The sequence below is a fragment of the Moritella viscosa genome, assembly GCF_900120065.1.
Classification (GTDB): Bacteria; Pseudomonadota; Gammaproteobacteria; order Enterobacterales; family Moritellaceae; genus Moritella; species Moritella viscosa.
In genome coordinates this window covers 1-53902 of record NZ_FPLG01000093.1, presented here as the reverse complement: position 1 = coordinate 53902, position 53902 = coordinate 1, and the positions used below count along the sequence as shown (strand labels likewise).

Sequence of the window (53902 nt, the reverse complement as noted above, 5' to 3'; positions counted from 1 at the left end):
TTGTGCCTGAAATTCAGTGAATAAAGTACCATTCAGATTGTGCGGAACGCTCGTTCTTATGAATAGCATTCAGTTGGTTAGACTATTTATTTGAAAAAGGCGGTCTGTCACGCTGCCGAAAGTTTCGCGGGTTTGAATCCCGTCCGCTCCGCCAACAAATAAAAAATCCTGAATCTTACGATTCGGGATTTTTTATGCCTGAAACTTAAATATTATAAACCCTAAGTTTGGGTTGCTTTAATATAAGATTATTATTGATCTAAATCCTAAAAATGATGATTAATATAGAATATATAAGTTAAATTTAACGCTCTAATATGTGTTCTTAAGCGATCTAAGTCACATGATTCAATAATGCATTAAGATGATAGAAAAGTTATGTAGCTCGCCGCTTTAATGCTCACATCATGATAATCGATTATTAGTTAAAAATTATTTTCATCGTTTATAAATACCCACCCTTACTATATTGGATGGAAAATAGAACTGTGATACCTTAATTTGATAATATTAAATGTTGGAATTTTTTATGAATGGTTTATGTTTTCAAATCAGTAATTGGATATTGATTGTTGAAGAAAATAAACTGTACCGACAAGGAAGAGAAGTAACAGTTGAACCCCGTTTAGTTAATTTATTATCCTTTTTAGCACTGTCTCCGAGTGAAGTATTTGGACGCGAAGAATTGATTGAGCACATCTGGGATGGTGCTATTGTTAGTGACCAAGTGGTGACACAGTCTATTTTTGAGCTGCGAAAAATATTAAAAGATGGGCGTGTTGATTGCGAACGATTTATTGCTACAGTCCCTAAACGTGGATATAGGTTAGTCGCAGACACAATAAAACTAACCAGTGATGATGCCCGTATACTTATCTCTGAAGGTAAGAATACAGGTGTCATTATTGATAACGAAAAAAATATAGATCTAGATTGCGAACAAGTTATTACTGTATTTCCCGCAGGACCATTAACGCGTGCCGTTACCCATATTTCTAAGCATGCGGCAGCTGAAGACGCTAAATCTGATTCTAAGCTTACTTTCTTACAGCGCTATAAATTACAGCTATTTGACAGTTTCTTATTGTCAGTATTAATTTGTGTTATTGTTCTTTGTACCTATGTGCAAACTAAGCCCGAAATAACGAGAGCATTAGATACACAAGTTATTGAATTTAGTTATTTCGCTAGCCAGAAATCAGATACTATTAGTGAATCTTTTGCTGATGGTATTAGCCAAAAATTGATGAATGACGTATTAACTCTCAGTGATTATCGTGTGCAGTTAAAGAAAACAGATTTTACAACCGGTATATTACCGGGGAAATTAGTTACAGTCAGAATTGATAAGCAACAAGGCCAGTCATATTTAGATATTAATTATCGTAACAATGCATCCAATAGGATTATATTTAGTAAGCAATATTTAATATCGGGAGATGACATGTATGAAAGTTTACATAAAGCATCATCTGATCTTATGGCGGCATTAAGAATCAATCCTACGCCAAAACAACTTGATTATGTCATGCAGGACTTGCCTAAAGATCAATATTTGTTAACCAAATTAATCATTGCCAATCATTATACTAACCAAGTAGACCCTAAATTGTTTATGCAGGGAATTGATCTATTTGAAGATATTTTAGCTGTTGATCCATCTAATGGATTAGTACTTGCTGAGCGTTACATTGCTTATAATGTCTTGTCCTCATTATTGTTATCTGATGAATTTGCAGATGAAATTCAACGCTCGAGTGCAGATTTATTAGAACATAATCGTTATGAAGGAAATAAGGTTCTGGCCGCCAGAGTATATGAAGCGTTGGCATTACAAGCCTTATTGCAAGGGCATGAGCTGAAAGCAAATAACTTGATTACATTAGCCGGAAAAAGTCGCCGATCTTCGATATATTATATTATCGTTGGCAAGTTAGCTGAATTAAGTGGCAATCTTGATAGTGCAGGTGATGCTTATACTCAGGCTTTTTACATTGATACTTCCATTGAAACTTATCAGTTAAGTTCCAATCTGGCATTCCATAGTAACCTTGAAACTATTGCTGTTTTTATGCATAAGGCAATGAACCTTAATTCTATCAAACTAATATAAGTTAACCTTTAGCCTCTGTTTGTCAGGGGCTTTTTTGTATCTACGATAAAGTGCTTGGCATGCCGCTATTAACTATTATTCGTTACCTTTATTTATACCTCACTATCCTCACTGCCATTGCTATTTTTCTGTTGTTGTAATTCTACATATCAATACTATTAATCTAAAGTTTTAGCTTTTCGACTGCCACCCACAAGTTGGTGCTTGGTTAATAAGCATCATATTTAATCTTTATAAATATACTTTTTTTTAAAATATAAATCCTCGTTATCCATGTTTTCATAAACCCTTGTTTTTAATGTCAAAAAAATAATTTTATTATAATGAATATATAAACCCCGCTTAATTTCCTAATGATTTTATTGTTCATTTTACCTTTATTTTTTTCGCTCTCATTCGGCGTAACCTGCAATTAGAAGTTCAGGTGGCCTGCTGAGACTCATTTTTTATCTCGGCAATATCACCACTTAATCACTGGTTTGCTTACTGAGCATATTGCTCTATTTGATAAAATTTGGGAGATGAGATGTCATCTAATACAAAAAAAATTGGCTTAATAGCCTGTACTGGTGTTGTTGCCGGCAACATGATGGGCAGTGGTATTGCATTGTTACCGTCTTCTTTAGCTGCTGTCGGTTCGGTATCTATATTTAGTTGGATAATCTGCTTGGTTGGTGCGCTAAGTTTAGCCTTTGTATTTGCGCGTTTATCGACAAAAGACCCACAAGAAGGTGGACCTATTGGTTACGCTGGTGATGTTGCGCCAGTACTTGGCTTTCAAACAGGGGTGCTTTATTACCACGCCAACTGGATTGGTAACTTAGCGATTGCTATTACAGGTGTTTCTTATCTTTCCGTATTCTTCCCTATTTTATCAAGTCCAATTCCAGCTGCTATCGCAACCATTGCATCTGTATGGATATTTACTTTCATCAACTTACTCGGTGGTACTTGGGTTAGTCGTTTATGCACATTAGGTCTTGTGCTTATTCTTATCCCTGTTATCGGTACTGCTACAGTTGGTTGGGCACATTTTGATACCACGGTTTACAGTCAGAATTGGAATGTTTCATCTGGTAGTGATTCAAGTGCAATTATTAGTGCCGTACTTATTTGTTTATGGTCATTTGTTGGTGTTGAATCTGCAGCCGTTTCTTCAGGTATGGTTAAAAATCCTAAACGCACAGTACCGTTAGCTACAATGCTTGGTACGACGCTAGCTGGTGTTATCTATATCTTATCTACGCAAGTTATTGCTGGAATGTTCCCTGCTGCCGAAGTCGCTGCTTCTGGCGCACCTTTTGCTCTTGCTACTACGTCTATTTTTGGTAGTTGGTCTGCCCCGTTTGTTGCTGCATTTACTGCGCTTGCTTGTTTCACATCGTTAGGTTCATGGATGATGTTGGTTGGTGAAGCCGGTAAACGTGCTGCTGCTGATGGTAACTTCCCTGCGATTTATGGTGAAACGGATAAATCTGGTGTTGCTAAGAAAGGTTTAGTACTCGCTTCAATTAAGATGACGTTCTTGATGGCATTCATCACTATGTTTAGTGGCTCATCAAATACTGGCGATTTATTCAATCAGCTCACTACAATTGCTGTGCTACTCACTATGCTGCCTTACTTCTACTCAAGCGTTAACTTAATCCGTCTAGAAAGCATGACCACACGTAATATCTTCGTGATGTTGTTCTCAGGCATTGCGTGTGTATTTTGTCTAATCGCTCTCGCTGGTGCAGAAAGTTCAGCATTAACAGGTACCTTCCTTGTTTCGCTTATCATTCTTGTTTTCTACGGCAAGAAGAAAGGTCTTTCTCAAACTCAACCTGCTGGGATATCCGAAGCTGCTTAATCTGAATAATCAATTTTAATAATTCCTTTTTAATTAATTTCTGGTGCTCTCTAATCTCTATCAAATGATAGCGAGCGCCCTTATTCGTCTTGGAGATTTTGAAATGAACATTATTGCTATCTTAAACCACATGGGCGTGTTCTTTAAAGAAGAGCCTATTCGCCAATTACATAAATCATTAGAAGCATGTGGATATGAAGTTGTTTATCCTGTTGATGATAATGACCTAGTTAAAATGATTGAAATTAATCCACGTATCTGTGGTGCTATTTTTGACTGGGATAAATATTCTTTAGAAATATGCGAAAAAATAAACAGTTTAAATGAAAAGCTTCCTGTGTTCGCATTTGCAAATGAGCAATCAGTACTTGATATTTCATTAACAGACCTTCGTTTAAATGTGTCTTTTTTTGAGTATGCGTTAGGCATGGGCGACGACATTGCATTGAAGATTAATCAAGCTATTGATCTTTATAAAGACGAAATTATGCCTCCATTTACTAAAGCATTATTTAAATATGTGGACGAAGGTAAATATACCTTCTGTACGCCTGGGCATATGGGGGGAACTGCATTCCAGAAGAGCCCTGCTGGTAGTGTGTTTTACGATTTTTATGGACCGAATGCATTTAAAGCTGACGTATCTATTTCTATGCCAGAACTAGGTTCATTATTGGATCATACTGGTCCACATAAAGAAGCTGAAGAGTATATTGCAAAAACATTTAACGCAGATCATTCATATATTGTAACCAACGGTACTTCTACTGCTAATAAAATTGTCGGTATGTTCTCTGCACCATCTGGCAGTACTGTATTAGTCGACCGTAACTGTCATAAGTCATTAACTCACCTTATGATGATGAGTGATGTTACACCTATTTACTTCCGCCCGACGCGTAATGCATACGGTATTTTAGGTGGTATCCCACAAAGTGAATTCACTCGTGAAGTTATTGAAGCTAAAGTCGCAGCAACACCGGGTGCTGAAATGCCAGGTTATGCCGTTATCACTAACTCTACTTATGATGGCCTGCTTTATAACACGCAATATATTAAAGAAACACTAGATACTAAATTTATCCACTTTGATAGTGCTTGGGTACCATATACTAACTTTAATTCTATTTATGAAGGTAAGTGTGGTATGAGTGGTGAAGCTATGCCTGGTAAAGTGTTTTATGAAACACAGTCTACGCATAAACTTTTAGCTGCATTCTCTCAAGCATCAATGATCCATATTAAAGGTGACGTTGATAAAGAAACCTTTAATGAAGCATTTATGATGCATACTTCAACGTCACCACAGTATGGTATCGTAGCATCAACAGAAGTCGCTGCAGCAATGATGCGTGGCAATACTGGTAAACGTTTAATTCAAGACTCTATTGATCGAGCTATCCGTTTCCGTAAAGAAATTAAACGCTTAGAAGCACAAAGTGAAGGTTGGTTCTTTGACGTTTGGCAACCTGAAGATATCGAAACAACAGAGTGTTGGAAGTTAGACCCAAAAGACGATTGGCATGGCTTTAAAGATATTGATGATAATCATATGTATCTTGACCCAATTAAAGTAACACTATTAACACCGGGGATGGGTAAACATAGTGAACTTAGTGAGTCTGGTATTCCAGCATCACTTGTTTCTAAATTTCTTGATGAGCGTGGTATTGTTGTTGAAAAGACAGGACCATATAACTTACTATTCTTGTTTTCAATTGGTATTGATAAAGCAAAAGCACTGGAATTACTACGTGGACTAACAGAGTTTAAACGTGGCTTTGATCTTAATCTGAAAGTTAAGAGTTTCTTACCATCATTATATGCTGAAGATCCAAGTTTTTATGAAGATATGGATATTCAAGATCTTGCTCAAGATATTCATAATATGATTAAGAAGTTTAAACTACCTGAACTGATGTTTAAAGCGTTTGATGTACTTCCTGAAATGAAGATCACACCGAACAAAGCATGGGAACAAGAACTTCGTGGTAACACTGAAGAAGTTAAGTTGGACGAAATAGTTAATCGTGTAAGTGCAAATATGATTTTACCATATCCTCCAGGTGTGCCACTAATCCTTCCTGGTGAAATGGTAACAGAGACATCACGTCCCGTACTTGAATTTTTAGAAATGCTATGTGAGATCGGTAGTCAGTTCCCTGGCTTTGAAACTGATATTCATGGCGTATATCTTCAAGCAGATGGTAGTTATACTGTGAAGGTTTTAAAGCAAGATTAGGTCGAATTTAACCATTTAATCTATAAATTAATCTTATTGACGATTCAACTAAAGAGGGCTTTATGCCCTCTTTTTATTTCTTGTTAAGGTATTATTTATGAAATCTATCCTGTCTATTCAGTCTCATGTCGTATTTGGCTGTGCTGGTAATAGTGCTGTGGCCTTTCCTATACGTCGAATGGGGGTTGAAGTGTGGCCCATTAACACTGTGCAGTTTTCTAACCACACGCAATATCAGCAGGGTTGGCAAGGGATGGTAATGCCGGTTGATCAAATTAAGAGTCTAGTTGATGGCTTAGTCAATATTGACAGCTTATCAAGTTGTGACGCTGTATTAAGTGGCTACCTCGGATCAGCCACACAAGGTAAGGAAGTGCTTTATGCTGTAGATAAAGCTAAACAGTATAACGTTGATGCCTTATATTTTTGTGACCCGGTAATGGGTCATCCTGAAAAGGGCTGTATTGTGGTACCTGAAGTCATGGATTTTTTCAAATATCACGCATTGCCAAAAGCAGACGTCATTGCGCCAAATCTACTTGAGTTAGAAACGCTGACGGATATGAGAATAGGGAACATAGAGCAGGTGAAGCAAGCATGCTCTATGTTGTTAGACCAAGGCGTAAAGATTGTATTGGTTAAGCATTTGAGTAAAGCAGGTATAACTGCAAGTCAGTTTGAAATGTTGTTAGCGACGGCTGATGGTTACTTCCACATTACGCGTCCTTTGTATGATTTTATTCGCCAACCAGTTGGTGTCGGTGATTTAATTAGTGGCGTGATGTTAGCTAACTTGTTATCGGGTCATAAGCCCGTTACAGCGTTTGAATTGACTAATTCGGTCGTTGATGCGGTATTGGAGGCCACATTTAAGCAAGGTAGTTATGAACTACAGCTTATTACTGCGCAAGACTTAATTGCCCAACCTGATGTAAACGTTTACGCGACAAGGTTATAGTATGCAGATAGTTACGCGAGCAAATAAGGCAACCAGTGGATGCCTTATTTCATTTTAATCAGTGGGTACTATTTATTTTGTGGGCGTAATGTCGGAAATAAGATCACGTCACGAATCGTGTGGCTGTTGGTGAATAGCATGACCAAACGGTCAATGCCAATACCTTGGCCTGCTGTTGGTGGTAAACCATGTTCAAGCGCAGTGACATAATCTTCATCATAGAACATCGCTTCATCATCACCAGCTTCTTTTTGTGCTACTTGTTCTTTAAAACGAGCATCTTGGTCTTCTGCATCATTTAGTTCTGAGAAACCATTGGCAATTTCACGACCGCCAATAAAGAACTCAAAGCGATCTGTAATGAGTGGGTCATTATCATTACGACGCGCTAGCGGTGAGACCTCGGCTGGATATTCAGTAATAAAGGTTGGCTGAATTAGTTTTTCTTCAACCGTTTCTTCAAAGATCTCGGTGATCACTCGGCCGATACCCCAACTCGCATCAATTCGAATATTCAGACTTTTGGCTAATTCAGTTGCAGCGGCTAATGTGGCGAGTTGTTCTGCACGGATCTCTGGATTATATTTTAGTACAGAGTCTTTCATACCGATTTTTTCAAAAGGCTGACCAAAATCAAACGTTAGATCACCATAGGGTACTATCGGTGAGCCAAGAATATCGATTGCTAATGTACGTAACATTTCTTCTGTCAGCGCCATTAAATCATTATAATCGGCATACGCCATATAGAATTCAAGCATGGTGAATTCTGGATTGTGGCGTGTCGAGATCCCTTCATTACGGAAATTACGGTTAATTTCAAATACACGTTCAAAGCCGCCAACTACAAGTCGCTTTAGGTACAACTCCGGAGAGACACGTAAATACATATCCATATCTAAGGCATTGTGTCTTGTGATGAATGGACGAGCTGAAGCGCCGCCTGGGATTACTTGCATCATTGGTGTTTCCACTTCCATAAAGCCATGTTTGCTTAATAGATTACGGATCCCTGTTACCACTTGAGAGCGAATTGTAAATGTCTTACGTGCTTCTTCGTTGGCGATTAAATCGAGATAACGTTGGCGATAGCGTGTTTCTTGCTCCGCTAATCCATGGAATTTGTTAGGTAACGGTCGTAATGCTTTTGTGAGTAATTGAATACTTGATAAGCTGATGGTTAACTCACCTGTTTTCGTTTTGAATAATGTGCCTTCAGCGCCAACAATGTCACCAATATCCCATTTTTTGAATTTTTCGTTATAGTAATTTTCGGGAAGATTATCACGGTTTACATATAGTTGAATCTTTCCACCCATGTCTTGTAATGTTACAAAACTGGCTTTACCCATTATCCGACGTGTCATAATACGACCTGCTACTTTGACGTTGAGCTGTAATTCTTTTAGCTCATCAGCGCTTTTATCATCATACTTATTTAATAATTCTTTCGAGATGGCATCACGACGGAAATCATTAGGAAAAGCGTTGCCTTGGCTACGTAGCTCAGCTAATTTTTGACGACGTTGTTCAACTTCACTTTGAAAATCTATTTCTGGGTTTTGAATGGTTTCCGACATATAGAGCCTCTTATCTTAAGTTTATTAATTCATGTGTATATGATTTATTATTGAGTAAATGATTATGTTCAGTGTGAAAATTGCAGTACCACAATGCCTGAAATTAAAAGTGGTACACCGATTTGGCTACGACGTCCTATCGTTGCACCAAATAAATATTTATCGACTAACAGGGTGCCAATAATACCGCCAGCCCCCCAAGTTGCGTAGGCTATCGATAATTGAATTGATTGCACTGCTTGACCTAAACTAATAAATGCAGCAGCAACCAGTAAGATGGCAAATACCCCCGGGACCTTATTTTTAAAACCATCTGATACTTTTAAAAAATAATTAGCAGCAATATCTAATAGTATGGAAATACACAAAAATAAGATGTGTATGAGCTCTGCATTATTCATCATCATGTCCTTCATCAGCATTAATAAAGATAAGTCCAGCGACGATCAATCCAACACCAAAAATCTTAGCGGGGGTGATCATCTCATCAAATAGATAATTGCTTATCACTGTGATGAGTAAAATACCAACCCCTTCCCAAATTGCATACGCCACCCCTAATGGAATTCTTTGTATCGCTTTTGACAGTAAAAAATAGGACAAGCCTATTAGTATTACCATCACTGTAGTTCCTATTAATGGATTATTTTCAATTGAATACCGCATTGAAATAGTACCTGCGACTTCAGCAATAATAGCGAATAACAGCATCATGCTGTGGTACATAAAGAATTCCTATTGGTTGTTGATAATGTTTTAATTAAATTCTTGATTTAATTATTATGGAATCGAGTGTATCGTTAGTTTTAAAAAAGATGAAATCACTCAGTGCTGATTTTATCGTCACTGGAGGTTGTTGTGAGACTGATACAGATTGAAATGTTTTTATTGGCGGTTAAAACGGGGTCGATTTCTGATGCTGCGATTAAATTAGGTAAAAGCCGTTCGACAGTGAGTGCTGCATTACTTGCGCTAGAAGATGAGCTTGGGGTTAGTTTATTGCAGCGTAGCGGAAATAAAATTGAATTAAGTAATATAGGTGAAAATATTGTTGCTGATTGCGAACGAGTTCTACACCTAGCTAAGGGGATTTATGCTAAATGTGAACACCATCTTGCAGGGGCTGAATCTGCATTACGCATAGCTCGGGATGATGCATTGCCAGAAAAATTCTGGAATCAATTGATCAGTGATATGGAAAAGGATTTTCCTCATACATCATTATCAATATACGCAGCGCCAACACCAGAATTGATTGATTATGTTGAAACAAATAAAGTGGATATTGCCTATGGCATGATTACTGATACGCATGATTATCAGCGGCATGTGCGACGTGAGCTTGGCCAGCTGAGAATGATGGCAGTGGCAGCTGCGACCCACCCATTACATACGATTGGAAACCGATTAACGAGCAGTGACTTAGCTTTATATACTGAAATTGTCTTGGCTTATATGGATGGGCTGTTGAAGGTGGAAACCTCTATAAGTAACCGCTATATCGGTTTAACATTTTATGAATACTTACGTGATGCTGTGTGTAATGGTATCGGTTGGGCGAAAGTACCGGCACCGCTCATCACTGAGCAGCTTAGAAATGAAACGCTTAAAGTACTTCGTTATAAAAAATCGATGAGTTGGGAAATTTATGGGGAAGTGACAGGGATTGATTTTTGTCGTGGTACGGTGACCGATTGGATCGCCGAGCAAATTGAGCAGTACTTGATTACTGAGTCACATTAATCACTAATTATCCCTACGTAACATGGCAATCTCAATATATTCGCTAATACTTAATTTAATGAAACTCTTACATTAAGGAATTAGCTGATGTTAGTAAAACACTTATGGGGTTTATACGTACAACCCAAGGACGAATGGATTGATATTGATACACACCATGAGTCTTTATTATCGGTAGTCGTGAGTCTGTTCTTTTTTGCATTAATACCTGCAACATCAGCATGGTATACCGCGTCAGTAACAGGTTGGAAGCTTGGCTTTGGTGACACCACTTATTTATCTTCCTCCAGTGCAGGGATAATGGCTGTCGGTATGGTTATTGCCAGTATTGCTATTGTGGCAACGTTTTCGCTGTTTGTGCAGTGGATGGCGGGTAATTTTGGTTCATCACCCAGTTTTACTCAAGCGTTAGAATTAACAACATACACCGCAGCACCTATTTTTATTACTGGTATTGTAGCCTTGATCCCTATTGCTTGGGTCATCATGCTCGCACTATTAGTTGGGGTGGCATTTTCGGTACGGGCTCTGTATACCGGGGTGCCGATTATTATGCATATTACTGAAGAGCGTGGCTTTATTTATGCATCATCTTTATTAACGGTTGGGCTTGTATTGTTTGTGGCTTCAATGGGGATCACTGTTGTCATGTGGAGCTTTGGATTAGGTCCACAGTTTATTATTTAATAACGCTTCTATCAGTATTAATTATTAACAGCGATATAGCTTAAGTCTATTTCGCTGTTTTTGTTTGAGCGTTTAATAATCTTTTACTTAATATCATTATTTTCTTATACCCTCACTATTTCGGAATTATAGATATACGATCGACACCTATCAGAAAATCTTATCCTACCAAGTAGATAAACACTCAAAGATCAATTAATGTTATTGAACGGTGCTGAAAATTAACATGAATTATAGAAATAACAGGTTGTCGTGAGACTTTTGTGATAGTTCAAAATTAAACTGACGATAAGATTGAATGATCAAATAGCGCAAGGATGATGGTATATGGCTAGTAATGATAGTGAGCAAAGATCACATAGTAAAAAAATTATTATTTTCGTTATTATTGCAGTGTTCTCATTGTGGTACGGCTTTGATCTAAACCAATATGCTTCTCTGGAGCAAATCAAAGCGTTACAGCAAACCTCTGGTGGTTATATTCGTCAGCATCAAGCATTCGCCATGTTTGTTTTTTTTATTAGTTATGTGTTGATAACAGGGTTCTCATTGCCTGGCGCAGTATTACTGACGTTACTTGGCGGCGGGTTATTCGGTTTTGGTTATGGGTTGTTGCTGATTTCTTTTGCTAGTTCGATTGGTGCAACACTGGCTTTTTTAGTTAGCCGTTATCTATTACGCGATTACGTGCAAAAGAAGTTTGGGGCACGTTTAGATGCGATTAATAAAGGCATGAAAAAAGAAGGTAACTTTTATTTATTCTCGCTGCGTTTGATCCCTGTATTCCCATTTTTTTTAATCAATATTTTAATGGGATTAACGAAAATTAGTACCCGTAATTTTTACCTTGTTAGCCAAGTGGGGATGTTAGCTGGTACGGCTGTTTATGTATGGGCCGGTACGCAACTAAGTGAACTCAATAGTTTATCTGGTATCGCTTCACCGTCGTTATTAAGTGCATTGGTACTCTTAGCTATTTTTCCTTGGATTGCGAAACGTGGGTTAGCGATGTTTACTCAGCGAAAGCGCTATGCGCGTTGGGATAAACCAAAATCATACGATCGTAATATGATCATTATTGGTGCTGGAGCCGGTGGCTTGGTTAGCGCTTATATTGCTGCAGCGGTTAAATCAAAAGTAACCTTAGTTGAAAAGCACCGAATGGGTGGTGATTGTTTGAATACGGGATGTGTGCCTTCTAAAGCATTGATCCGTAGTGCACATGCTGTCGCTGAAATTGGTCGTGCAAATGAATTTGGTATTGATGCTGAGATTAAAAAAATCCATTTTGAAAATGTGATGGGACGTATTCAGAATGTGATTAAGACCATTGAGCCGCATGATTCTATTGCACGTTATTCAGCGATGGGGGTCGAATGTTTAACGGCTGACGCTCATATTATTGATCCTTGGCGCGTACAGATTGGTGAACAGATATTAACAACAAAAAATATCGTTGTAGCAACCGGGGCTCGTCCTATTGTCCCGTCAATTCCAGGATTAGTAGATGTACCTTATTTAACGTCGGATACACTTTGGCAATTAACCGAACAACCAAGTCGTTTATTGGTATTAGGTGGTGGGCCTATCGGATGTGAAATAGCGCAAAGTTTTTCTCGTTTGGGTTCGAGCGTTACGCAAGTCGAAATGGCGGGACAATTACTGGGTCGCGAAGATACCGATGCTGTTGCCGTAGTACAAGCTGAGTTGCAAGCTGATGGTGTTACCACATTGTTAGGTAATAAAGTTGAACGCTTTGTGGGTGAAGATGGCCAATATCGAGCTGTGTTATCGAATGGCGATTCCATTGCGTTTGATCAGGTATTTTTAGCGCTAGGGCGTCAGGCTAATATTCACGGTTTTGGCTTAGAGGCGCTAGATTTAGTCATTACGGATCGCGGTCTCATCGAGATTAATGAATTCCAACAAACATCGATCCCAAATATATATGCGGTTGGTGATGTTTCTGGACCGTATCAGCTAACCCATGTCGCCGCGCATCAAGCTTGGTATGCTGCGGTAAATGCCTTATTTGGCTCGGTGAAGAAATTCGCCACTGACTACCGTGTTATTCCTGCGGTTACTTATACTTACCCTGAATTGGCTCGCGTTGGTATAAATGAAAATGAAGCCAAACAAGCAGGGTTACTTTATCAAGTGACAAAATATGAGATTGATGATCTCGACCGTGCGATTACTGATGGTGAAACTAAGGGTTTTGTTAAAGTTATTACCGCAGCAAATAGCGATAAAATTCTTGGTGTGACTATCGTTGCTACTCACGCTGGTGAATTGTTGGCGGAGTATACGCTAGCAATGAAATATAAATTGGGGCTGAATAAAGTACTAGGTACGATCCATCCGTATCCAACCTTGAGCGAAGCAAATAAATATGTTGCGGGTAATTGGAAACGTAATAACAGTCCTGAAAAGCTACTATCCTGGGTTGAGAAGTTTCATCGTTATATGCGTAAAAGCTAATATCTGTAATGGATCGTTGTTGAGGTAGCGAGTCTGAGTTGAGAAAATAGTATAGTTATAAAAAGATCGTATATAATCACTCGTACTTAATCGATTTTAGTGTACTACGGGTTGTTCGCTATGTTTTCAGGTCGATAGATTCAGGTAGATAATTATTCATGCTTTTACAAAAAAGTCGCTATCACGCGGTAGCGGCTGAAATTCAATTGCAAATTGAACAACGAATATGGTTACCTGGTGATCGTATTCCTTCGATTCGTAAGATGAGTAAAATTCAAAACATTAGTCCGATGACTGTTTTAAAAGCGTATGAGTTATTAGAGTCGGAAGGATGGATTTATGCCAAAGTTCGCTCTGGTTATTTTGTTGCCGCGCATCTTAATCGTCTCGCAATACCACAGCCACTAATCCCCCAGATGATCAATTGTTCGATAAAAATTAATGAGCATATCTTTGAAGTGCTGACCGCTTGTAAACGCCCTGATATCGTACCTTTGGGCTCAGCTTTTCCCGACCCTACTTTATTTCCACTGAAACAGTTAGGTCAAGCTCTTGCAAAAACCATTAAAACTATGCCTGCCCACAGTGCGGTGACAGAGCTTCCGCCTGGCAGTGTGCTATTACGCCGTGCAATAGCTAAACGTTATATTTGTGATGGTATTGATGTGTCTATTGATGACATCGTGATCACGTCTGGTGCAATGGAGTCATTAGGACTTAGTTTAATGGCTGTCACTAAGCCCGGAGATACTGTTGCTATTGAATCGCCAGCTTTTTATGGTGTATTGCAAACGGTAGAGCGACTTCAACTTAAGGCCGTTGAAATAGCGACTGACCCACAGCTGGGGATATCAATAGACGCACTCACAACGGCGATAAATCTACATGATATTAAAGCGTGTTGGTTAATGAGTAAATATCAAAATCCGCTTGGTGCATCGATGCCTGAAGCAAATAAATTAGCGATTCGAAATCTATTAGCCGAAAAAAAGATCCCTTTACTTGAGGATGATGTTTACAGTGAGCTATATTTTTCAGAACGTAAACCGAAACCAATTAAAGCGTATGATGAGCAAGGATTAGTATTACATTGTTCATCATTTTCAAAATGTTTAGCTCCTGGTTTTAGAGTTGGCTGGGTAGTTGCTGGTCGCTATGCGAAACAAATCGAGCAACTACAATTGATGACAACACTTTCTGCTGCAGTGCCGAATCAGTTAGCGCTTGCTGAATTTGTTTTACATGGTCGTTATGATGCACATCTGCGTAGATTAAGGCGTAAGCTCGAATCTCGGCAGCAGCAAATGCAACATGCCATTGAGCAATACTTTCCTGCAGAAACTAAGATCACGCGACCTAGCGGCGGTTATTTTTTATGGGTTGTTTTACCTGATGATATAAATACCGGTGAGTTACTTAAAATCCTATTAGATAATCATAATATCAGTATTGCACCTGGAACCTTGTTTGCGGGTGATGGTAAATACAAAAACTGCATGAGGATTAATTGTTCCTATTTGCTTACAGACCAAATACGTCAAGCGCTTATTATCTTAGCTAGGTGCATTACTTCATACCCAATGTAAATAAAAACTGTTCTAGTATCTATTTATAACTAAAGCATCTGTTATAGGGTAGTTTAGTACTGATCTGTACTATGCTTACGGGCCTTATTTGTGTTTCAATACCTCCGCTAGTTTATAAATAATTATATCCATTAAGAGATGAATTAACTGGCGCGATGTAAACTTACTTTTAAACCTGTCTGTAAGTCTTACTATTGTAATAAGTGTTTGATTAAATTAATAAGTGTGAGATAAGTCTGATGATTATAGCGACTTGTTTAGCTTCTTTGATATAATTGAAGACATAAAAATAAGGAGCATATAATGTCTGAAGAACGCATAAATATAAAAGATATAACCCCTAAAGTTAAACCTAAATATACCAACGTCGGTCCTGATAATCATATTTACGTAAGGAACATGAGTGGCGTATTTCAGCGATTGCGAAAATACGTGGGTTGGTTTTTTATGGTGCTGTTTTTAGCATTACCTTTGTTCCAGTGGGATGGACATCAGGCGATCCTATTAAACATCGTTGAGCAACGTATTCATATTTTTGCTTTAACGATTTTCCCTCAAGATTTAATGTTATTAGCTTTGCTCCTTATTGTTGGCGCATTCGCATTATTTTTTGTCACCGCTTACCTTGGCCGAGTTTGGTGTGGTTTTATGTGCCCACAAACTATTTGGACCTTTATTTTCATTTGGTTTGAAGAGAAAATTGAAGGTTCAGCAAATAAACGTTTGAGGTTAAATCAAGGCCCAATAACCGCTGATAAAGTAAAGAAGAAAGTGCTTAAGCACACTGCATGGTTAAGTTTTTCGGTGTTTACGGGGCTTGCATTTATGGCTTATTTTGTGCCAATTTTGGACCTGTATACTGAGTTTTTTACCCTTCAGGCTAGTAGCTCGGTGTACTTCTGGGTATTATTTTTTGCATTTTGTACTTATGGTAATGCTGGCTGGATGCGCAGTATTATGTGTACGCATATGTGCCCATACGCACGTTTCCAATCTGCTATGTTTGATACCGATACATTAATTGTCGGTTATGATTTTAATCGTGGAGAATCACGAGGTCCACGTTCACGTAAGGTCGATCATAAAGCGAAAGGCTTAGGTGATTGTATTGACTGTAATTTATGTGTTCAAGTTTGTCCTGCTGGTATTGATATTCGTGATGGGCTACAGTATGAATGCATTAACTGCGGTGCTTGCATTGATGCCTGTGATCAAACTATGGAACGCATGAACTATCCGAAAGGCTTGATCCGTTATACTTCTGAGAATGACCTAAATAATAAGCCTCATCAGAAAAGTAGATTTAAGTTGGTGGGTTACGGTATTGTAATGACATTAATGACGGTCATGTTTGCGGTGAGTGTAATGAGTATTTCGCCAGTACAAATGGATATTATTCGTGATCGAAATGCGTTATATCGTGAAAATTCCGATGGTAATATTGAAAATACTTATACACTTAAGATTATCAATAAAACATCATTTTCCCAAAAATACAGTTTATCTGTTACCGACGTGCCTGATCATGAGTGGTTTGGGCCCCGTGAAATTGAAGTATTGCCGGGTGAATTGTTCGTTCAGCCAGTGAGTTTAGCCATTGACCCTTATGATTTAAAACAACCAGTAATAAAGATAAACTTTGTTATAACAGAGCTTGGTAATGATCATTATGTCTTTACCCAGCAAAGTCGCTTTATCAGTCAGTTATAACGGCATTACATGCTTATAAATAGGTATGTTTAATGTAAGTTAAAGTAAATAGCAAGCCCAGTAATACTGGGCTTGCTATTATTGTATCCAATCTAAGATCTGTTGTACGTCTATGACGGTTATTTGGATATAGATATTAGTATTTTAGGACATAAAAAATGACAGAACTGCCTGTTGATTACAGTTTGCTTTCCCCTGACTTTATGTTGGATGCGATAGAGTCTATCGGTATCCGTGTTGATTCGGGGTTATTGGAATTAAATAGCTATGAAAATCGGGTGTTTCAATTTCTAGATGAAGATCGTAAACGCTTTGTGGTTAAGTTTTATCGTCCTGTTCGTTGGAGTGATGAACAGATCCAAGAAGAACACGATTTTTCTCTACAGTTACAGGTAGCTGATATCGATGTTGTTGCACCGTTACAATTTGATGGTTGTAGCCTATTCATTTATCAGGGATACCGCTTTGCTATTTTTCCAAGTGCGGGTGGGCGTCCTATTGAAGTGGATAACCTCGATGCATTGGAATCGGTAGGACGCAACTTGGGCCGTGTTCATCAATTAGCAAGTAAGCAACCATTTTTGTATCGACCAACATTATCGATAGCCGAGTTTGTGCACACCCCAAAGTTGATATTACAGCAGAATAACTTTGTACCTAAGCATTTAGAAACATCATTTTTTGATGTGTATGATGCGTTGGAGAAAGAAATTACGCTGCAATATAAGCCGGACGATAAGCAGCTAATTCGTTTACATGGTGATTTACATGCGGGTAATATTTTGTGGCGTGATAAGGTTACATTATTGGATTTTGACGATTGTCGTCAAGGACCCGCGGTACAAGATATATGGATGATGCTGCATGGAGAACGTCATGAACAATTATTACAATTAGAAGTGATGTTAGAAGGCTATGAAGAATTCTGTTCTTTTGATCCAAAACAGCTGAAGCTAATTGAACCACTACGTGCGATGCGTATGATGAACTACATGGGATGGATTGCTAAACGTTGGGATGATCCTGCTTTTAGTCGCCATTTTGCTTGGTTTACCGATGATGATTATTGGCAACAACAGGTAAGGTTTTTACATGAACAGATTGATAATATGCAAAAACCGCCGTTATCTCTCATACCTAATTACTAATTTTTTGTACAGTTAATAATGTCTAATTTAAATTTTCAGGAAGGAAAATAATGAAAAAATTATTTATATTGATCACTGCAATGTTATTTTTACCCTTTGCGAATGCTGCACAGTTCAAAGAAGGTGTACATTATGATGTTATCGCTGAGCAGGCTACACCAAAACCGCAAGTTGCTGAATACTTTTCGTATTATTGCCCACACTGTAATAAGTTCGAACCTATTATGACTGATGTGACAAAACGTCTTGCTGGTAGCGATATTAAAGTAGAAAAAAATCACGTTGCTTTTATTGGCCGTGAAATGGGTATTGAAATGCAGAAAGCATTTGCGACTGCAGAGTTGTTGAATGTTGAACATCAAATGTCATCTGCTATCTTTACTGCGATTCATGAGCAAAAGCGTCGTTTCTCTGGTCGTGATGATATCCGTACTGTATTTACTGATGCTGGTATCGATGGTAAGAAATTTGATGCTGCAGTGAATAGCTTTGCTGTGAATGGCAAAGTTGCACGCATGGATAAAAATACGGCTAAGAAAAATATCCGTGGTGTACCAGCATTAATCGTTAATGGTAAATACCAAATTAATATGGGGAGTATTCAAGCGCGTGGTGAAGAGTTCAACGTTAAGCTAACTGAACTTATTAAATACCTAGCAGCAAAAACGGATTAATTTTGGTTCGGTTTTAGGTATTAAAAAAGGACGCGATTGCGTCCTTTTATTTATTAGAATTAATATTTAAGCTTACTGTTCCCAAACAATCTTATCTTGGTGATTCTCTTCGTAGAAAGGTTTAAAACGGCTTTCTAGTTCATGACGCTTAAATTTAAGTGTTGGTGTTAGCAAACCATTATCCACTGTCCATTCATCTTTTAAAACAATAATATGACCAATGCGTGCATGTGATTCTAATGATTTATTAATATGTTGGCGTGTTTCTTCAAGATTCGTTGTCATCGCTTCTTGACCTAGTTCACGCGCTTCTGGTGATAACACCACTAATGCTACAGGTTGTGTTAAGGCTGTACCGGTAATACAGATCTGCTCAATATTTGGGTTTTCACCAAACTTACATTCAATTGGCACAGGTGTTACGTACTTACCTTTTGAAGTCTTGAAGATGTCTTTTACGCGACCAGTAATTTTTACATAACCATTGCTATCGATTTCACCTTTATCACCAGTTTTGAAGTAACCTTCTTCATCGAATGATTCTTTGGTCTGTGCTTCATCTTTGTAATAACCACTCATTAGGCCATCACCTTTCACTAAAATTTCGCCAATCTCAGAGATTTTTAGATCAACACCTGCACCAGGTTTACCAATGGTTCCTATTTTTTGTGAGTTGAATGGATGGTTTAACGTGCCGTAAGCAAGATTTTCTGTCATGCCCCATGCTTCGGTAATATTTAAACCAAGGCGTTCGTACCATTTTAATAATGATGGTGATACTGCCGCTGAACCACAGCCAAGCATACGAGCATGCTGTAAACCTAGACCACGTTTAATTTTAGCTCTTACTAAACCATTAACAAATGGGATTTTTAGTAGGAAGTTAAGTTTATGTGCAGGCATTTTTTGTAATACGCCCATTTGGAAACGAGTCCATAGACGTGGTACTGAAATGAACAACGTTGGCTCTACAGACTGAATATTACTGACGAAGGTGTCAAGTGACTCAACAAAGGAAACCACACCTTCACCGGCATAAATACTACTACCTTCAATATAAACACGTTCAGTAATGTGTGCGAGTGGTAAATAAGACAGTAATCTGTCGCCTGGAATAATGCCTAAGCTAGAGACAATATTTTGCGATGCAGATTTGAATGCAGCAAACGTGATCATTACGCCTTTCGGATTACCAGTACTACCTGAGGTATAAATAATTGACATTAAGTCTTCAAGGTTGATGTGTGCTGGTGTTGCTAATGGCTGGTGTTGCTCTAGCAGATCATTCCATTTATATTGACAAGTAAGTGTCTCATAAGGGTAACTAATGGTAATTACGTCTGCAGGTAGTTTCCCTTCTAGACTTTGATAGTTATCTAACTTACCAATAAACAGAACTTTTGCTTCACTGTGCTCTAATACATAGTTGATTGTTTTTGCATTTGCTGTTGAGTAAATTGGCACGCTAATATAACCCGCGTACATGATTGCTAAATCGTTAATAAACCATTCGGCGCTATTTTTTGCCAAAATTGCTATTTTGTCACCTGGTGTTAATCCAAGTGATTGCAGTGCTTGAGCAATACGTTTTGTTTGGTCTGCAACTTGAGACCACGTGAACTCGTGAAATGTCCCATTAATAGGTTGGCGTAAATATACCTCATTGGCACGATGCTTTTCCCAGTGCAATAAGGCATCGAGAGGTGTGTTTAAGTTTAGTGCTAATGTGCTCATATGTGATCCCAAAAAAAGATTAATGCAACAATGCCTTAACAGTTATAGCATGTTACACCTTGTTCCGTTTAAGATTAAATCAAAAGTGAGATCTCTATGTCATTTTAGAATTAAGGCTCTATTCATGGCAGTTTTTATGTCTTTTATTACCCCTAAAGCGTTATATTATTGGGCTTTTTTTAAATTAAAATGAAGTGGCGCACAAAATAATAATTATATTGTTGTAGATTTAATTGTTAGTTTTGTTGTCTATGTGTTGCGATTAAGTTGTCTTTTGTCTTCCAGATATTGGTTACCCATTGTTGAAATTGTTGCTTAAATTCACGGTTGTTCTCATAGTCACCTTGTAGTTCTGGGGTGATTGGCATTGTGTCAACGCGAATAACAATACGTTTTAATTTTCCTTGTAATAGATCTTTAAAAGGTGAATCAGGATTATCAGGATAAATAATGGTGACATTTAATATTTGATCAAAGGTTGTTCCCATTGATGCTAATGACAGTGCTATGCCACCTGATTTTGGTGGTAGTAAATAACGATATGGAGACTTGGTTTGTTGTTTTTTGTCCTTGGTAAAGCGTGTGCCTTCGGCAAAGTTTACTATGGTCGTCGGTGATAACTTGGCTTTTCTACACGCTTGACGTGTGCTTTCCATATCTTGAGCTTTTAAATGGGGTTTTTTAGCGATCTTGTGTTTGTTATAACGCTTCATAAACGGCATATCTAATGCCCAGCAAGCACTGCCAACAAAGGGAACATACAAGATCTCTTGTTTTACAAAAAATTTAGGTAGTGGGATTTTATGGGCGAAAACTGAAAATAGAACAACAATATCTGTCCAACTGTAATGATTAGATATCAGCAAATACCACTTATCTTTACTTAAATCACCTTTGATCTCTATATCCCATTCGACTTTATTAATTAACTTGATCATCCAAGTATTTATCCTGGCCCAAATTCCCAACAACATATCCGCTAGCTTATGGGTCGCTCTCTGTACGGGGGCTATCGGTAAAATTAACTTAATTAAGCCGGTCAGGGTAATTAAGGTTAATGAACAAATAATATTCATGGCCACTAATACAGTACTTATTACCATTAATACGAACGAGGGTAGAAAATTAATCATTTAACTGTGCCTGTTTAAGTTCTTCTAATTCCAGATCTTTATTTATCCATAATTCATTTATCCATTGCTGAAAATTAGTCTGGAAGGCTTTATCATTGAGATAATCACCCATATAACTTGCGTTAATTTCTTGTGTGGTAATTTGTACTTGGATTTGTTGTACTTGACCGCTAATAAACTCCCAAAAAGTTGGAATACCTTGCGGGTAGTAAATAGTCACATTGACAAGGGTATCAAGTTGGCCATTCATCGCATCGAGAGCAAAGGCGATCCCCCCCGCTTTAGGTTTTAATAAATGACTAAATGTCGATGCCTGTTGGCTGTGTTTATGCTGAGTAAAGCGGGTGCCTTCAACAAAATTCATTACACTGACTGGTTTATGTTTGAATTTAGCACAGGCTTTTTTAGTTGTTTCAATGTCTTTACCACGCATGTGTGGGTTCTTAGCTAAAAACTTTTTGTTGTAACGTTTCATGAATGGAAAGTCGAGAGCCCACCAAGCCAGACCTAAAAAAGGAACCCAGATAAGTTCTTTTTTTAAGAAAAATTTTAGAAAGGGGATCTTACCGTTTAGTACTCGCTGTAAAACCAGAATATCGACCCAAGATTGATGGTTCGAAATGACCATATACCACTTATTTAATGATAACCCTTCTGCACTATTTACTTGGATATTTGGGTTACCAATTAGTTGTTGTGTTATCCCGTTTACAGATACCCAGTTTGACGCACAGCCATCAAGTAAATGATTCAGTACTCTTTGTGCCGTTTTAAACGGAATAATACTTTTTAACAGCGAAAAAATAACAATAGGGATCAACCAAAATATGGTATTTAACAGGTAACAGAGAAATGCAATGGCGCCTGCCACCTTTTGTGTGAATGTTGATAACATAATATGGCCTTGGTGTGATGTGAGATGAAATGATAAAACTATCATCACGTTATGCCAAACAAAAACTGAAATTATTAAACATTTATTTGTTGTAATAAACGATCCATCGCACGATAAGAGAGTGCTTCAAGTAAATGTGATTTATTGATATCTATACAATTGTTCAAATCAGCAATGGTACGAGCGACCTTGATTATCTTATGAAATGCCCGTGTTGATAGGCCCATTTTATCAATGGCCAGTTCTAAAAAGATCGCATCTTGATGTTGTAATGGGCAATACCGTTCAATGTCTTTACTGGACAAAGCGTCGTTTAATTTATTGCTGCGTTGACGTTGAGTTGTTTGTGCTGCACTTACCCTTTGTTTAATTTGTTCACTGTTTTCTCCGCGCTGTCCTTGCTCCGTTAAACTGCCCTTTGGTAATGCGGGGACTTCAATTGTCAGATCAAAGCGGTCTAAGAAGGGACCTGATAATTTGCTTAAATATTTTGCCACCTGGCTATTGTTACCACCAAATTTATTATTGTCATAATAGCCCGAAGGCGATGGATTTAGTGCGCCTATTAATTGGAAATTAGCGGGGAAGTCGACTTGTTGGTTGGCCCGGGAGATTGTGATCTGCCCTGCTTCTAGAGGTTCGCGTAAAGAGTCGAGCGCTTTACGCTGGTATTCTGGTAGTTCGTCTAAAAATAACACGCCATTATGCGCGAGAGTTATTTCTCCCGGTCTCGGGTTTCGACCACCACCGACTAGCGCGACCGCTGAGGAGGTATGGTGCGGAGTTCGAAAAGGGCGGCGGCACCAATCTTGGGCAACAAACTCGCCGCCACTAATCGATTTTATCGCTGCGCATTCGAGTGCTTCTTGTTCAGTCATATCAGGTTGAATACTGGTTAAGCGACTGGCCAACATGGTTTTACCTGTCCCGGGAGGACCAAACAACAATAAATTATGATTACCTGCTGCGCAGATCTCTAAGGCTCGTTTGGCACTTTGCTGACCGATAATGTCTTGCATATCGTGTTGACTTGCTGATGTTATAATTTCGGACGTTGCTCGTTGTGCGGTGGGTAATTTTTGTTGATCCGTTAAATGTGTACATACCTGTTGTAAGTCCGTGGCGGTGAAACAAGTGGCATTGTCGATAAGTGCTGCTTCATGGCCATTATCAAAGGGAATTATTGTACTGCGTTGGGCTTTTTTACCCGCGATGATACTCGGGATTGTGCCACGGCAAGTTCGTAATTTACCGGATAAAGAGAGTTCACCAATAAATTCTAATTGTTGATGTCGATTAGTCGTGACTTGTTGTGATGCGATTAAAATCGCGATAGCAATCGGTAAATCATAACGGCTGCCTTCTTTTGGTAGATCTGCTGGTCCCAAATTGACGGTGATCCGTTTGGCTGGCATTACAAAATTAGAATTCATCAAGGCACTACGCACGCGATCTTTGGCTTCTTTCACCGATGTTTCTGGTAGGCCGACAATGGTAAAGCCTGGTAGTCCTTCGCTGATGTGAACTTCAATGGTAATTAAAGGCGCATTGATACCTAAAATTGCACGGCTATAGATCACGGCTAAACTCATTAATCATCCTTGGCTTTTATGATTGTATTTATACCTTAGTGTAATTAACAATAAGTATGTTTGAATTAGGTGGATTATTTTAAAACCTTAAGCAAGGCCTATTTGCCATAGTCTATTTTGTGATGCTTGTCATGTGTGAATTTTTAAGCTGTTATTTGTTTGTTATTCAACATTTTGAATGGTTACTGTGCATTTATTTAGTTATTTTAGTTATTTTATGCGCGGTTAAAGCCTTGCTTAAATAAATTCACCATGCTAATAATGAATCATAAAATTTTATATAGTTGTTGGATTAGTTATATGTTTGGGTTTACTTCGCGTCTTATTATTGTGGTCAGCATTCTGGTGGTAATTATTAAATTACCAAGCCGGGGACTTACTGCTAAGCGAAAATAAGCTTAATCCAGCAATAAGAAAACCTCGGTAAATAACCGGGGTTTTTTTTTGTTTGGCGTTTAACGATTTACAAGAATGATGTTTAAAGGGATGTGGATTAATGAAAGCAACAGAGTTTATTGTAAATGCTTTACGTAAACAGGGAGTAACCCAAGTATTTGGTTATCCTGGCGGTGCGATAATGCCATTGTATGATGCGTTATATGATGGTGGCGTAGCGCATTTATTAGCGCGACATGAGCAAGGTGCAATCATGGCGGCATTGGGTTATGCGCGTGCTGGCGCTAGAGTCGGTGTATGTATTGCGACTTCAGGTCCAGGTGCAACTAACTTAGTGACAGGTTTAGCGGAAGCAATGGCTGATTCGATCCCTGTTGTTGCGTTCACTGGGCAAGTGCCGAGCGCCTTGATTGGTGTGGATACGTTTCAAGAAGTGGATATTCTTGGCATGACGTTATCGTGTACTAAACACAGCTTTTTGGTTGAAGATCAAAATGATTTAGATCGTATTATTGCCGAAGCATTTACGATTGCGACAACTGGCCGTCCTGGTCCTGTATTAATTGATATCCCTAAAGATATTCAGCTGGCAGAAATGGCGTATGAGACGGTATCTGAATTACCAGTATTACCCCCATTAGATGGCTTAGTTGATGAAGAAGTTGCTGCAGCACGTGCATTATTACATGCGGCTAAAAAACCTGTGTTGTATGTTGGCGGTGGTGTCGGTATGGCGAACGCGGTACCTGAACTACGTGAATTAGCGGCAGCATTAGATATTCCGATGGTTAGCACGCTAAAGGGTATTGGTAGTGCCGATTCTGAACACCCTTATTATTTGGGTATGCTAGGGATGCATGGTCTGAAAGCGGCTAATTTAGCGGTGCAAGAAAGTGATCTGTTGATTGCGGTCGGTGCGCGTTTTGATGACCGGGTAACCGGTAAGCTTGATGAGTTTGCGCCACATGCCAAAGTGATCCATTTGGATATTGATGCTTGTGAGCACAATAAATTACGCGTTGCTAATGTTGCTATCACGACTGATTTAAAACTCATTCTACCGGCGTTAAAAATGACCTTGGATATTGCACCTTGGCGTTTACATACCCTCGAAATGAAAGTTGACACAGCTTTTCGCTATGATCACCCTGGCATTGCTATCTATGCCCCTTTGTTATTGAAACAATTGTCTGCCAGTTTACCTGAAGACCATCTTGTTGCGTGCGATGTTGGTCAGCACCAGATGTGGACTGCGCAACATATGACATTTACCCAACCTGAAAATTTATTATCCAGTGCGGGTTTTGGCACCATGGGTTTTGGGTTACCGGCGGCTGTTGGTGCGGCACTCGCGCGTCCTGATGCTATGCCGGTTGTGGTTACGGGAGATGGTTCTATTATGATGAACATTCAAGAACTAGCGACTATTAACCGAGCTAAATTACCAGTGAAGATTGTATTAATCGATAATCAACGCCTCGGTATGGTGCGCCAATGGCAAACGCTGTTTTTTGATGGTCGTTTATCACAAACTATTCTTGATGATAATCCAGACTTCGTGGCGTTAGCGGCTGCATGCGGTATTCCGGGAGAAACGGTGATTGTTAAAGAACAGGTGCAGCCTGCGATTGATCGTATGCTGGCCAGTAATGGCGCGTACTTTTTGCATGTTCAAATTTCAGAGCAAGAAAATGTATGGCCATTAGTGCCACCTGGAGTAAATAACGGCGAGATGTTGGAGCAATATGATGAGTGTTAAGCAAGTGCATGAAGTGGTGATTGATGCCACCAACACACTCGAAATTTTAGAGCGAGTATTACGTGTTATTCGTCATCGAGGCTTTCGTATTAGTAGCATGAATTCGGTACAAATGAATGATTGCAATAGCATAAAGATTACGGTTACAGTATCGGGTGATCGCGGGATTGACCTACTCTATAAACAGTTAGATAAGTTATTTGATGTGCGTAAACTAAGCGTTCAGCACATTACTACAATATAACACTTTATTGAAAACACTGGTTTGCATTGCAGGATGCAAGAGCTGGTGTTATTTAAAATAATATAAAATTACAGCATAAAGGAAGAAGCAATTATGGCGAATACTGAACAGCAAGTTTGGTTTAATGGAAAGATGGTACCTGAGTCTCAGGCTCAAGTGAGTGTATTTACGCATGCATTGCATTATGGATCATCGGTCTTTGAAGGTATTCGTGCATATGATACGCCAAAAGGTCCCGCTATTTTCCGTTTGAAAGAACATGTTCAACGTCTATTTGATTCGGCTAAGATTTATGGCTGGTCCATCCCTTATTCAAAACAAGAAATAGAACAAGCCTGTAAAGATGCGGTATTAGCCAATGGCCTTACCAATGCTTACCTACGTCCTCTGGCTTATATTGGTAATGTTGGATTGGGTTTAACACCTAAATCCACAGTATGCGAGGCGCTTGTTGCTGCAATGAGCTGGGGGGCTTACTTGGGCGATGAAAGTTTAGAGGAAGGCGTTGATGTTTGTGTTACCTCTTGGAATCGCTTAGCACCTAATACGATCCCAACTGGTGCCAAAGCCGGTGGTAACTATTTATCATCACAACTGATCTCATCTGAAGCGAAGCGTCATGGTTACGCTGAAGGTATTGCATTGGATGTGAACGGCACTATTTCTGAAGGCGCGGGTGAAAACTTGTTCTTCGTGAAAAATGGGGTTATTCATACTCCGCCGACAACGGCATGCATCTTACCTGGTTTAACGCGAAATACCTTAATGGTACTGGCTCGTGACTTTGGCTATGAAGTGCGTGAAGAACCGATTGCCCGTGAAGCTATGTACTTAGCTGATGAGATGTTCATGTGCGGTACAGCTGCGGAAGTGGTTCCAGTACGTTCTGTTGATCGTATTGACATTGGCAGGGGTAAACGTGGCCCAATTACAGAGCGACTACAGACAGCTTATTTTGCTTTGATTAAAGGTCAAAGTGAAGATAAGTGGGGTTGGTTGGATTACGTGGCAGATCCAAGCTAATCGTTCAATTTATATTACTGCTATATATATAAGTGGGTGTTGTTAACACCTACTTACGACGATAAGTCGATTTGATTATTAAGGTGAGGCACAGATTTGCCTCCTTTATATTAACTGTTTATTTTGTTTCATGGAGAGAACCGATGCCTAAACTGCGTTCTGCAACATCTACCCAAGGTCGTAATATGGCCGGTGCTCGCGCCTTGTGGCGTGCAACTGGTACCCGAGAAGAAGATTTCGGCAAACCGATTATTGCCATTGCCAATTCATTTACCCAATTTGTTCCTGGTCACGTACATTTAAAAGATATGGGACAATTGGTCGCGGACGAAATTTTGAAATCTGGCGGTATCGCTAAAGAATTTAATACCATTGCGATTGATGATGGTATCGCGATGGGTCACGACGGCATGCTATATAGCTTACCATCACGTGATCTGATTGCTGATTCTGTTGAATATATGGTTAATGCGCACTGTGCGGATGCACTTGTGTGTATTTCTAACTGCGACAAGATCACCCCAGGTATGTTAATGGCCGCGTTGCGTCTTAATATTCCTGTTATCTTTATTTCCGGTGGCCCGATGGAAGCCGGTAAAACTAAATTATCAGATCAGATCATTAAATTAGACTTAGTGGATGCCATGGTAATGGGCGCAGATAAAAATGTGTCAGATGAAGATGTTGAAAAAGTAGAACGTAGCGCATGCCCAACGTGTGGTTCATGTTCAGGTATGTTTACTGCCAACTCAATGAACTGTTTAACAGAAGCATTAGGTTTATCACAACCGGGTAATGGCTCACTAGTTGCTACTCACGCTGATCGTGAAGAATTGTTCTTAAATGCTGGTCGTCGTATTGTTGATCTGTGTAAGCGCTATTATGAGCAAGATGATGAATCGGTATTACCGCGTAATATTGCTAATCGTGACGCCTTTGAAAATGCGATGACACTGGATATTGCAATGGGTGGTTCAACCAATACGGTATTGCATTTAATCGCTGCTGCAATTGAAGGTGAAGTTGATTATAACTTAGCGGATATGGATGCATTATCACGTAAAGTGCCGCAGTTATGTAAAGTGGCCCCATCAACACCGCTCTATCATATGGAAGATGTGCATCGCGCCGGTGGTGTGATGGGGATCTTGGCTGAATTGAATCGTGCGGGTTTATTGCATACTGACAATATGACCGTAATGGGCATGACGATGGCTGAGCAGTTGGCTAAGTTTGATATTGTCACAACCGAATCTGACGCGGTGAAGAAAATGTATTCGGCGGGTCCTGCTGGTATCCGTACCACGAAAGCCTTCAGCCAAGATTGCCGTTGGGATTCACTGGATGATGATCGCGCTAACGGTTGTATCCGTTCAATCGAAAATGCCTATAGCCAAGAAGGTGGTCTTGCGGTACTAACTGGTAACATTGCTATTGATGGTGCGGTAGTTAAAACTGCGGGGGTCGAGGATGATAACTTATTGTTCCGGGGTACCGCGCGGGTATTTGAAAGCCAAGACTCTGCGGTTAGTGCCATTTTAGCCAGTGAAATTAAAGCTGGTGATGTGGTTGTTATTCGTTATGAAGGGCCGAAAGGTGGTCCAGGTATGCAAGAAATGCTATACCCAACCAGTTATTTGAAATCTATGGGACTTGGTAAAGCGTGTGCGCTTATTACTGATGGTCGTTTTTCGGGTGGTACGTCGGGCTTGTCTATTGGTCATGCTTCACCAGAAGCTGCAAGTGGCGGTTTGATCGGTCTAGTTGAAGATGGTGATATTATTGATATTAATATTCCAGAACGTTCGATGAATCTTGTGGTTGCTGATGATGTACTTGCTGCGCGCCGTACTGAAATGGAAAGCCGCGGGGAATTAGCTTGGAAACCAGTTGAGAAGCGCAAACGAAAAGTAACACAAGCATTGCGTATTTACGGTCATTTTGCGACAAGTGCAGATAAAGGTGCGGTACGCGATCGAAATATGATCTAACCTACCTCGTTAGTATTATCGAACAATTCTCAATGATCTATATCAAGGGCTCAGTGATAATCGACTATGATTACTACTGAGCTCTTTTTTTTGAGGGAGATCTTGCTCACAGAAAAAATTATCTTCTGTTCAACATCGATTTAACAAATCTTCTATAAACTTTTCTTAAAATTAGAGTGATCTTTAGTGATTAATTTTGCTAATCTATGTCTATACTGCACCTATATATCGAGAAGCTTTTCTCAGCCAGTTAAATAAACCATAAATCGGAGTAAGCAGCATATGATTATCGGCGTACCTAAAGAGATTAAAAACCATGAGTATCGCGTAGGTATGACTCCTGCAAGTGCACGAGAGCTTATTACACATGGCCATACCGTTTATGTTGAAACATTTGCTGGTGCTGGTATTGGTTTTAGCGACAGCGATTATGAAACTGTTGGTGCAAAAATATTAACAACTGCTGCTGAAGTTTTCGCAACTGCAGATATGATTGTAAAAGTAAAAGAGCCACAAGCTGTTGAACGTGCAATGTTACGCGATGGCCAAGTGTTATTCACTTATTTACACCTTGCACCTGATTTAGCGCAAACAGAAGACCTAATCAAGAGTAATGCAGTTTGTATCGCTTATGAAACAGTAACGGATGCAAACGGTGGTTTACCATTACTTGCGCCTATGTCTGCTGTTGCTGGCCGTATGTCAATTCAGGCTGGTGCACAAGCATTAGAAAAATCACAAGGTGGTTGTGGTCTTCTTATGGGTGGCGTACCGGGTGTTGCTCCTGCAAACGTTGTTGTTATCGGCGGCGGTGTTGTTGGTATGAATGCGGCGAAAATGGCTGTTGGTATGGGTGCTAGCGTAACTATGTTAGACCGTAACCTTACTGTACTTGCTAATCTAGACAACCAATTTGATGGTCGTCTGAAAGTTGTTTATTCTACACACGATGCAATTGAAAAATATGTATTAGAAGCTGATCTTGTGATTGGTGCGGTATTAGTTCCTGGTGCAGCAGCACCGAAACTAGTAACTAAAGACCTAATTTCACGCATGAAGCCTGGTGCTGCTGTTGTTGACGTTGCGATTGACCAAGGTGGTTGTTTCGAAACTTCACATGCGACTACACACCAAGACCCAACTTACATTATTGATGATGTTGTACACTATTGTGTTGCTAACATGCCTGGTGCTGTTGCTAAAACATCTACGTTTGCATTAAACAATGCAACACTACCGTACATCATCAAACTTGCTAACTTAGGTTGGAAAGAAGCATTAATACAAGATGAGCACTTACTAAACGGCTTAAATGTTATCGCTGGTCAAGTAACTGTTCAAGATGTTGCAGAAGCACATAACCTACCGTTCGTTGCACCAAAGAGCATGATTTTATAATCTAGTTTATTGCAATAACGTGTTAAATTAGCACCATTATTTATTAATGGTGCTTTTTTATATGCAAAAGAAAATAACAGCTTTACTTCTTCTTACTGGACTGGGTCTGTTCGGTCTTTATACTGTCCTTAAATCTGATGATGCGATTGAAGTCGAAAAACCAGATGTGCCAGATTTTTCTGCGTTCAATGATGTTACAGCCAAAAAAAATGCATTCTTTAATTATCTACAACCCGCATTTGATACCGTTACTGCTGAAGTATTAGCTGAGCGTACATTGCTCATTCATTGGCAGACTAAAACAACATTAACAGCACAAGAGCAAGTGCAGCTACAAGATATGGCCAGCATGTATAAGGTGACTACTAATAATGACCATGCCTTGATTAATGCATTATTGTTACACGTAGATATTATTCCTGAAGAACTGGTATTTAGTCAGTCGGCGAATGAGACTGGTTGGGGCTCATCACGCTTTGCAAAACTTGGACATAACTTCTTTGGTCAATGGTGTTTTAGCAAAGGTTGTGGGATTGTACCAAATCAACGCGAGCAAGGGGCTGCGCATGAAGTGGCAAGCTTTGATTCGACCGAGGCGTCTGTTCGTTCATATTTCCGCAATATCAATAGAAACCAAAGTTATTTACCGCTACGTGAAATCCGTTCTGAGTTACGTAAAAACGGCGATGTTATTAATGCCTGCGCACTCGCGGCAGGGTTAATTAATTACTCGGAAAGAAAAGAGGCGTACATTGCAGAAGTTCGCGCAATGATCCGTCACAACCGTCAATTCTGGCGAAATAATAAAAATACAGATTATCGTTTATGTGCGGCACCAAAACCTGTAGTGACCGAAATTGATGCAGAAGAAGCGATTGTGCTCCCTGATGTCATCACTTTAACAACTGACTCAACTATTGTTGAAGCGAAAAATAGTGATTCAACAATAGTTGAGTCTAACAAGGCTGCCGATAATGTTGAAAATCACACTGTAACGCCAGAAGAACCAGTAAAATCGGCTGTAGCAGAATAATCATCTAGTTTGTTTGTGAGGTGCTCAGAGCCTTTCTGAGTGCCTTTTTATCTGTTACTTATTTTTAATGGTCTGTATTTTTTTATCTTGTTGGTCCGTAATGGTAACTTAAGTTAAATTTACGCTACAAATCACTACCTTTGTTAAAACAAGCCTGTTTTTTTAATTTCTTTTATTATCGATATAATGCCTACTTTTGAGTATATAAGGGTTTTTGGTGGTTTTAACCCGATAAAATTGACGTTTCTTAATTTAAAGAGGCTTTTATTGATGATTGTGTAGATGTTACATACTCGTAAAAGGTCAAAAAATACTTGGATATGTGACCAACCTCAACTTTCCTGTTGCCAGATGATTGAACTGCTTCCATTCGTCAATGTAGTTGTAATACTCTCCACCCATCAAGTCTTGCAGTGCAAAGAATTGTAAAAATATAAAAATAATATATAAGTAAAAAAACACACACTACTATGATAATTGAAAGGCTGAGTTTGTTATGGATAAATCACTAAGTTCGAAAATATTTATATCCCTGTTTGTGGGCTTGTTACTGGGTACAATTGTTCAGTACGGCTTTGGTGCAGGATCATTCCTTGATACATATTTTGTCGGTGCAGCTACTGCAGTCGGTACTATGTTTGTATCACTGATTAAATTAATGGTTGTGCCATTAGTTTTCATCTCTATTGTATGTGGTGTATGTGAACTGAAAGACATCAAAAGTTTTGGTCGCTTAGGTGGCAAAACGTTCTTCCTTTACCTAGCTAATACAGCAATCGCAATCACAGTAGCACTTATTGTGGCAATGATTGTTCAACCAGGTGTTGGTGCAAACCTTGCTGAATTAGGTGGTACTGCGGTACATCTAACATCAACAGAAACACCTGATATCGGTCAAATGATTGTTAACATCGTACCAAGTAACCCAGTGCAAGCATTTGCTTCTGGTGACATGTTACAAATCATCTTCATGGCAATCATCACTGGCCTAGCAATTCAAGCGCTAGACAAGAAAGGTGGTCCAGCGGTTAATGCATTCCAAATCGCGAACGACATCATGATGAAACTTGTTAGCCTAATCATGAGCTTTGCCCCGTTTGGTGTATTCGCGTTAATGATTCAATTAGGTGCGACGCTTGATGGTGCAACGCTAGCTTCAGTTGCGAGTTATGTGGGTCTAGTTGTAGCATTGCTTTTAGTATGGATATTAATTGTATACCCACTAGCAGTATGGGCATCAACGGGTATCCGCCCAGCCACATTCCGTCGTCAAGTTCGTGAGCAGTTCCTATTTTCACTATCGACAGCAAGTTCAAACGCGACAATCCCGGTAACTATGCGTACCCTTACGGATAAGATTGGTGTATCGAAAACAGTTGCTGGTTTTGGTGTTCCACTGGGCGCTACAATGAACATGTCTGGTGTTTCTATCTACATCTCAATTGCGACAGTATTTGCTGCCAACGCATACGGCACACCACTGCAAGTTACTGATATGTTTACTATGGGTCTAACTATCCTATTACTATCTGTTGGCGCAGGTGGTGTACCAGGTGGCGGTATCGTGATGATCGGTGTGTTACTCACGCAACTTGGTCTACCTGTTGAAGCACTCGCTATTATTGCTGCGGTTGACCGTATTAATGATATGTTCTGTACTTCTGCTAATGTAATCGGTGATACAGCGGTTAATACGATTGTTGCTAAGAGTGAAGGTGAACTAAACCTCGAAATAGCACATGGTTCTGAAGATACAAATACAGTAGCTAAAACAGCTTAATCAATTAATATAAATATCCAAAGGGGAGCGAAATGCTCCCTTTTTTATTTCCTGCAAAAAGTTATCCTGAGTTAAACCTTTTTATCTGTTTCGATTGTTGTTATAACTAAATTATAGCGTTAACGATTGCATGCCAATGCGTTAACTTGTCAGTTATATTTCAATGGATGATCGAGTGACAAATAACGAGCCCCAACAACCCCAATCACAACTTACAGCAAGTGAATACTTATGTAAGATCCTGTTATCACCGGTTTATGAAGCTGCTGTGGTCACCCCGTTACAACCATTAACAAAATTATCTGAACGTTTGGGTAATAGTATTCTTCTTAAACGTGAAGATCGCCAACCCGTGCACTCGTTTAAATTACGCGGTGCATTTAATAAATTGGTGCAATTATCTGAAGAACAAAAATTACGTGGCGTCGTTGCTGCTTCTGCGGGGAATCATGCCCAAGGTGTTGCCTTGTCTGCTAAGAAGTTGGGTATTAAAGCCATTATTGTGATGCCGGTTATTACCCCCGATATTAAAGTGAGCGCGGTGCGTGGTTTTGGTGCCGACGTTTGTTTATATGGTGATAATTTTGATGAAGCATCAAATCATGCCAAGACACTTTCAGCAGAAGAAGGTTATACCTTGATCCCGCCGTTTGATGATCCGGATGTTATCGCGGGGCAAGGTACTATTGCTCGTGAACTGCTAGAACAAAATGCCCATTTAGATTATATCTTTGTGCCTGTTGGCGGCGGCGGTCTTGCTGCGGGTATTGCTGTGTATATCAAACAATTAAAACCATCAATTAAAGTGATTGGTGTTGAGCCTCGAGATTCAGCCTGTTTACGCGCGGCCTTAGATGCTGGTGAACCCGTCACGCTTGACCGTGTGGGTATTTTTGCCGATGGTGTGGCGGTAAAGCGGATTGGTACTGAAACATTCCGCCTTTGTAATGAATTTATCGATGATGTGATCACGGTGAGCAGTGATGAGATCTGTGCAGCGTTAAAAGATATTTTTGAAGATACCCGTGCAATTGCTGAACCATCGGGGGCATTAGCACTGGCAGGATTAAAAAAATATACTGAATTAAACGGTTTACGTGATCAGAATATGACCGCGATCTTAAGCGGTGCTAATGTCAATTTCCATTCATTACGTTATGTATCAGAGCGTAGTGAATATGGCGAGAAGAAGGAAGCTGTGCTTGCGGTGACGATCCCTGAACGTCCTGGTGCATTCTTAAAGTTCTGTGAATTAATCGGTAACCGTGCGGTGACTGAATTTAACTACCGTTATTCTAATCGTGCCGCGGCAAATATCTTTGTCGGTTTACGTACGCCCCAAGGTACGGCTGAATTAGCGACTGTCATTACACAGCTGGAAGATGCAGAGTACCCAGTGGTTGATTTATCTGAAGATGAAATGGCCAAACAGCATGTACGTTATATGGTTGGTGGGCGTCCTGCTGAAGATTTGCAAGAACGTTTGTTTAGCTTTGAATTCCCTGAACATCCAGGCGCATTGCAAAACTTTCTATTAACTCTAGGTATGAATTGGAATATTACCTTATTTCATTATCGTAACCATGGTGCTGCTTATGGTCGTGTATTAACGGGCTTTGAGTTACCTGATGGTGAGATGAAAGCTTTTTCAGCTTATTTAGTTAAGTTGGGTTATCAATATAAAGAAGAAACTAACAATCCGGCGTATAAGTTTTTTCTTGCGCATTAAATAGTATCGATGGGTCAAATTTACTCATTGTCCACCACTGAGAATAAATCAATTCTCAGTGGTACTTCTCTGCCTATATCGCTGTAAAAAATTACGCGAGTCATGATTGCGCCCAATCCCTCTCCTTGCTGACCTGCAACTTGATTAATGTTAATTTCGATATCGATAGGTAGGCTGTTGATATGACCTCGTTGAATATTATTGCTCGTTACTAATCGGGCTAGTACAGGTTCTAATTTTAACTGTTTAAGCTGGGTTATATTACTAATATAAATATAAAAATATGGAGGGAAACTGCTTTCTTTCGGTAGTGTTTTAGTTAATTTATATTGATAATTTTGTTGCTCATTACGTAGTTTAATGGCTTTAATTGGAAATGCTTGCAGCTGGCGATCATAAGCACCTAGATTGACCTCGGTTTGTAAGCGTAGAAGTTGCCCTCGTTGTTGTTCATTACTCATTTTCCAGTGTCGGCGTAGTTTTATTTTTTTGAGTGCAAGCAAGGCGTCATCATTATTATAAAAATTTACAATGTCTGGATGATAAAGAGCGGTGTAAGCATCTATGTGCTGGTTAAAAGAGTAGTCTTTATTCAGTAAGATGGATGCTGTTAATGCGCGGTCCCAATTAAGGTAATGTGCTTTTCCCGTTGTGGTTAACAGCGGATTTTTATTAAATACTGGAGATGAAGTTAAACGTTTTTGATTAAGGCTACAAGCTGATAGTAGAAGCGATAATATGAGTATTAATGATTGCTGCATGGTTGTGTCCTTTGGTCAAATTAATAGAACCGTATGTATACCGTCGAACTGCACTAATCACTATAACAACTGAATCATTAACGAAAGTATGAATAAAGCATACTATTGGGTACTTGAAAGATAGAATAAATAGCCTAGTTTTAAGTAAATAGTGCTACCCTTTACCGCAATTAATTTATCATTTTTATATTGGAAATATTATGCTGAGCTATCGCCACAGTTTTCACGCTGGCAACTTTGCTGATGTACTTAAACACACGGTCGAAGTATTGATTTTAGAAGCGTTAAAACAAAAGGATACACCTTTTATTTATCACGATACTCATTCTGCAGCCGGTCGTTATAGCTTGTCGAGTGAACATGCTGAAAAAACAGCTGAGTATGTTGATGGTATTGCGCGTATTTGGCAGCAAAATGAAGTGCCTGCGCCAATCATCCCTTATTTAAGTGTAATTAAACAATTAAATAAAACGTCGACGTTGAAACATTATCCTGGGTCACCATTGGTTGCGCGTTTATTATTACGTGAGCAAGACCGCATGCAAATGACTGAGTTACATCCAGCTGATGTAAAATTACTGGAGCAAGAATTTGCTGGAGATCGCCAAGCGCGTGTTCATAAAAAAGATGCATACGAAGGCTTAAAAGCGCTATTACCGGGACGTTCAAAGCGTGGACTCGTACTATTGGACCCGTCTTATGAAATCAAAACGGAATACCGCCAAGTTGTTCAAGAGATCGCACAAACTTATCGCCGTTTTGCAACGGGTACTTATGCATTATGGTACCCAGTTATTGAGCGTCGTACGATTGATCGCTTAATGCGTGATTTTGTTGGTACTGGCATTAAAAAGATTTTAGTGATCGAGTTATGCGTAAAAGGTGATACTGAAGAACGTGGTATGACTGGTACTGGTATGGTTGTTATTAATCCACCGTGGAAATTAGTTTCGCAAATGGAAGAGTTACTGCCTTGGTTAACGAAAGAATTAGCGCAAGATCAAAATGCATTTTTCCGTCTTGAGTGGTTAGTTCCAGAATAAGTAAATGTAATGTAGAATTATGATATTGAAGTATATCGTAATTCTAACTTGCGTACGTAATACTTAGGTTGTGTTTTATTCATATAGTTTGAAGTTCAAAAAATTATAGAATTAGTACAAAGTATTAAGTCGCACATGTAAAAATAGGCCGATTATGAAGCAATGGATCGCAGAACAATTATCAGCGCAGGGCTCTGTCGCTGCTGGGTTACCCGCTAAACATATCGGTGGGGAAGGTGAGCATTTGGTTTTTTTTCATGCTAATGGTTTTCCGCCAGCCATGTACCAACAAATGTTACAACCGCTTACCGACGAATATAAAGTTAGCGCTGTTTACCAGCGTCCGTTATGGCCATTACCGGTTCCCGATGATTTTGATAATTGGCGATTAATGATCGATGACGCTTGTCGTTTTATTACCGCGCAACCAGAGCCCGTTACCTTAGTCGGCCATTCGATGGGTGGTTTGATTAGTATCATTTGTGCGGTTCGTGAGCCTGAAAAAGTGAAACAACTTGTTCTTCTGGACCCGGTTATTCTTGAACCCCATATGATTTGGGTTATGCGTAATCTACCTCACTTCTTACGTAAGAAATTACCACTGGTTGAAAAAACATTAAGACGTCCAAATACGTTTGCTAATATTCAGCAAGGTTTCGATTTTCACCGTAAAGTGCGTGGTTTTAAAGGTATTTCTGACAGCGTATTATCTGATTACATGGCCGAAGGTTTGTACCAAACCGATGACGGTTTTAAACTGAGTTATAGTCGTGAGTGGGAAGCTTCTATTTATCAGACAGTACCTTGGGTTTGGTCGAGCGTTAAAAATTTAACGACCGATACCGTGGTGATCAGAGGGTGTAACTCTGATACGTTATCGGCAGAAGCCGTCGCTCGATTATTGCGTAAGCAGCCACATATTAAACTGGTTGAAGTGGACGGTGGGCATTTGTTCCCGTTAGAGCAACCGCTGCAAACGGCTGACCTTATTCGCCAGCACTTAGCTATTAATAAACATTAGGTCAATATGTATATATCTCGATTAATTAGCCTAGCGTTACGCAAGCTCACTGCTGAACTGCGTTGGGCGAATCTATTTTTTATTTTTTGTAGTTATTTAGCCGTCGTATGGGGATTGTTATGGTTAGCGGGTGAAAGCACGTTAATTGAACCGCTGACATTTTTCTATTACACCGTTGTGGTGATCAGCACGGTTGGTTTTGGTGATTTATCGCCGGCGACAGCACATGGACAACTTGTTGTTGCTTTGGTACAGATCCCTTTTGGGTTATTAATTTTTGGTGCTGCGATTGGTAAAACCACGCAAGCAATCGTGGCACTCGCAAGGAAAGGTATGAACGGAAAAAAAGATTTTAGTACTTATAGCGACCATATTTTAATTTTAGGCTGGCGTGCGCATCGCACTAAACGGATTTTAGAGCTGATTCTTGCCGATAAAAAGCGGTATAAACGCAAGATAATTTTGTGTGTTGAGCGCGATATGAGCCATCCATTCCCACAACTGCTGGATGTGGAGTTTGCCAAACTAGAATCTTTCACCGATCGTGATGAATTAGCGCGTATTGCGATTGCACAGGCGAGTTCTATTATTGTTGATGGTGAAAATGATGAAATGACACTATCTATGGCATTAAGTGCCTCATCACACGCCTCAAAAAAGGCGCATATCAGTGCTTATTTTCATGAGGAAAGTAAAGCTGATCTGCTGCGAGCGCATTGTCCCAATGTCGAATGCGCAAGTTCACGCCATGCCGAAATTTTAGTACGAACGATGCAGTCGCCTGGTGCCAGTATTGTCCATGAACAATTGTTTTCTACTCTTGAGGAGGCTACGTTATATTCTCTGACTTTAGAAGGCGCTCCGGAAATGACGGTTGGTGATGTATTTCAGCCTTTGCGTGAAAAATATGCGATGACTTTAATGGCTATTGCAGACGATGAGAAAGGAACAGGGTTTAAATTAAATCCAGCCATGGACACAGCACTTAAGAATGGTCAGGTGTTACATTATATCGCTAATGAACGGATCCGTAAGCACGAGATTAATTGGGTAGATGTATTATTATTGAACATAGATAAGTAAGGACAGGTCTCTTACTGGATAAACGCGAAGTAGCTAGAAATAGTGACCTGATATTACAATAGTAAAAAGTATATCAGGCCAATCTATTATTTTTCGAGTTCTGTTAAACGTGCTTCTAACGCCGCTAACTTTTCACGAGTACGTAATAATACTTTAGTTTGAACTTCAAATTCTTCGCGGTTAACCAGATCAAGTTTATTCAGTTGTGATTGCAATACTTGATGGATCTTCTTTTCTACTTCTGCTCCTAACGATTTAACACCCGTTGGTAGAGATTCATGTATTTGCTTCGCGATTTCTTCTAATTTTTGTGGCTTGATCATACGGCACCTAATTACGGAGTGAGTTTAACATTCGTTCATTTCGTTTGATGATAGTCTAGCATTTTAGTTATCGATTAATCGACCTAAAATGAATGCTGAAAATTGATCAGCGGTAATATTTTTACCACTCCATTTTCAGCATAGTTTAATAAACCAATCTGTAAACCTTGTAAGTTTTCGGTTACGTTGAATAAACCAAATTGAAATTTAGCCGTTTTTGCATAATTAATTACACCAAAATCAACAAGAGATAACCGGTCGCTATAGTTAACTAAGCCTATATTTGCGCCCGCCACTGTTTTTGATAAATTAACCATGGCTAAATTGACACCCTTCACATGGCTGGTGTTATTTACAAGGGCCATGTTAAAACCGGTATCTTGACCTAGATGCCAGTTAAGTAAACCAAATGACGTTCCTGAAAATTCCTTGTTTACTTTACTTGCTCCAAGCAATAAATTAAAACTTATGCCTTCAAATTTATCTACTTCAGATAAACCTAATACGGCCATATCAAAGCCTTGTACTTTTTCTGTTTGTCCATGGAATAATGAAAAGCGGAAACCATTAACATCCTGACTTTTTGGCGCGTTGAGGCCAACCGTGGAAAATTGTGTTGGCACCTCATTGGCAACTGCTGTTTGGCTTAGACTTAAAGCGGCTAGCATTAGCATGCCTATTTTTTTTAATCCCATGAAAACTCCATAGTAACAATGATAAGAGAAGAGTAGATCCCGATTATAACGGAACACTCTTGTTATTCTTAATAATAATGTATGACAAATTAATGATTAATCATACTAAAAAAAGCTGCAATCGAAGGTTCGTCAAAGCGTTTTCGCTGACAGCATAAACCAAGATCGAATGGATCTATTGTATTACTGTTTTCAAAGGTCAAGACACGATCTCTGACTGGACTGTTATCAACCACAACCGCAGGGGCTATACCTACTCCAAGCCCTAATGCGACCATACTGACAATCGCTTCATGACCTGCAACCGTGGCATAAATACTCGGTTTAATTTTCATTTGTTTAAACCATTTATCAATCCTTTTACGTGCAGGCCCGTGCTCAGGTAAGATAAAAGGCACGGCATTCCAATTAATATTATCTTGCATTATTTGCTGTTGAACTTGGCAGGAAATCACCGGGGTAATGATTGATAGCGGTACTTTTGCAATCTCGACAAATTTTAATCGATTCGATATTTGGTCTGGATGGGCAGCAATGGCAATATCAATTTTTTCTTCATCAACCAGTTGCATGCCCATCGCTGCATCTCCGGTAATCAGTTTTAATTCAACATTTGGGTGCAATAAGCGGAATTTATCGAGAATCGGTGGTAAATGACTATAGGCTGCGGTCACTGAGCAGAAAATCGTAAGCTCACCATCAAGTTCGCCGCTGTGATTATTCAGGTCAGCTTTCAGTTGAGTCCAATTTTCGAGAGTTTGTTGGGCGAAGCTTTGTAGTCGTTTCCCACTTTCGGTTAATGCTACTGAGCGATTATCTCGGGCGAATATTTGGCTGCCAACCGCTTCTTCTAAACGCTGCATAGTGCGGGTCAGTGTTGATGTACTGACATGCATCGCTTCTGCCGTTTTCCCAAAGTGTAAAGTGGCCGCTAAATGTAAAAAAAGTTGTAGTGAACGAATATCCATATTTCACCTTATTCTTAGTGGGTTTAATTGTTATTTTCTGTGTGCAATCATTAATGATAATAATGAGTTTAAGTGTAAGACATTGTGATTAATTATAATGGAATGATTTAGTCTAAAACTCTGCATTTACATTTATAGTTGGGTTTAAGTTTTACTGGTTCGGTACTTTCTTTGTTTTAACACCGCGTTCGAACGGCGTTCTTGTATATAAATGCGAACGTTGCGTTTATTGCAACACTATATTGTAAATATATCATTTCCAGCAATGTGTAACTTAGCATATAGTGAGTGGTAGAGCATCACTGGAGTGGTGATAGCGCATTCAAATTACAAAATTCTCATGGAGAGCAACATGGCTAACTATTTTAACACTTTAAACTTACGCCAGCAGTTAGAGCAACTTGGTAAATGTCGTTTTATGGATCGCAGTGAGTTTGCTGACGGTTGTAACTTCATTAAAGATTGGTCAATTGTTATTGTGGGTTGTGGTGCACAAGGCCTAAACCAAGGTCTAAACATGCGTGACTCGGGTCTTAACATTTCTTATGCATTACGTGCTGCGGCGATTACAGAAAAACGTCAGTCATTCTTAAATGCATCAGAAAATGGTTTCGTTGTTGATACTTATGAGAATTTAATCCCACAAGCAGACCTAGTACTTAACCTTACACCTGATAAGCAGCATTCAAATGTAGTTGAAACTATCATGCCGCTAATGAAGCAAGGTTCAACGCTGTCTTATTCTCACGGTTTCAATATCGTTGAAGAAGGCATGCAAGTGCGTGAAGACATTACTGTAGTAATGGTTGCGCCTAAGTGCCCTGGTTCTGAAGTTCGTGAGGAATACAAACGTGGTTTCGGTGTACCAACACTGATCGCAGTTCACCCTGAAAATGATCCTAAAGGCAATGGCCTAGCAATTGCAAAAGCATACGCTTCTGCAACGGGTGGCGATCGCGCGGGTGTACTTGAGTCTTCGTTTGTTGCTGAAGTTAAATCTGACCTGATGGGTGAGCAAACTATCCTATGTGGTATGTTACAAACCGGTGCAATTCTTGCGTTTGATAAAATGGTTGCTGACGGTAAATCACCAGCATACGCAGGTAAACTAATTCAGTTTGGTTGGGAAACTATCACTGAAGCACTTAAGTATGGCGGTATCACGAACATGATGGATCGCCTATCTAATCCTGCAAAACTTAAAGCATTCGATATGGCTGAAGAAATGAAAATAACACTTCGCCCATTATTCGAAAAGCACATGGATGACATCATTACGGGTCATTTCTCATCAACGATGATGGCTGACTGGAAAAACGATGATGTGAACCTACTTAAATGGCGTAAAGAGACTGGCGAAACTGCCTTTGAGAATTACCCTGAATCAGACATCGTGATTGACGAGCAAGAGTTCTTCGACAACGGAACATTATTTGTTGCTATGATTAAAACGGGTGTTGAACTTGCGTTTGAAAGCATGGTCGCATCAGGTATCGTTGATGAGTCTGCATACTATGAATCACTACATGAAACGCCGCTAATTGCGAACACAATTGCCCGTAAGCGTTTATATGAAATGAACGTTGTTATTTCTGATACAGCTGAATACGGTTGTTACCTGTTTGCTCACGAAGCGGGACCACAACTACGTGAATACGTAAATGCATTACCAACTGAACTAATGGGGTCTGCATTCTCTGCTGAATCAAACGGCGTTGATAATGCGCGTTTAATCGAAGTTAACGACGAAATTCGTAATCACCCTGTAGAAGCTATCGGTAAGAAATTACGTGGTTATATGTCAGACATGAAGAAAATTGTTGGCTAATACCTGATATAAGTATCAAGGTTTAGTTGATATAGCCCAGTAAGCATGATTATGTTTACTGGGCTTTTTTTATGCAAATATCCGATAGAATTATGTTAGAAAAGGAGAACGAATAGCTTAACAATATATACTTTAGTTACCCATCATAAGCGTTTGCTATCCTAGTATTTTCATCTGGTCACATTCATTATTCTATAGCATACGTCGTGATTAAATATTTCACGATTGCTTTTGACTCAAACATATCTATGTTGGTGTTTGGATCTTTCAAGAAAGGGACTTGTACTGTGCCATGCTCTGCAAAAAATACACTGCGCTTAGTTTCTGGTAATGGGCTGTATTCTCCCGGGCTTAAGCGTCGTGTTGCAGGACCAAGTTCACCAAATTGTTGCTTACCTAAATTAACCAATAAATACGGCAGTTCTAATTCACATAGCGTCTCACGAACAGGGCGTGAATAAGGGCTACTTTCAAAACTGTATAATACCAGTGGGTCAGTAGGCTTTAATGCGGGTTTTTTAGTTTTACCTGCGTTGCAACGGATCAGCGATGCACTTGTTGAACTCACATAATTAAAAATATTCGCGCGTAACCGAATCGGTGCACTGCTATTCGCATAATGCTTGTATAGATAGCTGATGATCTCAGACGTTGAATTTAAGATGATCTGGGTGTTCTTATCAATCAAAAATGGAATTTTATCTGTGCTGTACATTTCTTGTAGCTCTTGCCTGTGACGCTCTCCACCTTTGGGGCAGGGAATAATAAGCACATCAAGATTCAATTCTGAAATCGCTTCACGTACTAAGCGACAAAGTGGGTCGGCTTCGTTGTCATACATGATTAACGGATCTTGCTCATTAATCGTGGTTTTTGCCGCTTTGGTACCCGCCCATAAGCGGGTTTGTGAAGCCAGAGTAGAAGTCAGTAGATCAAACATAGCGTAAATCCGTCTAGTTAAAGCTTCATCTTAAATGCACAAATTTGAAAAATCTGTCTAGTCTGGGGTAGGATAATATTATTCTGATAGAAGTGTTATTTATCGCAAACTTTGAGTTATGAGATTGAATCAGTATAATGCGTTTTTTGCTTGATTTGGGGTAGGGTATGTCGGCCGAATATGATAATCGTTTTGGTGGTATTGCACGTTTATATGGACTAAAAGCACTGCAGTTTTTTAATCAAGCACATGTGTGTGTGATTGGGATTGGTGGTGTGGGTTCTTGGGCGGCAGAAGCGTTAGCGCGTTCGGGTGTAGGCAAGATCACGCTGATTGATATGGATGATATTTGCGTGACGAATACTAACCGTCAAATTCATGCATTAAAAGATACTATCGGTCAGCAAAAAATTGATGTGATGGCGGCACGTATTCATGCCATTAATCCGGAATGTGTGGTTAATCTTATCGATGATTTTGTCAGTACCGATAATATTGGCGAACACCTGAGCACAGATTATGATTATGTGATTGATGCGATTGATAGTGTACGTTCAAAATCGGCGTTATTAGCCTATTGCAAACGTAACAAAATCAAATGTATCACTATTGGTGCAGCAGGTGGACAAATAGATCCAACGCAAATTCAGGTGACTGACTTAGCGAAAACGTATCAAGATCCGTTAGCGGCTAAAGTACGTTCTGACTTGCGTCGTTTATATAATTTCACTAAAAATACCAAACGTAAATTTGGTATTGAATGCGTGTTTTCTACGGAACAACTCATTTATCCCAGTTCTGATGGTGAAGTATGCATGACCAAGAATTTTGCTGATGGTGCAACGGGCATGGATTGTTCAAGTGGTTTTGGCGCATCCACGGCGGTGACAGCCAGTTTTGGCTTAGTTGCGGCGTCGAGAGTATTAAAAAAACTAGCCGAAAAAACCAACGCATAACTCGCTCAGTTAGTTTGTTTCATTAATACTGTCATCAGTTAAGTCATGTTCTCAAACATGACTTAAACCAGTTAATATAGATTGTGTTAACTGGTTTTATTTTATTAAAATCAACATACTATTTTTACCTTCCCAATATTCTATTCTTATAGTTCTTGATAATAGGGCTTGTTGTTATTTATCTGCATTGATTTGATCTTCGCTAAATTCGGTTATGTTAATAACTTGTGATACCATTCAAACACATGTTTGAAAAGTAAAACAGATCACATCAAGTAAGGAAACAAGGTATGAGTAAAGTATTTATCGTTGCAGCAAAACGTACAGCCCTTGGTAGTTTTGGCGGTAGCTTAGCGGGTGTGGATGCCGCAACATTAGGCGCGACCGTAATTAAAGGTGCACTAGTCGCAGCTAATGTTAATCCTGAGCACGTTGATGAAGTCATTGTTGGTAATGTGATTAGTGCTGGACAAGGTATGGGACCAGGTCGTCAAGCTGCAATGCAAGCGGGTATTCCTGCAACAGTGCCTGCTTATACGTTAAACATGATCTGTGGTAGTGGCATGAAAACGATTATGGATGGTGCGGCACATATTAAAGCTGGTGATGCGGACATAGTGGTTGCTGCAGGCATGGAAAGTATGTCTAACATTCCTTATTTGATGCCAGCGAAAACACGTTTTGGCTCTAAAATGGGTAACATGACCATGGTTGATGCCATGATTAATGATGGTTTGACGGACGTATTTAATAATTACCACATGGGTATGACGGCAGAAAATATTGTTGATCAATTTGGTTTAACCCGTGAACAACAAGATACGTTTGCTGTCGGCAGCCAACATAAAGCGGTGGCTGCGATCGCGGCAGAACGTTTCGTTGACGAGATTGTGCCAGTTGAAATAAAAGTACGTCGTCAGACGCAAAGTTTTGCGACGGATGAATATCCAAAAGACAATACCAGTGTTGAAGGTTTAGCTAAATTACGTCCAGCATTTAAAGCGGATGGTTCGGTGACAGCGGCAAATGCATCTGGTATTAATGATGGTGCCGCTGCGATCATCTTAGCCTCTGAAGCGGCGGTAGAAAAATACGGTTTAGAGCCAATGGCAGAGTTAATCGCTTATGGTCAAGGTGGTATTGACCCACAAGTTATGGGGTTAGGCCCCGTTCCTGCTATTGAGCAAGCACTAAAGCGTGCAGATATGTCATTAGAGCAGATAGAATTATTAGAATTAAACGAAGCCTTTGCTGCGCAAGCATTAGGGGTAATGACTAATCTGACTCAAGAGCATAATGTTGATATGGACTGGTTTGCAGATAAAACCAATGTGAATGGTGGCGCGATTGCTTTAGGTCATCCTTTGGGTGCTTCCGGTGGTCGTATTACTGTGACGCTATTACATGAAATGCAGAAACGTGGTGTAGATTATGGCTTAGCATCGTTGTGTATTGGTGGTGGTATGGGCACAGCTTTGATTGTTAAAAATCTGCAGAAATAGTAAACATCAGTTGATATATAAGTGGTGTTAATCAATTCACCACTTATATTCTCATTATTAAGCCGCTTGAATTGCCGCGATCACCGCTTTTAAACCATTGCCACGAGAAGGGCTAAGCTGTTGCATAAAACCAAGCTGAGAAAAATAGTCATCAATATTAAATGCTGCTATTTCAACGCGCGTTTTACCATTAACAGCTGCTAATAATGCCGCCATTAAACCTTTAACAATACGCGCATCTGAATCCAGACCAAACCATAGTCGCTCATCATTGTCACAACTAAACGCTAACCAAGCCTGACTTTCGCAGCCTTTAATTTGATTTTCTGCTACTTTATAATCATCAGTTAACGCTGGGATCTTATTACCGAGCAAAATTAATTGACGGTATTTATTTTGCCAACCATTTTGTGCGGTTAATAAAGTCATTACATCGCTACTGGTAATTTCGTTACCAAATGGGCTCGACGAGAAATCGGTCATGATCATTCCTGTATTACCAACCAGACATAAAGTCTCGTGGGATAAAGTTAATTTTTTATTTATTGAGATTAGAGTAAATCTTGCAATTCATTTAATGCTGTAATGAAGAAGTCTATTTCTGCTTTTGTGTTATAAATGGCGAGTGATACACGAATAGTACCGGATAAGTTAAGGCTCTGCATCAAAGGTTGTGCACAGTGATGACCGGTACGCACTGCTATGCCTTGTAAATCCAACAGCATACCCACATCACCATTATGGGCGTCTCCCATAATAAAGCTGACGCCACCTGCACGATGTTGAGGTGAACCAATAATCTTAATGCGTGGCATTTTTTCGAGTTGCGCTGTGGTGTAGGCTAGTAGTTCAGCTTCGTGATCTGCCAGCGCTTGGCGATCGTAACTCTTTAAAAAAGTCATGGCGCGCGCAAGGCTGATTGTTCCGGCAATATTCGGTGTACCCGCTTCAAACTTAAACGGTAATTCGTTATAAGTTGTATGTTCAAAGCTGACGGCTTTAATCATTTCCCCACCGCCTTGCCAAGGCGGTAGCTGATTAAGCAACATTTCTTTACCCCAGAGCACGCCGATACCAGTGGGGCCATACATTTTATGCCCAGAGAACACATAAAAGTCACAACCGAGTGCTTGCACGTCTACGTCCCAATGTGAAATAGCTTGGGCACCATCGATTAATACCTTTGCGTTAGTTTGTTTAGCTAAAGCAATGATCTCTTCAATGGGATTCACAGTGCCAATCGCATTAGATACATGGCTAACGGCAACAAGTTTAGTTTTATCGCTTAATAACAACTTGTAAGCCTGCATATCGATATCTGTTGACGGCAATAGAGGAATGACTTTAATAATTGCCCCTGTACGCTGTGCTAGCATTTGCCAAGGCACGATATTAGCGTGGTGCTCTAGGGTTGAAATGATAATCTCATCCCCAGCTTGAAATTCTGTTGTTAAGCTGTTCGCGATTAAGTTGATCGCTTCTGTTGTGCCACGGGTCCAAATTATTTCTTTACTGCTATTTGCATTAATAAATTGCGCACAGATATCACGGGCATTTTCATACGCGGATGTTGCTTGCGCGCTGAGGGCATGTGAAGCGCGGTGTACATTTGCGTTAATGTCACGATAGTAGGTATTAATCGCCTCGAGAACGCACAAGGGTTTTTGACTTGTCGCTGCATTATCTAAGTAAATTAATGGGTGATCATTCACTTGTTGGGATAATACGGGGAATTGTTGTCTAAGGTCGGTTAATTCTATATCGTTAAGCATTGGTGTAAACTCACTATCAAGGAGTGGGGATTATAACCTGAAAAAAAGGGTTTCGCATTTGTACATTTAGGCGAATCGAAATACTTTTTGCAATTATTATGATTTAATTTTTATTGCTTGTTTTTGGCCTTTTTTTTGTGTTTTAAACTGTTTTATTTCATTTTGGCTCAAAAAGTAATCGTTTGCGCTTGTTTTTAGCACTACTTTTATGTGTTTAAAGGTGGTGATATTTTGCACTATTATTGATTTATGTCTGAGTTTACTGTATAAACCGAGCATTAAAAGTATACCTAGTAGCTTCAAATGCGACTATGTAGACACTTATATTTGAAGTTATTGGAGCACACTATGTCAAAAGTATGCCAAGTTACTGGTAAAAAACCAGCTGTTGGTAACAACGTTTCTCACGCAAAAAACCGCACACGTCGCCGTTTCTTGCCAAACCTGCACACACATCGTTTCTGGGTTGAGAGCGAAAACCGCTTTGTAAAATTACGTCTTACTTGTAAAGGTATGCGTATTATTGATAAAAAGGGTATCGATTCAGTTCTTGCTGAAATGCGTGCCCGTGGTGAGAAGGTTTAAGGAGCTATATTATGCGCGATAAAATTCGTCTGAATTCATCTGCTGGTACTGGTCACTTCTATACCACAGATAAGAACAAGAAAAACATGCCTGAAAAAATGGAAATCAAAAAATTTGATCCCGTTATTCGTAAGCACGTTATGTACAAAGAAGGCAAAATCAAGTAATTCTTGATTTCGTATTCAATGTATAAAAAATGCCAGTTATTTATAACTGGCATTTTTTTATGTTAATTTTGCTACAATCTAATCTCTACTTCTTTCCTTTAATGTTTTAGTCTGGTGCTGTCGCTATGAAAATGAATCCCCGTCAGGATGAAGCTGTTAAATATATTTCCGGTCCTTGCTTAGTACTCGCTGGTGCAGGTAGTGGTAAAACACGTGTTATTACCACCAAAATTGCTCATTTAGTGCAAAACTGTAGTTATCAGGCCAAGAATATTGCTGCGGTAACTTTTACCAACAAAGCGGCGCGTGAGATGAAAGAGCGCATTGCTCAAACATTAGGTAAGAAAGAAGCAAAAGGCTTAATGGTATCGACGTTCCATACCTTAGGTTTAAATATTATTCGTAAAGAATATAAAAATTTAGGTATTAAACAAGCATTCACACTGTTTGATGATCAGGACCAACTCGCCTTATTAAAAGAGCTAACTCAAGAGACGCTCGAAGAAGATAAAGAACTAATTGATCAATTACGTAGTGCTATTTCGAATTGGAAAAATGAGTTGGTATTACCGGCACAAGCTATTGCCCGAGCGCAAATGCCGCAAGATAAATTATTTGCCCAGTGTTATGACGATTATATGCGTCACATGAAAGCATATAACGCCTTGGATTTTGATGATTTGATCATGATGCCAACCTTGTTATTACGACTCAACGATGAAGTTCGCGAACGCTGGCAAAACAAGATCCGCTATTTATTAGTGGATGAGTACCAAGATACCAATACCAGCCAATATGAGCTGGTGAAACTGATTGTTGGCCAACGTGCTAAATTTACCGTTGTTGGTGATGATGATCAGTCTATCTATTCGTGGCGTGGTGCCCGTCCTGAAAATCTCACGTTATTACAAAAAGATTTTCCTGGTTTGAAAGTGGTAAAGCTAGAGCAAAACTATCGCTCGACGCAACGTATTCTTAAAGCCGCGAATATTTTAATTGATAACAACCCGCATGAGTTTAATAAACGCTTATTCAGTGAACTTGGGTATGGCGATCCGATTAAAGTATTCACAACAAAAAATGAAGAACATGAGGCTGAAAAAGTAGTATCCGAACTGTTAGCACACAAGTTTATGGCACGTAGTGAATATAAAGATTATGCGATATTATACCGTGGTAACCACCAATCTCGATTATTTGAAAAAGCATTAATGACGAATCGTATACCGTATAAAATCAGCGGAGGTACATCATTTTTCTCTCGTGCTGAGATCAAAGATATGATGGCTTATTTGCGTTTATTAGTGAATCCGGATGATGATAATGCGTTTTTACGTGTTGTGAATGTACCACGTCGTGAAATTGGCCCGACAACATTAGAAAAATTAGGTAATTACGCCAACATGCGTAATATAAGTTTGTTTGCTGCTAGCTTTGAAATGGGCTTAGAACAAACCCTCACTGGACGTGGTTTACTTGCCGTTCGTGGCTTTACCCGTTGGTTAGTTGAGTTAGCAGATCAAGAACAGCGTAGTGATAGTATCGATGCTGTGCGTGATATGGTGCGTGATATACATTATGAAGACTGGTTGTATGAGACCAGCCCTAGTGCCAAAGCCGCTGAAATGCGTATGAAGAACGTGTCAGAGTTATATCGTTGGGTTACAGAAATGCTCAAAGGGGATGATCTCGATGAAGAGATGACGCTGGCACAAGTGGTTACCCGCTTAACGTTACGTGACATGCTCGAGCGCAATGAAGAAGAAGATGATTCAGATCAAGTGCAGCTAATGACTTACCATGCTTCGAAAGGACTGGAATATCCGTACGTGTTTATGGTTGGGATGGAAGAGGGTATTTTACCGCATCAAAGTTCCATTGATGATGATCCAAATGTCGAAGAAGAACGCCGTTTAGCTTATGTGGGCATCACTCGTGCACAAAAAGTATTGTTCATGATGTTATGTAAAGAGCGCCGTCAATTTGGTGAAGTAGTGAAACCTGAACCAAGCCGATTTTTGCTTGAATTACCGCAAGATGATCTGGAATGGGACCTACGTAAAAAACCAGACTCTCCTGTTGAAAAGCAAGAGAAAGGCAAGCGTGGAGTTGCAAATTTAAGAGCGCTGTTTAACAAGTAATTGAGAATAGTATAAATAAAATAACGCTTATTAGAGTTCTAATAAGCGGTCAACCTGCGTATAGTCCATTGGCTGAGCAATATAACTGCCTTGACCAAACTCACAGCCAAGCTCGATTAATTTAGCATGCTGCTGAGGATTGCTAATCCCTTCAACAATGACTTTAAAACCCAGATCGTGGCTAATATCTCTAATGACGCGAATCAACGACAGATCTTTTTTAGACATCAGCATACGATTGGTAAAGCTGCTGTCTATTTTGACAAAGTCGATCGGATATTTGAAAAATTCATTCAAAGAACTAAAACCGGTACAAAAGTTATCTAATCCTACTTGCACCCCTATTTGGCGTAATTTTTCTAACGCGTGTATGGCAAATTCATTGTGAGCCATAAACTCATGCTCTCTGAATTCAAATACTAAACGATGTGGAGGGATCCGTTGTTGTTGAATAATAAAAATTAAATGTTCAACAGCGCCTTCAAGAATGAGATGTTTGACGGATAAGTTCATTGCTAACATGATTTGCTGATTATTAGGGTGCGAATCATGCCATTTTTTTAATTGTAAACAGGCTTGATACATAATGTGTAAATCAAGGGTGATAATAATATCGGTACGTTCAGCGAAAGACATAAAACTATTGTCATGATGCTCTTCTTGCCAATGGGCAATGACTTCAAAACCGACTAATTGGTTACTGTTAAGCTGAATAATGGGTTGGTAATACGGCAGAATATCATTGTTAATAATAGCGGTAGTTAGCTTTTCTTGTTGCAATATAGCTAAGGTATTTTCAGCTGGTACGGGTAACGCAGTTGATAGATGGTATTGACCGAGACCTTGCTGTTGGGCCATTTTTAGGGCGATATCTGCGTCTTTCAATACTTTACTCACAGAGTGGGGGGCTTGTTGTAAACTAATTCCAATACTGCAGCTGCAGAGAATTTTATAGTTACTTACCTGAAAGCTAAAGCGGAACTGTGATTGAATCTTTTTAGCGAGGTTGATAGCGCCATCTGCATCGACTATATCCGTTTTTAATAAGGCAAACTCATCGCCTTGTAAGTTAACCAAGCAGTCGTTACTGGAGGTTAATGATTGCAAGTGGTTGCGAATGATTGTAATGAGTTTATTACTGAGTTCACTGCCAAAATTTTGTTCTACATCGGCGATGTTATCAATTTTAATTAGTAATAATACAAAACTTTGTTGAGTTTGCTGCAGTTGTTGTGATGCTGATTTTAGCTGTGTTAAAAATAAGGCTCGTTGTGTCCGTAATGAACGTGATAGGGCGAGACCGATAAGTTTGGTGCTGCTTGCCTTGTGTTGGTTTGATAGACGATCCTTGTTCACTGTCGGCATCCTAATGGTCTTTAATCACGAAAAAACTAAGTCTTATAGTGATAAAGTCTAGCAGTGGATAACGGAGGGTCAAAAAAAAGCCACTAAAAAATGAGTGGCTTGATCGAAGAATTGCTTGGTTATAATCGGAGAGTTAAGGTCATCCTGTTGTTATAACGTTATTTATCTCTCGTGTTACAGGCCTTGGATCATGTAATCAACAGCTGCTTGTAATTCGTCATCAGAACATGTTGCACAAGTACCACGTGCTGGCATCGCGTCATTGAAGCCTTCGATAGCATGGCGATAAAGTGTGTCTTTACCTTTTGCAATTCGAGGTCCCCATTGATCTGCATTACCTTTAATTGGAGCACCAGCAAGGCCACTGCCGTGACACATGTTACAAGTAGTCGTATAAATTTGTTCACCTGAGCGTGGTTCTGCAGGTACAGTACTTTTTGCTACGACTGGAGCCAGTTCACCTGGTAAGTATACTTGACCTACTGGGGCAATTCTTTCTGCAACTGATTCCGCAGAGTTGTGACTTGCGCTTACGGTAAATGCAAATAGTAATGATGCTGATAAAGTGATTAGAATATTTCGTAATTTATACATGCTCTTTTTAGCTCCCTAATAATGGTATTGTCAGTCTATGGGTGACTTTTGTTATAATAAATCCCTACTGCTGTTAACCATTATATCCTTACCAAGCCTTAGGTTAAATAGTTGTAACAGTGTTTGTTGCATTTTCCTTAGTTCGATAGTGCTTTTAGTTGGTTATAAAAGATACAGGTGTTGTAATTATGCAACATTTTCATGTTGAATTAACGGATTTGCCTAGACGAGATTCGCCGTTGGACGTAGTATATTGCTTATGCGTCCGTAGCTCAGTTGGATAGAGCGCGCCCCTCCGGAGGGTGAGGTCGGAGGTTCGACTCCTCTCGGACGTACCATTATCGTTATTATAGTGGTTGTGCAATTAAATGGTAATGGCGGTTGTAGCTCAGTTGGTAGAGCCCCGGATTGTGATTCCGGTTGTCGTGGGTTCAAATCCCATCAGTCGCCCCATTACTCTTTGATTATGCACGCTAAGGTAAATACAGTTTAATAGTGAACTAATTATTCTGATTGTTTTTTGCACTGGCGCTGTTTGTTTTTATTCCGATTTAATTGGAAATGATAAAAAAATCATTTTTTAGTTAAAAAGACTTGCAGACTTACACACAATATCTATAATGCGCACACTTGTTAAGAATGATGCATTCTAATGAGCATGTTCGGTGATTAGCGCA

44 protein-coding genes and 2 tRNA genes are annotated in these 53902 nt (G+C 39.5%); 30 read left to right on the top strand and 16 right to left on the bottom strand.

What is annotated here, in order from left to right:
• Positions 1-529 precede the first annotated feature (529 nt).
• The 4 genes from cadC (at position 530) to pdxY (ending at position 7165) form a co-directional block, all read left to right on the top strand.
• Entirely contained in the window at positions 530-2113 is a 1584-nt protein-coding gene (gene cadC, locus BT797_RS13520) for a lysine decarboxylation/transport transcriptional activator CadC (protein ID WP_075472382.1), read from the top strand.
• 526 nt (positions 2114-2639) lie between these two features.
• A complete protein-coding gene (cadB, locus tag BT797_RS13515; protein WP_075472380.1) occupies positions 2640-3965 on the top strand; it encodes a cadaverine/lysine antiporter in 1326 nt (441 codons plus the stop codon).
• Positions 3966-4068: 103 nt separating this feature from the next.
• Positions 4069-6207, top strand: a complete 2139-nt coding sequence (gene cadA / locus BT797_RS13510; protein WP_075472378.1) for a lysine decarboxylase — start codon at positions 4069-4071, stop codon at positions 6205-6207.
• Between the two features lie 97 nt (positions 6208-6304).
• Positions 6305-7165 carry a pyridoxal kinase PdxY gene (pdxY, locus tag BT797_RS13505; RefSeq protein ID WP_075472376.1) on the top strand — a complete coding sequence of 287 codons (861 nt, stop codon included), beginning with the start codon at positions 6305-6307 and terminating at the stop codon, positions 7163-7165.
• Positions 7166-7233: 68 nt separating this feature from the next.
• Here pdxY and lysS read toward each other — a convergent pair whose 3' ends face one another.
• From lysS to BT797_RS13490, 3 genes are all read right to left on the bottom strand, one after another.
• Positions 7234-8745: a lysine--tRNA ligase gene (lysS, locus tag BT797_RS13500; RefSeq protein WP_045112307.1), complete on the bottom strand. Its 1512-nt coding sequence runs from the start codon at positions 8743-8745 to the stop codon at positions 7234-7236.
• A 68-nt stretch (positions 8746-8813) separates the two neighbouring features.
• Complete coding sequence (locus tag BT797_RS13495) at positions 8814-9152, bottom strand: SMR family transporter (RefSeq protein WP_244536325.1); 339 nt, start codon at positions 9150-9152, stop codon at positions 8814-8816.
• Positions 9139-9471: a DMT family transporter gene (locus tag BT797_RS13490; protein WP_045112305.1), complete on the bottom strand. Its 333-nt coding sequence runs from the start codon at positions 9469-9471 to the stop codon at positions 9139-9141. Before BT797_RS13490 ends, BT797_RS13495 begins: the two co-directional genes overlap by 14 nt.
• A gap of 132 nt (positions 9472-9603) precedes the next feature.
• Between BT797_RS13490 and BT797_RS13485 the strand changes: the two genes are divergently transcribed.
• The 7 genes from BT797_RS13485 to BT797_RS13455 all read left to right on the top strand — a co-directional run bounded on the left by BT797_RS13485 (position 9604) and on the right by BT797_RS13455 (position 18774).
• Positions 9604-10488: a LysR family transcriptional regulator gene (locus tag BT797_RS13485; protein WP_045112304.1), complete on the top strand. Its 885-nt coding sequence runs from the start codon at positions 9604-9606 to the stop codon at positions 10486-10488.
• An 87-nt stretch (positions 10489-10575) separates the two neighbouring features.
• Positions 10576-11175 carry a Yip1 family protein gene (locus BT797_RS13480; RefSeq protein WP_045112303.1) on the top strand — a complete coding sequence of 200 codons (600 nt, stop codon included), beginning with the start codon at positions 10576-10578 and terminating at the stop codon, positions 11173-11175.
• Between the two features lie 327 nt (positions 11176-11502).
• Positions 11503-13656 carry an FAD-dependent oxidoreductase gene (locus tag BT797_RS13475; RefSeq protein ID WP_045112302.1) on the top strand — a complete coding sequence of 718 codons (2154 nt, stop codon included), beginning with the start codon at positions 11503-11505 and terminating at the stop codon, positions 13654-13656.
• A gap of 158 nt (positions 13657-13814) precedes the next feature.
• On the top strand, positions 13815-15242 hold the full coding sequence (locus BT797_RS13470) for an aminotransferase-like domain-containing protein (protein ID WP_045112301.1): 1428 nt from the start codon (positions 13815-13817) through the stop codon (positions 15240-15242).
• Between the two features lie 303 nt (positions 15243-15545).
• Positions 15546-16952 (top strand): cytochrome c oxidase accessory protein CcoG, encoded by a 1407-nt coding sequence (gene ccoG, locus BT797_RS13465; protein WP_045112300.1) that lies wholly within the window; start codon positions 15546-15548, stop codon positions 16950-16952.
• Between the two features lie 158 nt (positions 16953-17110).
• Positions 17111-18100, top strand: coding sequence for a serine/threonine protein kinase (locus tag BT797_RS13460; RefSeq protein WP_075472374.1), 990 nt, complete (start codon positions 17111-17113; stop codon positions 18098-18100).
• 50 nt (positions 18101-18150) lie between these two features.
• The gene (locus BT797_RS13455; protein ID WP_045112298.1) at positions 18151-18774 is read left to right on the top strand and encodes a thiol:disulfide interchange protein DsbA/DsbL; all 624 of its coding nucleotides are present in this window, start codon (positions 18151-18153) and stop codon (positions 18772-18774) included.
• Between the two features lie 72 nt (positions 18775-18846).
• Here the strand turns inward: BT797_RS13455 and BT797_RS13450 are convergent, their stop codons facing one another.
• The 4 genes from BT797_RS13450 to BT797_RS13435 form a co-directional block, all read right to left on the bottom strand.
• Complete coding sequence (locus BT797_RS13450; protein ID WP_075472372.1) at positions 18847-20508, bottom strand: AMP-binding protein; 1662 nt, start codon at positions 20506-20508, stop codon at positions 18847-18849.
• A gap of 236 nt (positions 20509-20744) precedes the next feature.
• Positions 20745-21584, bottom strand: a complete 840-nt coding sequence (locus BT797_RS13445; protein WP_244534194.1) for an acyltransferase — start codon at positions 21582-21584, stop codon at positions 20745-20747.
• A 49-nt stretch (positions 21585-21633) separates the two neighbouring features.
• Entirely contained in the window at positions 21634-22536 is a 903-nt protein-coding gene (locus BT797_RS13440) for an acyltransferase (RefSeq protein ID WP_075472368.1), read from the bottom strand.
• Between the two features lie 74 nt (positions 22537-22610).
• Positions 22611-24128 (bottom strand): YifB family Mg chelatase-like AAA ATPase, encoded by a 1518-nt coding sequence (locus BT797_RS13435; protein ID WP_075472366.1) that lies wholly within the window; start codon positions 24126-24128, stop codon positions 22611-22613.
• Positions 24129-24624: 496 nt separating this feature from the next.
• Between BT797_RS13435 and ilvG the strand changes: the two genes are divergently transcribed.
• The 8 genes from ilvG (at position 24625) to ilvA (ending at position 35481) form a co-directional block, all read left to right on the top strand.
• A complete protein-coding gene (gene ilvG, locus BT797_RS13430; RefSeq protein WP_075472364.1) occupies positions 24625-26283 on the top strand; it encodes an acetolactate synthase 2 catalytic subunit in 1659 nt (552 codons plus the stop codon).
• Positions 26270-26527: an acetolactate synthase 2 small subunit gene (gene ilvM / locus BT797_RS13425; RefSeq protein ID WP_370429912.1), complete on the top strand. Its 258-nt coding sequence runs from the start codon at positions 26270-26272 to the stop codon at positions 26525-26527. Before ilvG ends, ilvM begins: the two co-directional genes overlap by 14 nt.
• Before the next feature lie 93 nt (positions 26528-26620).
• The gene (locus BT797_RS13420) at positions 26621-27550 is read left to right on the top strand and encodes a branched-chain amino acid transaminase (protein WP_075472362.1); all 930 of its coding nucleotides are present in this window, start codon (positions 26621-26623) and stop codon (positions 27548-27550) included.
• Between the two features lie 143 nt (positions 27551-27693).
• Positions 27694-29541 (top strand): dihydroxy-acid dehydratase, encoded by a 1848-nt coding sequence (ilvD, locus tag BT797_RS13415; protein ID WP_075472360.1) that lies wholly within the window; start codon positions 27694-27696, stop codon positions 29539-29541.
• A 282-nt stretch (positions 29542-29823) separates the two neighbouring features.
• Positions 29824-30939: an alanine dehydrogenase gene (ald, locus tag BT797_RS13410; protein WP_045112282.1), complete on the top strand. Its 1116-nt coding sequence runs from the start codon at positions 29824-29826 to the stop codon at positions 30937-30939.
• 61 nt (positions 30940-31000) lie between these two features.
• Positions 31001-31972, top strand: a complete 972-nt coding sequence (locus BT797_RS13405; protein WP_075472359.1) for a glucosaminidase domain-containing protein — start codon at positions 31001-31003, stop codon at positions 31970-31972.
• Positions 31973-32468: 496 nt separating this feature from the next.
• Entirely contained in the window at positions 32469-33752 is a 1284-nt protein-coding gene (locus BT797_RS13400; protein WP_045112280.1) for a dicarboxylate/amino acid:cation symporter, read from the top strand.
• A gap of 163 nt (positions 33753-33915) precedes the next feature.
• The gene (gene ilvA, locus BT797_RS13395) at positions 33916-35481 is read left to right on the top strand and encodes a threonine ammonia-lyase, biosynthetic (RefSeq protein ID WP_045112279.1); all 1566 of its coding nucleotides are present in this window, start codon (positions 33916-33918) and stop codon (positions 35479-35481) included.
• A gap of 20 nt (positions 35482-35501) precedes the next feature.
• On the opposite strand, the gene BT797_RS13390 is transcribed toward ilvA, so the two are convergent.
• Complete coding sequence (locus tag BT797_RS13390) at positions 35502-36242, bottom strand: DUF4852 domain-containing protein (RefSeq protein WP_075472357.1); 741 nt, start codon at positions 36240-36242, stop codon at positions 35502-35504.
• Positions 36243-36442: 200 nt separating this feature from the next.
• On the opposite strand from BT797_RS13390, the gene BT797_RS13385 reads away from it, so the two are divergent.
• The 3 genes from BT797_RS13385 to BT797_RS13375 all read left to right on the top strand — a co-directional run bounded on the left by BT797_RS13385 (position 36443) and on the right by BT797_RS13375 (position 39389).
• Positions 36443-37285 (top strand): 23S rRNA (adenine(2030)-N(6))-methyltransferase RlmJ, encoded by an 843-nt coding sequence (locus BT797_RS13385; RefSeq protein WP_075472356.1) that lies wholly within the window; start codon positions 36443-36445, stop codon positions 37283-37285.
• 154 nt (positions 37286-37439) lie between these two features.
• Entirely contained in the window at positions 37440-38306 is an 867-nt protein-coding gene (locus BT797_RS13380) for an alpha/beta fold hydrolase (protein ID WP_075472354.1), read from the top strand.
• A 6-nt stretch (positions 38307-38312) separates the two neighbouring features.
• Positions 38313-39389 carry a potassium channel family protein gene (locus tag BT797_RS13375; protein WP_045112275.1) on the top strand — a complete coding sequence of 359 codons (1077 nt, stop codon included), beginning with the start codon at positions 38313-38315 and terminating at the stop codon, positions 39387-39389.
• Between the two features lie 86 nt (positions 39390-39475).
• Here BT797_RS13375 and ubiK read toward each other — a convergent pair whose 3' ends face one another.
• From ubiK to ilvY, 3 genes are all read right to left on the bottom strand, one after another.
• Positions 39476-39712: a ubiquinone biosynthesis accessory factor UbiK gene (gene ubiK, locus BT797_RS13370; protein ID WP_045112274.1), complete on the bottom strand. Its 237-nt coding sequence runs from the start codon at positions 39710-39712 to the stop codon at positions 39476-39478.
• An 83-nt stretch (positions 39713-39795) separates the two neighbouring features.
• A complete protein-coding gene (locus tag BT797_RS13365; protein ID WP_075472352.1) occupies positions 39796-40407 on the bottom strand; it encodes an LA_2272 family surface repeat-containing protein in 612 nt (203 codons plus the stop codon).
• A gap of 89 nt (positions 40408-40496) precedes the next feature.
• On the bottom strand, positions 40497-41375 hold the full coding sequence (ilvY, locus tag BT797_RS13360) for an HTH-type transcriptional activator IlvY (RefSeq protein WP_045112272.1): 879 nt from the start codon (positions 41373-41375) through the stop codon (positions 40497-40499).
• A gap of 352 nt (positions 41376-41727) precedes the next feature.
• Here ilvY and ilvC point away from each other — a divergent pair, with 352 nt between their 5' ends.
• Positions 41728-43203: a ketol-acid reductoisomerase gene (ilvC, locus tag BT797_RS13355; RefSeq protein WP_045112271.1), complete on the top strand. Its 1476-nt coding sequence runs from the start codon at positions 41728-41730 to the stop codon at positions 43201-43203.
• A gap of 187 nt (positions 43204-43390) precedes the next feature.
• Here the strand turns inward: ilvC and BT797_RS13350 are convergent, their stop codons facing one another.
• Entirely contained in the window at positions 43391-44143 is a 753-nt protein-coding gene (locus BT797_RS13350; protein WP_075472351.1) for a glutathione S-transferase N-terminal domain-containing protein, read from the bottom strand.
• 167 nt (positions 44144-44310) lie between these two features.
• On the opposite strand from BT797_RS13350, the gene tcdA reads away from it, so the two are divergent.
• Together tcdA and BT797_RS13340 are read left to right on the top strand one after the other, a co-directional pair.
• Positions 44311-45099 carry a tRNA cyclic N6-threonylcarbamoyladenosine(37) synthase TcdA gene (gene tcdA / locus BT797_RS13345; protein WP_075472349.1) on the top strand — a complete coding sequence of 263 codons (789 nt, stop codon included), beginning with the start codon at positions 44311-44313 and terminating at the stop codon, positions 45097-45099.
• Between the two features lie 290 nt (positions 45100-45389).
• Complete coding sequence (locus BT797_RS13340) at positions 45390-46601, top strand: acetyl-CoA C-acetyltransferase (protein ID WP_075472347.1); 1212 nt, start codon at positions 45390-45392, stop codon at positions 46599-46601.
• 57 nt (positions 46602-46658) lie between these two features.
• On the opposite strand, the gene csdE is transcribed toward BT797_RS13340, so the two are convergent.
• Both csdE and BT797_RS13330 read right to left on the bottom strand, forming a co-directional pair.
• Positions 46659-47084, bottom strand: a complete 426-nt coding sequence (gene csdE / locus BT797_RS13335; protein WP_045112267.1) for a cysteine desulfurase sulfur acceptor subunit CsdE — start codon at positions 47082-47084, stop codon at positions 46659-46661.
• 68 nt (positions 47085-47152) lie between these two features.
• Positions 47153-48373: a cysteine desulfurase gene (locus BT797_RS13330; protein ID WP_045112266.1), complete on the bottom strand. Its 1221-nt coding sequence runs from the start codon at positions 48371-48373 to the stop codon at positions 47153-47155.
• A 348-nt stretch (positions 48374-48721) separates the two neighbouring features.
• On the opposite strand from BT797_RS13330, the gene rpmB reads away from it, so the two are divergent.
• From rpmB to rep, 3 genes are all read left to right on the top strand, one after another.
• The gene (gene rpmB, locus BT797_RS13320) at positions 48722-48958 is read left to right on the top strand and encodes a 50S ribosomal protein L28 (protein ID WP_006030956.1); all 237 of its coding nucleotides are present in this window, start codon (positions 48722-48724) and stop codon (positions 48956-48958) included.
• 11 nt (positions 48959-48969) lie between these two features.
• On the top strand, positions 48970-49125 hold the full coding sequence (gene rpmG, locus BT797_RS13315; RefSeq protein WP_045108636.1) for a 50S ribosomal protein L33: 156 nt from the start codon (positions 48970-48972) through the stop codon (positions 49123-49125).
• Positions 49126-49250: 125 nt separating this feature from the next.
• Entirely contained in the window at positions 49251-51266 is a 2016-nt protein-coding gene (rep, locus tag BT797_RS13310; protein WP_045112264.1) for a DNA helicase Rep, read from the top strand.
• Positions 51267-51296: 30 nt separating this feature from the next.
• Here rep and BT797_RS13305 read toward each other — a convergent pair whose 3' ends face one another.
• Positions 51297-52631: a bifunctional diguanylate cyclase/phosphodiesterase gene (locus BT797_RS13305; protein WP_045112263.1), complete on the bottom strand. Its 1335-nt coding sequence runs from the start codon at positions 52629-52631 to the stop codon at positions 51297-51299.
• A gap of 174 nt (positions 52632-52805) precedes the next feature.
• Positions 52806-53225 carry a c-type cytochrome gene (locus tag BT797_RS13300; RefSeq protein ID WP_075472345.1) on the bottom strand — a complete coding sequence of 140 codons (420 nt, stop codon included), beginning with the start codon at positions 53223-53225 and terminating at the stop codon, positions 52806-52808.
• 261 nt (positions 53226-53486) lie between these two features.
• Here BT797_RS13300 and BT797_RS13295 point away from each other — a divergent pair.
• Positions 53487-53563: transfer RNA gene (locus BT797_RS13295), tRNA-Arg, on the top strand.
• A 39-nt stretch (positions 53564-53602) separates the two neighbouring features.
• Positions 53603-53678 (top strand) — tRNA-His (locus tag BT797_RS13290).
• The last annotated feature ends 224 nt before the right edge of the window (positions 53679-53902 follow it).

Coding starts and splice junctions, on each gene's coding strand:
- cadC (WP_075472382.1), top strand. CDS start 530: ATGAATGGTTTATGTTTTCAAATCAGTAATTGGATATTGATTGTTGAA.
- cadB (WP_075472380.1), top strand. CDS start 2,640: ATGTCATCTAATACAAAAAAAATTGGCTTAATAGCCTGTACTGGTGTT.
- cadA (WP_075472378.1), top strand. CDS start 4,069: ATGAACATTATTGCTATCTTAAACCACATGGGCGTGTTCTTTAAAGAA.
- pdxY (WP_075472376.1), top strand. CDS start 6,305: ATGAAATCTATCCTGTCTATTCAGTCTCATGTCGTATTTGGCTGTGCT.
- lysS (WP_045112307.1), bottom strand. CDS start 8,745: ATGTCGGAAACCATTCAAAACCCAGAAATAGATTTTCAAAGTGAAGTT.
- BT797_RS13495 (WP_244536325.1), bottom strand. CDS start 9,152: ATGATGATGAATAATGCAGAGCTCATACACATCTTATTTTTGTGTATT.
- BT797_RS13490 (WP_045112305.1), bottom strand. CDS start 9,471: ATGTACCACAGCATGATGCTGTTATTCGCTATTATTGCTGAAGTCGCA.
- BT797_RS13480 (WP_045112303.1), top strand. CDS start 10,576: ATGTTAGTAAAACACTTATGGGGTTTATACGTACAACCCAAGGACGAA.
- BT797_RS13475 (WP_045112302.1), top strand. CDS start 11,503: ATGGCTAGTAATGATAGTGAGCAAAGATCACATAGTAAAAAAATTATT.
- BT797_RS13470 (WP_045112301.1), top strand. CDS start 13,815: ATGCTTTTACAAAAAAGTCGCTATCACGCGGTAGCGGCTGAAATTCAA.
- ccoG (WP_045112300.1), top strand. CDS start 15,546: ATGTCTGAAGAACGCATAAATATAAAAGATATAACCCCTAAAGTTAAA.
- BT797_RS13460 (WP_075472374.1), top strand. CDS start 17,111: ATGACAGAACTGCCTGTTGATTACAGTTTGCTTTCCCCTGACTTTATG.
- BT797_RS13455 (WP_045112298.1), top strand. CDS start 18,151: ATGAAAAAATTATTTATATTGATCACTGCAATGTTATTTTTACCCTTT.
- BT797_RS13450 (WP_075472372.1), bottom strand. CDS start 20,508: ATGAGCACATTAGCACTAAACTTAAACACACCTCTCGATGCCTTATTG.
- BT797_RS13445 (WP_244534194.1), bottom strand. CDS start 21,584: ATGAATATTATTTGTTCATTAACCTTAATTACCCTGACCGGCTTAATT.
- BT797_RS13440 (WP_075472368.1), bottom strand. CDS start 22,536: ATGTTATCAACATTCACACAAAAGGTGGCAGGCGCCATTGCATTTCTC.
- BT797_RS13435 (WP_075472366.1), bottom strand. CDS start 24,128: ATGAGTTTAGCCGTGATCTATAGCCGTGCAATTTTAGGTATCAATGCG.
- ilvG (WP_075472364.1), top strand. CDS start 24,625: ATGAAAGCAACAGAGTTTATTGTAAATGCTTTACGTAAACAGGGAGTA.
- ilvM (WP_370429912.1), top strand. CDS start 26,270: ATGATGAGTGTTAAGCAAGTGCATGAAGTGGTGATTGATGCCACCAAC.
- BT797_RS13420 (WP_075472362.1), top strand. CDS start 26,621: ATGGCGAATACTGAACAGCAAGTTTGGTTTAATGGAAAGATGGTACCT.
- ilvD (WP_075472360.1), top strand. CDS start 27,694: ATGCCTAAACTGCGTTCTGCAACATCTACCCAAGGTCGTAATATGGCC.
- ald (WP_045112282.1), top strand. CDS start 29,824: ATGATTATCGGCGTACCTAAAGAGATTAAAAACCATGAGTATCGCGTA.
- BT797_RS13405 (WP_075472359.1), top strand. CDS start 31,001: ATGCAAAAGAAAATAACAGCTTTACTTCTTCTTACTGGACTGGGTCTG.
- BT797_RS13400 (WP_045112280.1), top strand. CDS start 32,469: ATGGATAAATCACTAAGTTCGAAAATATTTATATCCCTGTTTGTGGGC.
- ilvA (WP_045112279.1), top strand. CDS start 33,916: ATGGATGATCGAGTGACAAATAACGAGCCCCAACAACCCCAATCACAA.
- BT797_RS13390 (WP_075472357.1), bottom strand. CDS start 36,242: ATGCAGCAATCATTAATACTCATATTATCGCTTCTACTATCAGCTTGT.
- BT797_RS13385 (WP_075472356.1), top strand. CDS start 36,443: ATGCTGAGCTATCGCCACAGTTTTCACGCTGGCAACTTTGCTGATGTA.
- BT797_RS13380 (WP_075472354.1), top strand. CDS start 37,440: ATGAAGCAATGGATCGCAGAACAATTATCAGCGCAGGGCTCTGTCGCT.
- BT797_RS13375 (WP_045112275.1), top strand. CDS start 38,313: ATGTATATATCTCGATTAATTAGCCTAGCGTTACGCAAGCTCACTGCT.
- ubiK (WP_045112274.1), bottom strand. CDS start 39,712: ATGATCAAGCCACAAAAATTAGAAGAAATCGCGAAGCAAATACATGAA.
- BT797_RS13365 (WP_075472352.1), bottom strand. CDS start 40,407: ATGGGATTAAAAAAAATAGGCATGCTAATGCTAGCCGCTTTAAGTCTA.
- ilvY (WP_045112272.1), bottom strand. CDS start 41,375: ATGGATATTCGTTCACTACAACTTTTTTTACATTTAGCGGCCACTTTA.
- ilvC (WP_045112271.1), top strand. CDS start 41,728: ATGGCTAACTATTTTAACACTTTAAACTTACGCCAGCAGTTAGAGCAA.
- BT797_RS13350 (WP_075472351.1), bottom strand. CDS start 44,143: ATGTTTGATCTACTGACTTCTACTCTGGCTTCACAAACCCGCTTATGG.
- tcdA (WP_075472349.1), top strand. CDS start 44,311: ATGTCGGCCGAATATGATAATCGTTTTGGTGGTATTGCACGTTTATAT.
- BT797_RS13340 (WP_075472347.1), top strand. CDS start 45,390: ATGAGTAAAGTATTTATCGTTGCAGCAAAACGTACAGCCCTTGGTAGT.
- csdE (WP_045112267.1), bottom strand. CDS start 47,084: ATGACCGATTTCTCGTCGAGCCCATTTGGTAACGAAATTACCAGTAGC.
- BT797_RS13330 (WP_045112266.1), bottom strand. CDS start 48,373: ATGCTTAACGATATAGAATTAACCGACCTTAGACAACAATTCCCCGTA.
- rpmB (WP_006030956.1), top strand. CDS start 48,722: ATGTCAAAAGTATGCCAAGTTACTGGTAAAAAACCAGCTGTTGGTAAC.
- rpmG (WP_045108636.1), top strand. CDS start 48,970: ATGCGCGATAAAATTCGTCTGAATTCATCTGCTGGTACTGGTCACTTC.
- rep (WP_045112264.1), top strand. CDS start 49,251: ATGAAAATGAATCCCCGTCAGGATGAAGCTGTTAAATATATTTCCGGT.
- BT797_RS13305 (WP_045112263.1), bottom strand. CDS start 52,631: ATGCCGACAGTGAACAAGGATCGTCTATCAAACCAACACAAGGCAAGC.
- BT797_RS13300 (WP_075472345.1), bottom strand. CDS start 53,225: ATGTATAAATTACGAAATATTCTAATCACTTTATCAGCATCATTACTA.